Annotated in this window: 60 protein-coding genes, 2 tRNA genes and 1 pseudogene (2 of these 63 only partly in view); 31 read left to right on the plus strand and 32 right to left on the minus strand. The window is 46.8% G+C overall.

Going from position 1 to position 55,275, the window contains the following annotated elements; translation table 11 throughout:
* Both H0Z19_RS00295 and H0Z19_RS00300 read left to right on the plus strand, forming a co-directional pair.
* On the plus strand, positions 1–397 hold the final stretch of the coding sequence (locus H0Z19_RS00295) for an MBL fold metallo-hydrolase (RefSeq protein WP_290722696.1). Its footprint begins 827 nt before the window's first position; the window shows 397 of its 1,224 coding nt (coding positions 828–1,224); its start codon lies off the left edge, out of view; it ends in the stop codon at positions 395–397.
* On the plus strand, positions 394–1,014 hold the full coding sequence (locus tag H0Z19_RS00300) for a metallophosphoesterase (RefSeq protein WP_290722698.1): 621 nt from the start codon (positions 394–396) through the stop codon (positions 1,012–1,014). The genes H0Z19_RS00295 and H0Z19_RS00300 overlap by 4 nt, the downstream gene beginning before the upstream one ends.
* Here the strand turns inward: H0Z19_RS00300 and H0Z19_RS00305 are convergent.
* Entirely contained in the window at positions 1,001–1,960 is a 960-nt protein-coding gene (locus tag H0Z19_RS00305) for an MBL fold metallo-hydrolase (protein WP_290722701.1), read from the minus strand. The genes H0Z19_RS00300 and H0Z19_RS00305 overlap by 14 nt on opposite strands.
* A gap of 128 nt (positions 1,961–2,088) precedes the next feature.
* Here H0Z19_RS00305 and ftsZ point away from each other — a divergent pair, with 128 nt between their 5' ends.
* From ftsZ to H0Z19_RS00325, 4 genes are read left to right on the plus strand one after another with little or no spacing between them, the layout of a single operon-like run.
* Positions 2,089–3,189, plus strand: a complete 1,101-nt coding sequence (ftsZ, locus tag H0Z19_RS00310) for a cell division protein FtsZ (RefSeq protein WP_290722702.1) — start codon at positions 2,089–2,091, stop codon at positions 3,187–3,189.
* Positions 3,190–3,221: 32 nt separating this feature from the next.
* Complete coding sequence (locus tag H0Z19_RS00315; RefSeq protein WP_290722704.1) at positions 3,222–3,407, plus strand: protein translocase SEC61 complex subunit gamma; 186 nt, start codon at positions 3,222–3,224, stop codon at positions 3,405–3,407.
* Positions 3,404–3,856, plus strand: a complete 453-nt coding sequence (locus H0Z19_RS00320) for a transcription elongation factor Spt5 (RefSeq protein ID WP_290722706.1) — start codon at positions 3,404–3,406, stop codon at positions 3,854–3,856. The genes H0Z19_RS00315 and H0Z19_RS00320 overlap by 4 nt, the downstream gene beginning before the upstream one ends.
* 2 nt (positions 3,857–3,858) lie before the next feature.
* The gene (locus H0Z19_RS00325; RefSeq protein ID WP_290722708.1) at positions 3,859–4,332 is read left to right on the plus strand and encodes a 50S ribosomal protein L11; all 474 of its coding nucleotides are present in this window, start codon (positions 3,859–3,861) and stop codon (positions 4,330–4,332) included.
* Positions 4,333–4,335: 3 nt separating this feature from the next.
* Here H0Z19_RS00325 and H0Z19_RS00330 read toward each other — a convergent pair whose 3' ends face one another.
* The 7 genes and pseudogenes from H0Z19_RS00330 to H0Z19_RS00360 all read right to left on the minus strand — a co-directional run bounded on the left by H0Z19_RS00330 (position 4,336) and on the right by H0Z19_RS00360 (position 8,136).
* Positions 4,336–5,037, minus strand: a complete 702-nt coding sequence (locus H0Z19_RS00330; RefSeq protein ID WP_290722710.1) for an ATP/GTP-binding protein — start codon at positions 5,035–5,037, stop codon at positions 4,336–4,338.
* A gap of 2 nt (positions 5,038–5,039) precedes the next feature.
* On the minus strand, positions 5,040–5,726 hold the full coding sequence (locus H0Z19_RS00335) for a hypothetical protein (protein ID WP_290722712.1): 687 nt from the start codon (positions 5,724–5,726) through the stop codon (positions 5,040–5,042).
* Entirely contained in the window at positions 5,723–6,136 is a 414-nt protein-coding gene (locus H0Z19_RS00340; RefSeq protein ID WP_290722714.1) for a hypothetical protein, read from the minus strand. The genes H0Z19_RS00335 and H0Z19_RS00340 overlap by 4 nt, the downstream gene beginning before the upstream one ends.
* Positions 6,137–6,260: 124 nt before the next feature.
* Positions 6,261–6,743: a hypothetical protein gene (locus tag H0Z19_RS00345; protein WP_365892134.1), complete on the minus strand. Its 483-nt coding sequence runs from the start codon at positions 6,741–6,743 to the stop codon at positions 6,261–6,263.
* 24 nt (positions 6,744–6,767) lie between these two features.
* Positions 6,768–7,381, minus strand: a pseudogene (locus H0Z19_RS00350) (AMP-binding protein); the annotation flags it as partial.
* 135 nt (positions 7,382–7,516) lie between these two features.
* Positions 7,517–7,894, minus strand: a complete 378-nt coding sequence (locus H0Z19_RS00355) for an AMP-binding protein (RefSeq protein WP_290722718.1) — start codon at positions 7,892–7,894, stop codon at positions 7,517–7,519.
* Between the two features lie 38 nt (positions 7,895–7,932).
* On the minus strand, positions 7,933–8,136 hold the full coding sequence (locus H0Z19_RS00360) for a hypothetical protein (protein WP_290722719.1): 204 nt from the start codon (positions 8,134–8,136) through the stop codon (positions 7,933–7,935).
* 83 nt (positions 8,137–8,219) lie between these two features.
* Between H0Z19_RS00360 and H0Z19_RS00365 the strand changes: the two genes are divergently transcribed.
* Complete coding sequence (locus H0Z19_RS00365) at positions 8,220–9,107, plus strand: radical SAM protein (RefSeq protein ID WP_290722720.1); 888 nt, start codon at positions 8,220–8,222, stop codon at positions 9,105–9,107.
* On the opposite strand, the gene H0Z19_RS00370 is transcribed toward H0Z19_RS00365, so the two are convergent.
* Both H0Z19_RS00370 and H0Z19_RS00375 read right to left on the minus strand, forming a co-directional pair.
* A complete protein-coding gene (locus H0Z19_RS00370) occupies positions 9,104–10,714 on the minus strand; it encodes a (Fe-S)-binding protein (RefSeq protein ID WP_290722722.1) in 1,611 nt (536 codons plus the stop codon). The two genes, H0Z19_RS00365 and H0Z19_RS00370, sit on opposite strands and share 4 nt — an antisense overlap.
* A gap of 10 nt (positions 10,715–10,724) precedes the next feature.
* Positions 10,725–11,693, minus strand: a complete 969-nt coding sequence (locus H0Z19_RS00375; protein ID WP_290722724.1) for a respiratory nitrate reductase subunit gamma — start codon at positions 11,691–11,693, stop codon at positions 10,725–10,727.
* A 120-nt stretch (positions 11,694–11,813) separates the two neighbouring features.
* Here H0Z19_RS00375 and H0Z19_RS00380 point away from each other — a divergent pair, with 120 nt between their 5' ends.
* Entirely contained in the window at positions 11,814–13,673 is a 1,860-nt protein-coding gene (locus tag H0Z19_RS00380) for a threonine--tRNA ligase (protein WP_290722726.1), read from the plus strand.
* Positions 13,674–13,678: 5 nt separating this feature from the next.
* Complete coding sequence (locus tag H0Z19_RS00385) at positions 13,679–14,014, plus strand: hypothetical protein (RefSeq protein ID WP_290722728.1); 336 nt, start codon at positions 13,679–13,681, stop codon at positions 14,012–14,014.
* Here the strand turns inward: H0Z19_RS00385 and H0Z19_RS00390 are convergent.
* Positions 13,986–15,263 carry an amidohydrolase gene (locus tag H0Z19_RS00390; RefSeq protein WP_290722729.1) on the minus strand — a complete coding sequence of 426 codons (1,278 nt, stop codon included), beginning with the start codon at positions 15,261–15,263 and terminating at the stop codon, positions 13,986–13,988. The two genes, H0Z19_RS00385 and H0Z19_RS00390, sit on opposite strands and share 29 nt — an antisense overlap.
* 124 nt (positions 15,264–15,387) lie before the next feature.
* Here H0Z19_RS00390 and H0Z19_RS00395 point away from each other — a divergent pair, with 124 nt between their 5' ends.
* Entirely contained in the window at positions 15,388–15,774 is a 387-nt protein-coding gene (locus H0Z19_RS00395; protein ID WP_290722731.1) for a hypothetical protein, read from the plus strand.
* Between the two features lie 68 nt (positions 15,775–15,842).
* Here H0Z19_RS00395 and H0Z19_RS00400 read toward each other — a convergent pair whose 3' ends face one another.
* The 5 genes from H0Z19_RS00400 to H0Z19_RS00420 all read right to left on the minus strand — a co-directional run bounded on the left by H0Z19_RS00400 (position 15,843) and on the right by H0Z19_RS00420 (position 21,283).
* The gene (locus tag H0Z19_RS00400; protein WP_290722732.1) at positions 15,843–16,796 is read right to left on the minus strand and encodes an electron transfer flavoprotein subunit alpha/FixB family protein; all 954 of its coding nucleotides are present in this window, start codon (positions 16,794–16,796) and stop codon (positions 15,843–15,845) included.
* Positions 16,796–17,539: an electron transfer flavoprotein subunit beta/FixA family protein gene (locus H0Z19_RS00405; protein ID WP_290722734.1), complete on the minus strand. Its 744-nt coding sequence runs from the start codon at positions 17,537–17,539 to the stop codon at positions 16,796–16,798. Before H0Z19_RS00405 ends, H0Z19_RS00400 begins: the two co-directional genes overlap by 1 nt.
* A 75-nt stretch (positions 17,540–17,614) precedes the next feature.
* Positions 17,615–19,591: a 3-hydroxyacyl-CoA dehydrogenase/enoyl-CoA hydratase family protein gene (locus H0Z19_RS00410; protein ID WP_290722736.1), complete on the minus strand. Its 1,977-nt coding sequence runs from the start codon at positions 19,589–19,591 to the stop codon at positions 17,615–17,617.
* Positions 19,592–19,600: 9 nt separating this feature from the next.
* Positions 19,601–20,089: a Zn-ribbon domain-containing OB-fold protein gene (locus H0Z19_RS00415; RefSeq protein WP_290722737.1), complete on the minus strand. Its 489-nt coding sequence runs from the start codon at positions 20,087–20,089 to the stop codon at positions 19,601–19,603.
* Positions 20,090–20,095: 6 nt separating this feature from the next.
* Entirely contained in the window at positions 20,096–21,283 is a 1,188-nt protein-coding gene (locus H0Z19_RS00420; protein WP_290722738.1) for a thiolase domain-containing protein, read from the minus strand.
* Positions 21,284–21,487: 204 nt separating this feature from the next.
* On the opposite strand from H0Z19_RS00420, the gene H0Z19_RS00425 reads away from it, so the two are divergent.
* Both H0Z19_RS00425 and H0Z19_RS00430 read left to right on the plus strand, forming a co-directional pair.
* Positions 21,488–21,829 (plus strand): DUF555 domain-containing protein, encoded by a 342-nt coding sequence (locus H0Z19_RS00425; RefSeq protein ID WP_290722739.1) that lies wholly within the window; start codon positions 21,488–21,490, stop codon positions 21,827–21,829.
* Between the two features lie 66 nt (positions 21,830–21,895).
* Entirely contained in the window at positions 21,896–22,195 is a 300-nt protein-coding gene (locus H0Z19_RS00430) for a hypothetical protein (protein ID WP_290722740.1), read from the plus strand.
* 11 nt (positions 22,196–22,206) lie between these two features.
* Here the strand turns inward: H0Z19_RS00430 and H0Z19_RS00435 are convergent, their stop codons facing one another.
* The 8 genes from H0Z19_RS00435 to H0Z19_RS00470 all read right to left on the minus strand — a co-directional run bounded on the left by H0Z19_RS00435 (position 22,207) and on the right by H0Z19_RS00470 (position 29,345).
* Positions 22,207–22,428, minus strand: a complete 222-nt coding sequence (locus H0Z19_RS00435) for a TRAM domain-containing protein (protein ID WP_048064610.1) — start codon at positions 22,426–22,428, stop codon at positions 22,207–22,209.
* A gap of 36 nt (positions 22,429–22,464) precedes the next feature.
* Positions 22,465–24,342: a PAS domain S-box protein gene (locus tag H0Z19_RS00440; protein ID WP_290722743.1), complete on the minus strand. Its 1,878-nt coding sequence runs from the start codon at positions 24,340–24,342 to the stop codon at positions 22,465–22,467.
* Positions 24,343–24,416: 74 nt separating this feature from the next.
* Positions 24,417–25,430 (minus strand): nicotinate mononucleotide-dependent phosphoribosyltransferase CobT, encoded by a 1,014-nt coding sequence (gene cobT / locus H0Z19_RS00445; protein ID WP_290722744.1) that lies wholly within the window; start codon positions 25,428–25,430, stop codon positions 24,417–24,419.
* 101 nt (positions 25,431–25,531) lie between these two features.
* Complete coding sequence (locus tag H0Z19_RS00450) at positions 25,532–25,672, minus strand: hypothetical protein (protein ID WP_290722745.1); 141 nt, start codon at positions 25,670–25,672, stop codon at positions 25,532–25,534.
* Between the two features lie 236 nt (positions 25,673–25,908).
* Positions 25,909–26,973, minus strand: a complete 1,065-nt coding sequence (locus tag H0Z19_RS00455) for an FAD-binding oxidoreductase (RefSeq protein WP_290722746.1) — start codon at positions 26,971–26,973, stop codon at positions 25,909–25,911.
* Positions 26,970–27,248, minus strand: coding sequence for a (2Fe-2S)-binding protein (locus H0Z19_RS00460; protein WP_290722748.1), 279 nt, complete (start codon positions 27,246–27,248; stop codon positions 26,970–26,972). The genes H0Z19_RS00455 and H0Z19_RS00460 overlap by 4 nt, the downstream gene beginning before the upstream one ends.
* 4 nt (positions 27,249–27,252) lie before the next feature.
* Positions 27,253–27,741, minus strand: coding sequence for a 4Fe-4S binding protein (locus tag H0Z19_RS00465; protein WP_290722749.1), 489 nt, complete (start codon positions 27,739–27,741; stop codon positions 27,253–27,255).
* Positions 27,738–29,345: an FAD-dependent oxidoreductase gene (locus H0Z19_RS00470; protein WP_290722750.1), complete on the minus strand. Its 1,608-nt coding sequence runs from the start codon at positions 29,343–29,345 to the stop codon at positions 27,738–27,740. Before H0Z19_RS00470 ends, H0Z19_RS00465 begins: the two co-directional genes overlap by 4 nt.
* Positions 29,346–29,518: 173 nt before the next feature.
* Between H0Z19_RS00470 and H0Z19_RS00475 the strand changes: the two genes are divergently transcribed.
* The 13 genes from H0Z19_RS00475 (at position 29,519) to H0Z19_RS00540 (ending at position 41,642) form a co-directional block, all read left to right on the plus strand.
* Positions 29,519–29,917: a DUF1641 domain-containing protein gene (locus tag H0Z19_RS00475; RefSeq protein ID WP_290722751.1), complete on the plus strand. Its 399-nt coding sequence runs from the start codon at positions 29,519–29,521 to the stop codon at positions 29,915–29,917.
* Between the two features lie 135 nt (positions 29,918–30,052).
* Complete coding sequence (locus H0Z19_RS00480; RefSeq protein ID WP_290722752.1) at positions 30,053–30,934, plus strand: hydrogenase iron-sulfur subunit; 882 nt, start codon at positions 30,053–30,055, stop codon at positions 30,932–30,934.
* A 4-nt stretch (positions 30,935–30,938) separates the two neighbouring features.
* A complete protein-coding gene (locus H0Z19_RS00485) occupies positions 30,939–33,953 on the plus strand; it encodes a CoB--CoM heterodisulfide reductase iron-sulfur subunit A family protein (protein WP_290722753.1) in 3,015 nt (1,004 codons plus the stop codon).
* Complete coding sequence (locus H0Z19_RS00490; RefSeq protein WP_290722754.1) at positions 33,953–34,378, plus strand: hydrogenase iron-sulfur subunit; 426 nt, start codon at positions 33,953–33,955, stop codon at positions 34,376–34,378. The genes H0Z19_RS00485 and H0Z19_RS00490 overlap by 1 nt, the downstream gene beginning before the upstream one ends.
* On the plus strand, positions 34,375–35,349 hold the full coding sequence (locus H0Z19_RS00495) for a Coenzyme F420 hydrogenase/dehydrogenase, beta subunit C-terminal domain (RefSeq protein ID WP_290722755.1): 975 nt from the start codon (positions 34,375–34,377) through the stop codon (positions 35,347–35,349). Before H0Z19_RS00490 ends, H0Z19_RS00495 begins: the two co-directional genes overlap by 4 nt.
* Before the next feature lie 5 nt (positions 35,350–35,354).
* Entirely contained in the window at positions 35,355–36,359 is a 1,005-nt protein-coding gene (locus H0Z19_RS00500; protein ID WP_290722756.1) for a 4Fe-4S dicluster domain-containing protein, read from the plus strand.
* Positions 36,356–37,201, plus strand: coding sequence for an FAD/NAD(P)-binding protein (locus H0Z19_RS00505; protein ID WP_290722757.1), 846 nt, complete (start codon positions 36,356–36,358; stop codon positions 37,199–37,201). Before H0Z19_RS00500 ends, H0Z19_RS00505 begins: the two co-directional genes overlap by 4 nt.
* A gap of 12 nt (positions 37,202–37,213) precedes the next feature.
* Positions 37,214–37,732, plus strand: a complete 519-nt coding sequence (locus tag H0Z19_RS00510) for a 4Fe-4S dicluster domain-containing protein (RefSeq protein ID WP_290722759.1) — start codon at positions 37,214–37,216, stop codon at positions 37,730–37,732.
* Positions 37,733–37,734: 2 nt separating this feature from the next.
* On the plus strand, positions 37,735–38,625 hold the full coding sequence (locus tag H0Z19_RS00515) for a CoB--CoM heterodisulfide reductase iron-sulfur subunit B family protein (RefSeq protein ID WP_290722761.1): 891 nt from the start codon (positions 37,735–37,737) through the stop codon (positions 38,623–38,625).
* 107 nt (positions 38,626–38,732) lie between these two features.
* Entirely contained in the window at positions 38,733–40,520 is a 1,788-nt protein-coding gene (locus H0Z19_RS00520; RefSeq protein WP_290722762.1) for a C45 family peptidase, read from the plus strand.
* A 94-nt stretch (positions 40,521–40,614) separates the two neighbouring features.
* The gene (locus H0Z19_RS00525; RefSeq protein WP_290722763.1) at positions 40,615–40,770 is read left to right on the plus strand and encodes a hypothetical protein; all 156 of its coding nucleotides are present in this window, start codon (positions 40,615–40,617) and stop codon (positions 40,768–40,770) included.
* A 45-nt stretch (positions 40,771–40,815) separates the two neighbouring features.
* Positions 40,816–41,445 carry an EamA family transporter gene (locus H0Z19_RS12005; protein ID WP_365892135.1) on the plus strand — a complete coding sequence of 210 codons (630 nt, stop codon included), beginning with the start codon at positions 40,816–40,818 and terminating at the stop codon, positions 41,443–41,445.
* Positions 41,446–41,468: 23 nt separating this feature from the next.
* Positions 41,469–41,642 carry a hypothetical protein gene (locus tag H0Z19_RS00540; RefSeq protein WP_290722765.1) on the plus strand — a complete coding sequence of 58 codons (174 nt, stop codon included), beginning with the start codon at positions 41,469–41,471 and terminating at the stop codon, positions 41,640–41,642.
* Here the strand turns inward: H0Z19_RS00540 and H0Z19_RS00545 are convergent.
* A complete protein-coding gene (locus H0Z19_RS00545) occupies positions 41,626–42,129 on the minus strand; it encodes a MogA/MoaB family molybdenum cofactor biosynthesis protein (protein WP_290722766.1) in 504 nt (167 codons plus the stop codon). The two genes, H0Z19_RS00540 and H0Z19_RS00545, sit on opposite strands and share 17 nt — an antisense overlap.
* Positions 42,129–43,139: a flap endonuclease-1 gene (gene fen, locus H0Z19_RS00550; protein ID WP_290722767.1), complete on the minus strand. Its 1,011-nt coding sequence runs from the start codon at positions 43,137–43,139 to the stop codon at positions 42,129–42,131. The genes H0Z19_RS00545 and fen overlap by 1 nt, the downstream gene beginning before the upstream one ends.
* A gap of 50 nt (positions 43,140–43,189) precedes the next feature.
* Between fen and H0Z19_RS00555 the strand changes: the two genes are divergently transcribed.
* Positions 43,190–44,452: a bifunctional L-myo-inositol-1-phosphate cytidylyltransferase/CDP-L-myo-inositol myo-inositolphosphotransferase gene (locus H0Z19_RS00555; protein ID WP_290722768.1), complete on the plus strand. Its 1,263-nt coding sequence runs from the start codon at positions 43,190–43,192 to the stop codon at positions 44,450–44,452.
* 20 nt (positions 44,453–44,472) lie between these two features.
* Here H0Z19_RS00555 and H0Z19_RS00560 read toward each other — a convergent pair.
* Positions 44,473–44,545, minus strand: a tRNA-Asn gene (locus H0Z19_RS00560).
* Between the two features lie 97 nt (positions 44,546–44,642).
* Here H0Z19_RS00560 and H0Z19_RS00565 point away from each other — a divergent pair.
* Positions 44,643–46,301 carry a long-chain fatty acid--CoA ligase gene (locus H0Z19_RS00565; protein ID WP_290722769.1) on the plus strand — a complete coding sequence of 553 codons (1,659 nt, stop codon included), beginning with the start codon at positions 44,643–44,645 and terminating at the stop codon, positions 46,299–46,301.
* 51 nt (positions 46,302–46,352) lie between these two features.
* On the opposite strand, the gene H0Z19_RS00570 is transcribed toward H0Z19_RS00565, so the two are convergent.
* On the minus strand, positions 46,353–47,528 hold the full coding sequence (locus tag H0Z19_RS00570; protein WP_290722770.1) for a TIGR00529 family membrane protein: 1,176 nt from the start codon (positions 47,526–47,528) through the stop codon (positions 46,353–46,355).
* A 72-nt stretch (positions 47,529–47,600) separates the two neighbouring features.
* Here H0Z19_RS00570 and gltX point away from each other — a divergent pair, with 72 nt between their 5' ends.
* Both gltX and H0Z19_RS00580 read left to right on the plus strand, forming a co-directional pair.
* Positions 47,601–49,256, plus strand: a complete 1,656-nt coding sequence (gltX, locus tag H0Z19_RS00575) for a glutamate--tRNA ligase (protein ID WP_290722771.1) — start codon at positions 47,601–47,603, stop codon at positions 49,254–49,256.
* A gap of 46 nt (positions 49,257–49,302) precedes the next feature.
* A tRNA-Asp gene (locus tag H0Z19_RS00580) sits at positions 49,303–49,423 on the plus strand.
* 356 nt (positions 49,424–49,779) lie between these two features.
* Here H0Z19_RS00580 and H0Z19_RS00585 read toward each other — a convergent pair.
* The 4 genes from H0Z19_RS00585 to H0Z19_RS00600 are packed head-to-tail and all read right to left on the minus strand — an operon-like array spanning position 49,780 to position 53,853.
* The gene (locus H0Z19_RS00585) at positions 49,780–50,919 is read right to left on the minus strand and encodes a TIGR04053 family radical SAM/SPASM domain-containing protein (RefSeq protein ID WP_290722772.1); all 1,140 of its coding nucleotides are present in this window, start codon (positions 50,917–50,919) and stop codon (positions 49,780–49,782) included.
* A 1-nt stretch (position 50,920) separates the two neighbouring features.
* Complete coding sequence (gene thiC, locus H0Z19_RS00590; RefSeq protein WP_290722775.1) at positions 50,921–52,198, minus strand: phosphomethylpyrimidine synthase; 1,278 nt, start codon at positions 52,196–52,198, stop codon at positions 50,921–50,923.
* Positions 52,199–52,237: 39 nt separating this feature from the next.
* Positions 52,238–53,329 (minus strand): LLM class flavin-dependent oxidoreductase, encoded by a 1,092-nt coding sequence (locus H0Z19_RS00595; protein ID WP_290722777.1) that lies wholly within the window; start codon positions 53,327–53,329, stop codon positions 52,238–52,240.
* A 41-nt stretch (positions 53,330–53,370) separates the two neighbouring features.
* The gene (locus H0Z19_RS00600; protein WP_290722779.1) at positions 53,371–53,853 is read right to left on the minus strand and encodes a DUF2299 domain-containing protein; all 483 of its coding nucleotides are present in this window, start codon (positions 53,851–53,853) and stop codon (positions 53,371–53,373) included.
* A gap of 90 nt (positions 53,854–53,943) precedes the next feature.
* Here H0Z19_RS00600 and H0Z19_RS00605 point away from each other — a divergent pair, with 90 nt between their 5' ends.
* Together H0Z19_RS00605 and H0Z19_RS00610 are read left to right on the plus strand one after the other, a co-directional pair.
* Complete coding sequence (locus H0Z19_RS00605; protein ID WP_290722780.1) at positions 53,944–54,555, plus strand: MBL fold metallo-hydrolase; 612 nt, start codon at positions 53,944–53,946, stop codon at positions 54,553–54,555.
* A 35-nt stretch (positions 54,556–54,590) separates the two neighbouring features.
* Positions 54,591–55,275, plus strand: the beginning of a protein-coding gene (locus H0Z19_RS00610) for a DEAD/DEAH box helicase (protein WP_290722781.1). The gene runs 1,616 nt beyond the window's last position; the window shows 685 of its 2,301 coding nt (coding positions 1–685); the start codon lies at positions 54,591–54,593; its stop codon lies off the right edge, out of view.

Consider the following 55,275-nt stretch of genomic DNA (forward strand, 5'->3'; position numbering starts at 1 on the left):
TCTGGAAGAGCCTTCAGCAGTTGTGACAACCGCCGGAATGCTCAACGGTGGGCCTGCGATGTTCTACATCTCAAGACTTTACAACGACGAAAAGTCAAAGATACTTCTCACCGGATATCAGGTCGAGGGGACAAATGGAGATATGGCTTTAAGGACGGGCATGCTTAACTTGGGAACGAGGACTGTGAAGCTGAAGATGGGTGTCGAGCAGTACGACTTTTCAGCACATGCAGACGACAGGCAGTTGAAGGAATACGTCAAGAAAGTTGTTGACAGAGGAGCAGAGGTTGTATTCACAATCCATGGAGAGGAAACTGAAGCATTTGCAGAGTGGATTAAAGAAAACATAGGGGTTGAGGCATACGGCCCGAAGAATGGAGAGATATATGTTATATGAAATTCCTGATCCTCTCAGACATTCACTCCTCGATAGATGAGCTTGAAAAAATTTTGATTTCGGCAGAGTACGATGTTGTTTTAATCGCTGGTGACCTGACACAATTCCGGCCAAAAGACGCCAGGGTGGTTGACAAGATAGTATCTGACCACACTGACCTCTGCTTTGCCGTCCATGGAAACTGCGATCACGAAGTCATCCTCTACGAGAATTATGAAGTTCTAAAGTTTATTCACGGAAGAAGTGTTGAATTTGAGGGATACTCAATCCATGGCGTGGGTGGTTCGAGCTTTACGCCATTCAACACTCCCTCTGAGTACACTGAAGAGGAGATACTTAGAATAATGGACAGTTTCACAATGGGAGATTTCAACATCCTTCTCTCCCACTGTCCACCAAAGGGCATTCTTGACAGAACGTACTCAGGAGTTCATGCAGGCTGCGATGCGATAAGGAAAAGGATGAGTGACTTCGACGTAATCCTTTGTGGTCATATCCACGAAAGTCATGGTGTGGTAAGCTCCCCCTGCCTTGTTGTAAACCCCGGTCCGGTTATGTGGGGCAGGTTTGCAATCGTGGATATTGAGAGAGGAAAAGCTGAGCTCAGGAAACTCTGAAGTACTTTATCACTCCTTTTTCCTCTTTCTTGTCAACAAGTCCTTTGTTGTAGAGGTGCTCAAGGTGGGCAATTGTCTCTCCAACGGCAAACCACTTCTGAATGAGGTGTATCTCTTCCCAGTTGCTGTAAACTAAGTCCCATGTTATACTTGGAGCTACCTCCCAGGCATTTTTTGGCCTGTCCAGTGCCAACAACGCTTCCTGCAACCTCTTTGAGTGATGTCTTTTTATCTCCTCAACTCTACCCTTCAAGTCGCTCCATCTTCGCCTGTGCCCAGGAAGAACGAGCCTAACCTTCAAATTTTCAACCTTTTCAAGACTTTGAAGGTAGCTCGAAAGCGAATCCTCAAGGAAGGGCCACCATGTAATGTTTGGAGTTATGTCTATCAGAACGTGATCACCGGAGAAAAACAACTGCCTTACTTCGTCGTAGAGGCAGGTGTGTCCGGGAGAATGGCCAGGAGTCTCAATGGCTTTGAGCCTTATACTCCCCACCTTCACGTATTTTCCAACTGCAGCAAACTCAACACCCTCTTTAACATAGAAGTTTCTACCCGGATGAAGAGAGAGCATTTTCTTTGCCTCTTCTGAAGGAAACCCATTTCTGATGTAGAAGTTCAGCAAATCACCCCAGTAATCATCAGTGGTCATCACCTCCTGGACTATTTTTGATTCAATTTTCCCCATCAGGACCTCATCTGCCAGTTTGGCAGCGAGTCCCATGTGGTCAGCATGCAAGTGCGTGCAGAAAACTCTCAACTCTTTTACTTTCAGCTCATCTAACGCATCCCTTATGGTTTTATAGCACAAATCCCGGTTAAATCCTGTGTCAATAAGCAGAGCTTCACCGTCGTCAACAATAACGTATGAATTTGTATACTTGAGAGGACTTCCCACGAGAGGTACTTCTATTCTGTAAACTCCTTCTGCGATCTTTTCCACCATCTTTTAAACAGCATCGGAAAAAATTATAAGAATTTCTCTTCCATCCGAAGCACAGGAAAGGGCCAAAGCGAACAAAGGATTTATATACTATCTTGCATGGATAATTGAAAAAGTAATGGGGGATGTTCATGAAATCTATTGTTGAGGAGGCTCTTGCAAGGGCTGAGAGGGAGAAGAGAGAGAGAATAGAAGGTAAGGGTTTTGAAGACGTGGAGGATGAAATACTGCAGGTACTGCATGAGCTAAAGACTGTAATCAAGGTCATAGGCGTTGGTGGAGGCGGTTGTAACACGATTACGAGGATGTACGAGGAGGGAATCGAGGGTGCTGAGCTTATAGCCCTCAATACTGATGTTCAGCACCTTTATTACACCAAGGCTAACAGGAGAATTTTGATAGGAAAGAGAAGGACGAGAGGATTGGGTGCAGGAAGCCTACCCCAAGTCGGCGAGGAGGCAGCGAGAGAGAGTGAGGATGAAATCAAAAAGCTCGTAGAAGGTTCAGACATGGTTTTTGTGACCTGCGGCCTTGGTGGTGGAACGGGAACCGGAGCGGCTCCAGTTGTTGCTGAAGCTGCCCAGGAGGCTGGAGCGCTAACAATAGCGGTTGTAACCTTCCCGTTCTCCGCTGAAGGAGCTGTAAGAAGGGCAAACGCTGAAGCCGGGCTGGAGAGGTTGAGAGAGGTTGCGGACACGGTTATCGTCATTCCAAACGACAGGCTGCTAGAAGTTGTGCCTAACTACCCGATGCAGCTCGCATTTAAGGTTGCAGACGAGATACTGATGAGAGCCGTGAAGGGAATAACGGAGCTAATCACAAAGCCGGCATTGATCAACCTCGACTTTGCTGACGTCAGAACGGTGATGGAGAAGGGCGGAGTTGCGATGATCGGTCTTGGAGAGGCAAGTGGAGAAGACAAGGCAGCAGAGTCTGTCAGAAAGGCTTTGAAGAGTCCGCTCCTGGATGTTGACGTGTCAGGGGCAAAGGCAGCACTCGTCAACGTCACTGGCGGTCCAGACATGACGATCGAAGAGGCTGAGAGCGTAATTGAGGAAATCTACAGCAAGGTCGATCCCGATGCAAGGATTATTTGGGGAGCCATGATTGACCCAGAACTTGAGAACACCATGAGAACTCTGATTATCGTAACAGGAGTTAAGAGCCCCCAGATTCTGGGGAGGAAGGGGTATCCTGTCACGAGAAAGTACGGGATTGACTTTGTAAGATAAAGCTTTAAAAACAGGTTGCGGACATTAATTGCATGCAGTTCAGCGAAGTACAGTCGAAGCTCAAGGAATACTACAACGTCTTGAAGATGGCGAGGAAGCCCGACTGGGAAGAATTCTCGATGACAGCAAAGGTAGCCCTCGCCGTAATGTTTATAGTCGGCTTTATCGGGTTCGCCATCTACATCTTAATGGAAATACTGCCGGGTGCCCTGAAATGAGCAGGTTTTTTGCTGTTAAGACTACAGCCAACCAGGAAAGGGTTGTGGCAAATCTGATGGACATGGCTGCCAGAAAACACAATCTCAACGTGTACTCCATTCTCGCCCCCAAGGAGCTCAAAGGATACATTATCGTGGAGGCTGAAACACCTGACGACCTTTTGAAGGCAATAAGAGGCTTGCCACACGTGAAAGGTGTCGTTAAAGGAGAAATTAGTTTCAGCGAGATTGAGCACTTCCTGACTCCTAAGAAGGCTGCGGAGCAGATCAGAGAGGGTGACAAGGTTGAGATAGTGTCAGGACCGTTTAAGGGTGAGATGGCCATCGTCAAAAGAGTTGATGAGGCAAAGAATGAAATAACGGTAGAGCTTCTTGAGGCTGTAGTGCCCATCCCCGTGACGGTGAAAGCCGATCACGTTAGAGTTATAGACAAAAAAGAGGAGGTGTAAATATGGTACAGGTGGTTGAAGTACTGGTTCCGGGAGGTCAGGCTTCTCCGGGTCCACCCTTAGGCCCGGCTATTGGTCCCCTTGGACTTAACGTAAAGCAGGTGGTTGACAAAATAAACGAGGCTACGAAGGATTTCGAAGGGCTGAGTGTACCGGTCAAGATAATTGTCAAGGATGACAGAAGTTTTGAAATCGAAGTAGGAGTTCCACCGGTCTCAGCTTTGGTGAAGAGGGCACTAGGAATTGAGAAGGGCTCTTCACAACCGACGAGAGAAATCGTGGGAAATCTGACAATGGAGCAGGTCATAGAGATTGCAAGAACGAAAAAGCAGCAATCACTCTCATACACTCTAAGGGAAGTAGTCAAAGAGGTTCTTGGAACATGCAACTCCATGGGCGTTACGGTTGAGGGCAAGAGTCCGAAAGAAGTCACCAGAGAGATCGAAGAGGGAAAGATAGAAATTCCTGAAGAGTAACCATCAGCTTATATCTCCACAAGAGCAGAAAAGCTCATTGACTGCTGAAAAAAGATTATCATACCCTGTTTTTTTAAGATTTGAAATCTTAATTAACCTGTATGGAATAGATGTTACTTCGATGAAGTCCACAACCTTCTCCATCAGTTCTGCAAGCACACCTTCCTTCATCCTTAGCTCATTGAGCAATGAGGTAACGTCAATCTCAGAAACATCAGTTTTTGTAAATACGGTTAAAGAGGGCAGATTCAGCCTCAGAGATACCACTGCATTCTGCATAACTGCTGAAAGAAGGCTCTCAGGATCTGTGATGAGTGTGGAGTCTACCAGAAAAATTGACATTGAGAAGGTTGAAGAGAGCTCTTCGACAAACTTTCTGCCTGCCAGACTGTAAATGAAAAGCTCTAACTGGCCTGGAGTGTCGTATAAAACAAATTCGCCACTGCACTTCAGCTTATTTGCATAATTTGCTGCAATCTCTACAGACTTGATGAGTGCGCCATTAATCCCTAATCTGTATTCATCCATAACGTGTTCTGTTTTGACAAACTCCCTTATGTCCTTGGATGTCCTGTAAATGGGCTCACTGGCAGGATCGAGGTTCACACAGTCAACTCTGTATCCTTTTTCCTCCAGATATTCCGAGAAATTCTTCACGAAGGTACTTTTACCGCTTCCCGCACAGCCAAGGACGAAGATCTCCATTTTCACCTCCTCATCAGTGCAAAGGCTGATCCGACTAAAAAGGACAGCGTTACGAAAAAGAGAGTTTGAAAGGTTTCTGAGCTTGTCCTTGCTGTTGAGAGCTTGGACATTAGATCCTCGATTTGCAACTTCAGGTCACTGTTTTCTGCTTCAAGTCGAGTAAGGGTGGCGTTAAGGTCTTCTACTTTTCCTTCAAGCTCTTTAACGACTTTGGTGCAGTTGGAGGCCATCGTTTTGTACTTTTCCAGCTCTTTCTTTAATCTCTCATTTTCCTGAGCGTAGTTCTGAATCCTGTCGTAGAGCTCAACATTCATGTTGTTCAAAACCTCAAAAAGTTTCTTGTAGTAATCAACCTCACCTCTCAGCCCTTCGATCTGCTTGCTGAGCTGCAGCAACCTGCTTTCCAACTCCACAACGTTCTCTTCTGGATTGGGATCCTTTTCGACTGTCAATGGAATTGAATACTCTGTTCTGTTCGTTTTCACTTCAATTTGGTAGCTCCCCAAGCAGGAGTGAGTAATTTTTATTGAATGCGTTCCTGCAGAAAGATACGAGGAGTTTTCAAGGGTCTCAAGAAAGTACATGCAGTCATCCAGCGTTACGTGGGCTGGCTCATCCAGCGTGATGTTGACAATATCACCCTGAAAGGCCGTTGTGGCAGAAATAATGGCTAAAACAAGTAAAATCAACCTTCCACCCCCAAAATGCTTGTCTTAACCAGCTTCCACACTTTGGAAAAATCTTCTAAGGAAACAAACTTCCCCTTAATAAAAATGAATACACCTTTCCTCGCCATGGCATATTTATAGTCACTTCCAGAAACAAGCAGGATTTCGTCATTACCCATACTCCTCATCAAAGTTCTGATTTCATCAAGCTCGTAGTCATCCACACCATTAACAATTTTTTTGTCTCCGGTAATTGCAGCAACATTAACGAGGTACTTCGACTTGAGATGGCTGCAAAGCTCTTCGAGCTCCATACGCCTCAAAATCTCCCTACTGCGGTATCCTTTTCTGTCCAGAATTTTGTCGGTTAAAACGAATCCTGCTATGACTCCCACAATAGCGAAAAGTATCTGCCAGCTAATACCTACCACCTTAAGATTTGTTAGCAGAAGAATATTTTTAGGTTTTGGTTTGTATCTGTTTTATGTGGAAATACTGTTGCTATTAAAATTGCTGTTTACGGTGTTCTGTATCATCCCTAATCTAGTGGTTCGTTTATTTTTTAGATCTCTCCAGCTCCTTCCCCCTCAACAACCTTCTGAGAAGCTTTCCTGCAGGTGTTCTCGGCAATTTTTCGACGAACTTCACTTCTCTTACTCTCTTGTAGCCCGATATCCTCTCTCTCATCCACTCTATTATCTCCTCTTCCGTAATCTTGCCCTTGTATTCCGGTTTGAGAACTATGTAAGCTTTCGGAATCTCACCAGCTTCCTCATCCGGTTTGCCAATTACTGCAACATCCATCACAGCCTCGTGCTTCATCAGCAGAGATTCGAGTTCGAATGGGGCTATTGTGTATCCCTTGTACTTGATAACCTCCTTGACCCTGTCTTGGAAATGCAGAAAGCCCTCCTCGTTAATGTAGCCTATGTCTCCGGTTCTGAAAAACTTTCTTCCCTTGCCATCGTACCACCAGCATTCCTGATTCTCCTTCTCTCTCTTCCAGTATCCCTTGAACACGTTCGGTCCTCTTATCACTATCTCTCCACTCTCGCCAATCCCCAGCTCTCTGCCGTCTTCGAGTGAAATTATTTTGAGTTCCACATCGGACATTGGAATGCCCTGTGTCGTGCTTTTATCCAACCTAAGCGCGGGGTTTGTCGTCGTCATCGGACTTGCTTCCGTCATACCCCAAATTTGATTATGCTTCAGCCTCGGATTATTGCACTTCTCCGCAGCGACCTTCAATAGCCTTTCCACCAATGCGGGAGCTACTGGCCAGGCTCCTGTAGCAAATGCCTTAAGATAGCGCCAGTCGTAGGTTTTGCTGCTGTTTTCACTCGTGTTAAAAGCACGTTGAGAGCTGGCGGAACTGCCCAGGAAAAGGTTCCTTTGTACCTCTCAATGTTCTCAGCCATGAGTTCGGGATTGAACATGCCCATCACAACGTACTCATTTCCAACTGTGGCCATCAGATTCACAAGCCCGAATTCTCCAGAGTGGAACATCGGCATGGAGCCGACAATGGTGTCCATATGTGATAAACCGGTGGCAACAGCAAGCTGCAGAGCGTTTGCCGTCAGATTATAGTGCGTGAGCATCACACCTTTCGGCATCCCCGTAGTCCCGCCTGTATATGGCAAAAGTGCTACATCATCTTCCGGATTTACCTTCACGTTCTCAAACTCCTCACTGCCAGAATCCCATGACCTCCGAGAGATTGTTTTCCTCCCCAGCAACAACAAAAACTCTCTCAACCCTCATCCTGTTCAGAACCTGCTTGAAGTTGTCGTATAGCATTTTGTGAACAATTATGTCGTTGTTTCACTGTCGTTCAGCAAATGTTCAAGTTCAAAGGGCTTGTACATGGGATTTACGGGCACGGGAGTCGCTGCCACCCTCCAGAGGGCATATACAGACATCACATAGTCAATAGAGTTGGGAACGCAGACCGCCACATGCTCCCCCTTCTTCACACCCTTCCTGGCAAAGCCCGATGCGAGTCTTTTTGTGGTATCGGCAATCTCAACAAAATTCATTTTTTCAGGAAACTCCGAGGGAAACCGTGGCTCTGCAGAAATTATGGCAGTCTTCTCACCCCACTTTTCTGCCGCGTGGTCAATTCTATCCGCCAGAGAGATTCTGGGGTAGTATAGGCTCGGAAACCCGATTTTGTATTTGAACTCCATACTTCTAATGAAATTTAACCTTAAAAAGTTTTTCATCATCATTCCTGAATTTTTAAGAGGCTTGTTTCTTCAAAGTACATGAGTGAAATAACGACACAATAGAAGTCCCCAAGCTCTTTTACGAGTGCTACCTCTCCCCACGGTGAAGGCCTGTTGTAGGTTCCAAGTGAAATTGGGTCTGTAAGTTCGGCTCCTTTTGGAATCTCCTCGCACTTGTATTCTCCACCTGTCAGTAAGGGCAAGTCTGATAACCTCATAATGTGCTATTCAGCTATTTATTCAAATTCAATAGACTTTTTTAACCTTAGCAGCTAAAATAAATGCAGTGCATGTCTTTGGTCCCGTTCCGTCAAGAAGACTTGGAAGAAGCCTTGGAGTGAACAACATACCATTCAAGTACTGCAGCTACTCATGCGTCTACTGTCAGCTTGGCAGAACTGACAAACTTACAGTAGAGAGAAGAAAGTTCTCCGATTGCCAGCTCATCTTTGAGGAAGTCAGGAGAAAGCTGGAAGAAGCCGGTGAGGTGGACTACATTACCTTTGTGCCTGATGGAGAACCAACTCTCGACATAAACCTTGGCAGTGAGATTGAGCTGCTAAAAGGGCTTGGAAGGGTTGCGGTGATTACAAACTCATCTCTGCTTTTCCGCGAAGATGTTAGAGCAGATCTGGCCAATGCAGATCTCGTCTCGCTGAAGGTGGATGCTGTTGATGCCAAGCTGTGGAAACGCGTCAACAGACCCCACCCCTCGCTGAAGCTGGATGAGATTCTGAAGGGAATGGAGAAGCTTGCTGAGGAATATGAAGGTGTAATCATCACGGAAACGATGTTGATAGATAGCCTTACAACTCTGGAAAGCGTTGAGAGAGTTGCAGAATTCCTCGAAAGGATTGATCCACACGTTGCCTATCTTTCCGTACCAACTCGACCACCAGCAGAGAGAGTTAAGGCGCCAAACTGGGAGTTTATCGCTGAAGCTGCAAAGATCCTTGGTAGATTTGTAAAGGTTGATCTCCTGGTTGAAGCTGAGAGTGGGGATTTTGGTATAAACAGCAAAGAAGATGTGCTCGCAATAGCTTCAGTTCATCCATTGCGGGAAGATGTTCTTAAAGAATATCTCAAAAAGCTTGATCTGGATATCCAAGACCTTCTCGACGGGCTTGAAGAAATTGAATACGGAGGAATAAAATACTACAGAAAAAAGAATTAGTGGAATTCCCACTCTATGAACGGTTCTTCCAGATCCACCATTGCGTTGACCATCAGCTCTACTAAGCCACCGTAGTAAATGCTGCACTTTTCGGGAGCGTTGTAGTAGTCCAGCATGTCTCTGATTGCTCCCTTACAGTTGCTGCATGGTGCACAGACATATTTGTTGATATCTGGAGATATGCAGTCCTGGAAAGCTTCAAGTATTTGCTTGAACTTCATTCTTGCCGCAACCGCATTCCTCCACTCCGGGAAGTTCATGGACTGCATTATTGCAAAACCGCTACCTCCTCCACAGCAGTAGTTGTAAACTCCGTTTGGTGTCATCTCCCTGAACTGCGGCGCAAGTTCGTGCAGAATCTTTCTCTGGGGTTCGACGACGCCCATCAGCCTCACCATGTTACACGGATCGTGCAGAGTCACTGGGAAGTTGTTCTTCTCTGGATCGAAGTTTATCTTCTTCTTTCTGACAATGTCCCAGAGTATCGGCATGCAACTCTCCCTTGGTATGTTGTACTCGTCAGCCAAGACTCTGTCCGCTACAACTGATATTGCCTTGTGGGCATGGCCGCACTCTCCAACGACTATCTTTTCAACCTCAAGTTTAGCAGCGATTTCAGCATGCTTCGTTGCAACTCTTGCGAGTTGCACATCATCATACCATACTCCGTAGTTGACAGCATCATATGCAACCTGCTCACTGCTCAGCGTCCAGCTTATTCCAGCCTCCTCGAAGAGGATGGCAAATGCTGCTGGATTTTCGGGCCAGCTCAGATACTCTCCGGCATTGTGGATTAGCAGAATTTCTGCTCCTTTCTCATCAACAGGTATCTTTATCCTTCTCCCCAGCTTCTCCTCGATGTCGTCCTCAATGAACTCGATAATATCTTTGAAGCCTTCAGGCGTTAAACCTGTAGATGACCCTTTCTGGAGATGCTGTACAGTTCCCAGCTCGTGCAAAGCTTTTGGAGCTATTCCCATCTCCTGACTGAAGAGTTTTCTTATTTCGTGGCTTATAAGGCCATTATCCACACCGATCGGGCAGGTTTGAGTGCATCTCCTGCAGAGCGTGCATCTGTAAGCATCTTCAGCCAGTCTTATAACGGTCTTCGCGTTCAGCTCTATATCCCCCGTGAACTTTGCTTTAATCTTTCCACCAGGAGATAGATACTTCTTGATTATCCTTCTCAGCACCTCTGCCCTGTAGGTGGGGCGGTAGATTTCCTTCCTGCCGGATGAAATGTAAATCGGACAGGCATCGCTGCATGTCTGGCAGCGTGCACAGTACTCGATGCTTAGCATCAAGGGCTGCAGGAAAGTCCAGTTATTCTCCTTGTCCAGGAGCTTCTGCAACCCGCTGAGGAATTTTTTAACGAGTTCCTCTTCCTCCTCCTTCGTCTTGGGCTTCCACGGCAGGTCGATTGCTATGTAGCCGTCCAAATCGGTTACATACCTGTCCCTCCAGTCGGGGCTGGGTTCGGTAAGTTCAGGCTCCTCTCCAGGCTTATCGTAGGGTGGTGGGAGAGGCATGAGATCGTCAAGCGTAAGCTTCACAAGCTGTTCTACGGGTTTTGAAATATCCTCAATTCTCACCTTCTCCTTAGCCATTCATACCACCTCACTTTTCCTCCTCTTTTTTCCAGACACCTATCTCGTTCGGGCTGACTTTCAGCACTTCATCCGCCCATGTCATCCCCGGTTTCATGTGTGGCGCACTCCAGCTAATTCTATAGTTCAGCACTTTCTTAATCTCGCTCTCAATCTCGCTTCCCCTCAGATTCGGCTCATCCTCCCACAGCACCTTGTGGTAGGTGAAATACTTCCCAAAGAAGTGCGTCATCTTCGTGAAGGGCAGGTAGAGGAAGAGGAGCGACAGCAGGACTACGTGGAGTACTGTGGCACCGCTTACGGATGGAAGCGGTGAGAACGTTATCAGTGATTTCATGAAAGACCTTGCAACGGCAAAGTCGCTGTCATACTGCCAAGCTGCAACTCCGGTAGCAACAACGGCTATGATGAAGAGCAGGTTGAAGTAGTCAATCGGTGAGCTGTAGCTCCTCATTCCCTCATCAGCCAGCCTTCTGAAGAGCAGACCGAGGCCGAAGATTAGCATCAGAGCCATTGCCAGAACACCGACTATCCATGTGAGGTAGTATATCAACGGAGGAAGCCATGAGAGAAATCCGAGCTGCTGGACTAATGCAGTAGAAATCGGAAATCCTGCAATTTCAAACAGAGCACCGATGAAAACGAGGGCAAACCATACAAGTATGAGGTATATCCCTGTATGGAAGGGATACGTGAACCACCACAAGGGCCTCTTGTATTCAAAAACCCTCTTTATGAACAGCATTTCCATGAGCATGTCCTTGAGTTCTCCTATAAGTGTGGTCTCTCTCGGCTTTTTCCACCAATCTGCCTCTTCAAAATAGCTGCCACCGTGCTCCGCCCTGCCTTTTTCATGCGGCACTGGATAAAGCTCCCACCTCAGGTGTATTGGCATCGTTGCGTACTTTACCACTTTTGCCAGTACCACAAGTACGAATACCGTAAACGAGAAATAGACCAGAGCTTGCAACCATATCATTCCTATCACCTTCGGTCTCCGTTTCTTTAGAGAATATAAAAATTTTTTCTTTTGGGCTTATCGAAAAATCTGTGCAAGGCTTTCAGAAAACTTTATTTTTCTCCCCATGATGCCTGAACCATGAAACTTCTGCTCATCCACGCTGATTACATGGAATATGAGGTCAAGAAGAAGACCAAGCTTGCCGAACCTTTTGATGGAAAGGGGGAAAGGGTTGAGGAAGTTCTTGTCGCCTTCACATCTGTCGAGAAGGGAGATAATGAGGATGTTGTTAAAAAAGCTGCCGAGGCAATCAGAGAGGTTGCCGAGAAGGTCAATGCTGAGAGGATAATGATCTACCCCTACGCCCACCTCTCCTCAAATCTGGCCGATGCTGATACTGCGGTTAACCTTTTGAAGAAGCTTGAAGCTGAGCTGTCGGATTTTGAGGTTTACCGCTCACCTTTTGGATGGTATAAAGCCTTCAAGATTTCGTGCAAAGGTCATCCGCTTAGCGAGCTTTCGAGGGAGATTGGTGGTGAGGCGGAGGCTGAAGTTACCCAAGCGCTGAAGGATGAGGAGGAGAAGGTTGTAAGCTACTGGTACATCCTCACTCCGGAAAAAGAACTGGTTGAGGTTGAAAAGTTCGACTTTACCGGCTATGAAAAGCTCAGAAAGTTCGTGAACTACGAGATAGCTAAGAGAAGAGCTGTGGATGCAGTCCCTCCCCATGTTGAATACATGAGGAGGCTTGAAATTGCTGATTACGAGCCAGCAAGCGATTCCGGCCACATCAGATATTACCCTAAAGGCAGGCTGATCAAGACGCTCCTTGAGCAGTTCATAACGAGAAAGTGCATTGACTACGGAGCAATGGAGGTTGAGACGCCGATAATGTACGACAGGAACCACCCAACGCTTAGAAGGTATCTAGAACGCTTTCCAGCGAGGCAGTACATAATAAAGGGAGATAAGAGAGAGTTCTTTCTGAGATTTGCCGCATGCTTCGGCCAGTTTTTGATGCTCTCAAACTCGACGATAACCTACCGAAACCTTCCCCTCAAAATTTACGAGCTGACTCGCTACTCCTTCAGGAAGGAGCAGAGAGGAGAACTTGTGGGTTTGAGGAGGCTGAGGGCATTCACGATGCCCGATATGCATACTGTAGCGAAGAACATGGAGCAGGCGAAGGAGGAGTTCTTCAACCAGTACAGGCTTTCCGTGGAGGTTCTGAAGGAAATTGGTTTGGAGCCTGCTGACTACGAGGTTGCTGTGAGAGTGACGAAAGATTTCTACGAGGAAAATAAGGACTTCGTGCACAGCCTCGTTGATGTGCTGAAAAAGCCAATCCTCATCGAGATGTGGGATCACCGCTTTTTCTACTTCGTCCTCAAGTTTGAGTTCAACTTTGTCGATGCTCTTGACAAAGCCTCTGCCCTTTCAACTGTGCAGATAGACGTTGAGAACGCTGAGAGGTACGGGATTACCTATGTTGATTCTGACGGAAGCGAGAAGCACCCCTACATTCTGCACTGCTCCGTCAGCGGTGCAGTTGAGAGAGTAATGTACGCGCTGCTTGAGAAGGCCAAATACATGCTTGATGAAGGAAAACTGCCAATGCTCCCCGTCTGGCTCAGCCCAACTCAGGTCAGGATTATTCCCGTGAGCGAGAAGTTCGTTGATGCGGCAATCAAAATCGCTGATGAGATTACCGGAAAGGGGATTAGGGTTGATGTCGACGACAGAAACGAAACGCTTGGCAAGAAGGTGAGGGATGCTCAGACGGAATGGATTCCTTACATAGCAGTGGTGGGGGAGAAGGAGGTTGAGAGCGGAAAGCTTGCGGTCACTGTTAGGGCCGAATCAACGCAGAAGGAGCAGAAGAGGGTGGAAATGGGTGTTGAGGAACTTGCTGCAAGAATAAAGGCTGAGTGTGAGGGCAAACCATTTATGCCACTCCCACTACCAAGGCTGCTATCCCTCAGACCCTCATTCAGGTGAGAAGTATGGCGAAAAAGGATAGAGAGAGCAAGAAAAAACCCCAGGAGAAAAAACCAGAACCTATAAAGAAAGAAAAGGAGTACAACTTAGCAAGGGAGATGAAGAAAACCCTGACACCGATAATCTGCGGTATTATCGCAGGAGTTTTGTCTTTCCTCGCTACAGGTGAGTTCAGGCAGAGAGATGCGTTCGGCATAATAATTCTGGTATTCCTCATCTACGTTCAAAAATTCATTCTTCCAAAAATGGGGGTGGAGCTTGAAGGCAAGGACTGGGCCGGAATAGCTTTCCTGACCTTCTCAAGCTGGTACATCAGCTGGACTGTTCTTCTGAACCTTTGAGCTTTTCTGCAACTTTACCCGCCTTTTCCATTATTTCATCTTCATCCTCTCTGACCATCACGCCATTCTCCACAACAACCTCTCCCCTGACTATCACCGTGTCCACACAGCCAGATGAAGCTGCATAAACGAGATTTGCCACTAAGCTGTGCTCTGGCTGCATGAATGGTTTCGTCAGGTCGACAAGCACGACATTAGCCTCGTATCCTTCCTCAATCAACCCGGACTTTATCCCGAAAGCCCTCGCTCCATTAACCGTCGCAGCCTCAAAAGACTCCTCAGCACTCATCAGAGTGGGGTTGTTGTAGTAGAATTTCTGCAGCAGTGCAGCGAACTTCATCTCTTCAAGCATGTCGAGGTTGTTATTACTAGCAGCCCCATCGGTTCCAATTGTGAAGTTAACACCTTCCTGCTTCATTTTTTCGTAGTTAATAGCCTTACCAACACTTAATTTCATGTTGCTAACCGGGCAGTGGGAAACGCTAACCCCCCTCTTCGCCAGAAGCTCTATCTCAGCATCCTCAAGCCACACGCTGTGAGCTGCTATTAGCATTTTGCTCAAAAACCCAATCTCGTCCAACGCCTGAACAATCAGCTTTCCGTGCTGCTTTTTGAAGTCCAGCACCTCTTTTTCCGTCTCCGCCAGATGGAAGTGGATAAAGATGTCCATCTCCTCTGCTATTTCAGCAGCCCTTTTTAATCCATCAAGGCTGACGGTATAGACTGCATGCGGGCCAATCGCCCTCAAAACGTCGTACTTCTCAATGTCTTTCAATGTTTTCACGGCATTCTTTAAATTCTCCTCAAGCAGGTCGGGATTAAAGAAGTCAAAGAACGCTGCAGAGATGCACGCTCTAATCCCGCACTCTTCAACAGCCTTTGCGATTGCCTCAGGGAAAAAGTACATGTCGTTGAAGAAAACAGTCCCGCTCTTCAACATCTCCACGCAGGCAAGCTTGGTCCCCCAGTAAACAGCATCAGCATCAAGCTTCGCCTCGAGCGGCCAGATTTTCTTCTCAAGCCATTCATGCAGAACCATATCATCTGCATAGCTTCTGAACAAAGTCATAGCAGCATGTGTGTGGGTGTTGAAGAAGCCAGGAATCACAGCCTTTCTGCTGCCATCAATCACGACATCACTTTTATCCTTCTCACCACCGATCGAGGCTATTTTACCGTTTTCAATTAACAGGTCTTTCTCAACAACCCCTTTTGGCGTGAGAAGCTTGGCGTTTCTTATCAGAATCATAGCGGTTTTATTGAAAGAGAGGAAATAAAGTTTATGTTTAACACTGAAATCATCGCATTTTTCTATGTTTTCAAAACTGAGATAGGTTCAAGTGTATTAAAGCTTACAATTTATGGTGGTGAATATGAAGGATGAAGTTTTGGCGTTGCTGGAAAAATTTTGTAAGGAAGGAGAGCAGAAGCCTGTGATTTATAAATTAGCGAAGGAGCTTGGAAAGGACGTAAAGGAGGTAACGGAGGTTATAAAGCAGCTTCAGGCGGAAGGGATGGTAAAATATGAAAGTACTCCGTCTGGGGATACGTACGTCTGCATTCAAATGAGTCCCAAAGAAATTCTGAAGCTGAGGATTGTCAACTACTTGAAGGAGAACAGAAGGGCTGATATCCAGACGATTGCGAGGGCTTTGGCAGAGGACAGAAGTGTAGTTTCAAATGCAGTAACCGAGCTTGTTAATGAAGGTAAAGTTAAGTTTTCAGGGGAAGCAGGGGCGAGCTGGGTTGAGTTGGCCTAATTTTTATTGGTTTTCTGCGCTGCCGAAAACTTTGTTTTATTTACTTGGGGAAAAATAAAAATTAAAAATCAACCCTTAATTTCCTTTAACTTTTCAATAAGCTCCGGCACAACATCGAAAAGGTCAGCAACGGCTCCATAATGAGCAACACCGAATATTGGCGCTTCTGGGTCTTTGTTAATGGCGATAATTAGCTCACTGTCCTTCATGCCCATTATGTGCTGGAATGCACCACTGATACCCAAAGCGAGGTAGAGTTTAGGCTTCACGACCTTTCCTGAAATACCGACCTGTCTGTCCTTCGGTAACCATCCGCTGTCTATGACTGGTCTGCTTCCCGCTACAACACCACCAAGAAGCTCTGCAAGCTCCTCTGCCAGCTCTATGTTCGATGCATCCTCAATACCTCTTCCAACCGAAACTATTATGTCAGCCTGTGTAATGTCAACCTCTCCAACCTCCGGCTCGACAAAGGTTATGAACTTTCTCCTTGACTCCTTGCCCGGCTTTATTCCTGCATCAACAATCTCTCCACCGACCTCCTGTCCCTCCTTGAACACACCCTGCCTGATTGTTAGGACAGCAGGGGTGGACTTTAGCTTCAGGTCAACCATCAGCTTGCCCTGCATTAAGTATCTCGAAACTTTGATCCCATCACTTACGTCAACCGCTACAACATCGGTTGCTATTGGAGCATTCATCTTTGCTGCAAGGTAGGGGGCAAACTCTCCACCCTGGGCGGTGTTGCCGATGAGAATCAAATCGGGCTTTTCTCTCTCAGCAAGCTGCAACAGAACATCAACGTAAAGGTCGGGTGTGTAGTTCTCCAGGCTGTCATCCTCAACCTTCCAGACCTTGTCCGCATACTTTGCAAGCTCTTCGGCATACTTGCCAACATCTTTGCCGATCACAACAGCCTCAGCTGTGCCATCTCCTTTGATCTGGTTGGCAAGGTTGAGCAGCTCCACGCTGAGCGGGTTTAGTTCATCGAATCTGTATTCAGCAACACAGAACACCTTCATTATACCAACCCCCTCTCCTTGAGTATCTTAATAATCTTCTCCGCAATCTGTGAGGGATCACCTTCAATCATCTCTGCCTTCTTGACTGGCGGCAGGTACATCTTCTCGATCTCGAGAGTTGAGACGCTTGGAGAAACGCTAACTTCCTTCATTTCCTTGGACTTAGCCCTCTTTATACCCATAATTGAGACGTATCTCGGCTCGTTGATACCGCTCTGAATGGTTAGCACACAAGGTGTAGAGAGTTCGACTTCCTCCAGATATCCTCCCTCAAGCTCTCTTCTCGCAATAACTTTTCCATCCTCAACCTTAAGCTCAGCAACAGCAGTTGCTACAGGCAAATCCAGCATTGCAGCCAGCAAAACACCAACTTGCGCGTTGTTCAAGTCCTGGCTCATCAGCCCGGCGAAAATCATGTCGAACTGCTCATCTTTTATAGCCTCTTTTATAACTTCAGCGGTCTGGTACGCGTCAAAGGATGTGTCAACGGGTATCTTAATTGCTCTATCTGCTCCCATTGCAAGGCATTTCCTGAGAGTGTCGTCACAGTTTGTGCCAACACCTACAACAACCACTTCTCCTCCCTTCTCCTCCTTGATTCTTATTGCCTCCTCAACTGCATACCTGTCCCAGTCGTTTATGTCGTAAACCAGACCGCTCTGGCTTATGCTCTTTCCGTCACTGGCAACGCTAATCTCTGATTCTGGATCCGGGGCGTGCTTTGCAAGTACGATTATTTTCATTCAACCACCTCCTTGCCATGATGAAGAAAACTGAATAAAAAATTTCCTATTTTTAAAAATTTGAAAGGTGAATTTTTACTTTCCTTTGAACTCAGGTTTCCTCCTCTGGAAGAATGCTGAAACTCCTTCCATCACATCCTGAGTTGAGGTGGCAACCGCAAACATTCCAGCCTCGATGTACTGGCCTATCTCAGCCGGCAGTTCAGCACCAAAGTTGATTGCATACTTAGCAGCCCTGAGGCTTACTGGTGGTCCAGCGGCAAGCTCTTTGGCAAGAGCCATTACTTCTTCCTCGAACTTCTCTGGATCGACAGCCTTGTTAACCAGTCCGATTCTCTCCGCCTCATCAGCGTCAATTCTCCTTGCGAGCATTATCATCTCTTTTGCCTTCGTCATACCAACAATCTTTGGCAGTCTCTGCGTTCCACCCCATCCCGGAATGAGTGCTAGACTTATCTCTGTCAAGCCAATCTTGGCACCCTTCTTCATTATTCTGAAGTCACACGCAAGTGCAAGCTCACAGCCTCCACCGAAAGCGTATCCGTTGATCGCAGCAATGACAGGCTTGGGGAACCTCTCAATCTGCGTGAAAACCCACTGTCCCTTTGCAGCAACCATCATTGAGTTTGCCGGAGCCAAGAAGTCTGGAGCCTGCATCGCTGTCTGCAGGTCAAAGCCCGCTGAGAATGCTTTGTCTCCAGCTCCAGTGATTACAACAACTCTAACATCGTCATCTTTTTCAAGCAGCCTCAGTGCCTCAAAGATTTCGTCGAGCGTGTCTAGGGAGAGAGCGTTGAGCCTCTGCGGGCGGTTTATTATGAGCTTTGCGATCTTGCTTTCAGCATCCTTCTCAATTTCTAAGTTTTTGAAGGTCATCTCGCCCTTGCCGTAGCTGTAAAATCCTTCTCCGCTCTTCTCTCCCAGCTTACCCTCGGAAACCATCTTCTTCAGATACTCGGATGGCTTGAGAATCTCAAACCCCTTCTCCTTGTAAAGCTCCTCAACCTTTGCAAGGATGACGTCAAGACCTATCTCGTCGCCAAGCTCACATGGCCCCTTGGGCATGTTCGTTCCGAGCTTCATAGCAGTGTCGATGTCCTTTGCATCTGCAACGCCCATCGCTATGAGGTCAGCTGCGATGTTCACCATTGGAGCGATTAACCTAACAGCGTCATACTTGCCAGCAAGCTCCTGCGGAATCTTTGGCCTTCCCGCACTCCAGTCGTAGAATCCCTTGCCGGTTTTCATGCCCAACTCGTTGGCCTTGAACTTCTCTTCAAGAAGCTTTGACTGTGGCACGATGTCCCACTGCTGGCTTGCGTGGTAGAGAATATCCAGTCCGACGAAATCTGAGAGCTCAATTGGACCCATGGGGAAGCCATACTTGTACATCATCGTTGCATCAATTTCCTCCTTGGTTGCAACGCCCTTCTCAACGTCATCGATTGCGAGAACCAGATACGGAACGAGAATCCTGTTCACGATGAACCCTGCGACATCCTTCTTAACAACCACTGGCACCTTGCCGATGCTCTTAACGAACTCAACACCGAACTTTATCGTCTCATCACTTGTCTTCTCACCCTTGATGACCTCAACAAGAGCCATTACAGGTGGTGGGTTGAAGAAGTGCAACCCCAGGAACTTTTCAGGTCTGTCGGTAGAGTTTCCGAGTTCAGTTATGCTCAGTCCGGACGTGTTGCTTGCAAAGATGCACTCCGGCTTGGCATACTTCTGTACTTCTGCAAAAACCTGCTTCTTTAAATCCATTATTTCTGGCACAGCCTCGATAACCAAATCAGCATCCTTTACTGCCTCCTCCATGTCCAGAGTGAAGTGAATTCTTCCCAGTATCTCCTTTGCCTTCTCTTCAGTCATCTTTCCCTTGCTTACAGCCCTCTGTATGTTCTTCTCAATGGCACCTTTTCCTCTGTCCAGAAACTCTTGCTTTATATCTCTAACCCACACTTCATAACCTGCAGTGGCGCACACCTGGGCAATTCCGCTTCCCATTGCTCCTGCGCCGAGAACACAAACCTTTTTTACCTCCATACTCCCACCTCATGCAGGTGCGATTTCATACATTACATAACCTTCCTTTCTCTTACACACCTGAACCTTAACTCTCATTCCGGGCTTAGCCTGCTGGGGGTCGCCCTTATACCATGCGAGGATTTTCGGCCCATCGTCAAGCTTTGCGATAGCCACTGGATATGGGTCGTACATGCCGAAGGACGGTGGCCTGACGAATACAACAGTCATAGTTTCGAGTGTCCCTTCATTCTTAAGCTCCACCCACTCTATGTCGGAATCAAAGCAGCTTGGACAGTCTTTCTGCGGTGGGAAGAAGAGCCTCCCACATTTCTTGCATTTTGTTCCGAGTAACTTGCCCTCCTTCAGCCCCTCGTAAAATGGCTTGATATTCTCAACCGAGATGATGTAGCTGAGCCTCAGTTCTCTCATGTCAACCCACTGAGCTGCTCCACTTTTCTCATCCTGAACAATTGGAAATCCGGTTTCCTCAATAACCTTCTTTATCTCCTCTTTCATCAATAATCACCTCTTCTCGAGTCCGTAAATGGTCACATAGGTGTAATGCCCTGTACCACCGACATTATGGGCCAGCCATCTCCCTTTGTTGATGTCTGCTTGCCTTCCGGGTTCAGCCTTCTGCAGGAGCTGCTTGTAAGCCTCTACCGCCTGGCTCACTCCCGTAGCTCCAATGGGGTGTCCCTTTGCCTTCAACCCACCATCAATGTTTACGGGAATCTTTCCGCCGATGTACGTCTGCTCCTCTCTTATCAGCTTGTACCCCTCTCCCCTCTTGCAGAACCTTAGATCCTCGTAGGCTATGATTTCAGGAGCCGTGAAGCAGTCGTGGACGTTGGCACCATCAAGGTACTTTGTTGGATCATCCATATCAATTCCGGCCATCTTGTAAGCCTGCTCGGCAGCATAAGTGGCTGAAGCCAGAGATGTGTAGCTTTCCCTCCTGCTGAGATTTGCTGTACCGGTTCCCACACCCTGACCAAGAATCCAGATTTTCTCATCGATTCCAAGCTCCTTGACTTTCTCCTCGCTGGCGAGAATTGCACACGCTGAGCCATCAGTTATTGGAGAGCAGTCGAACAGCTTGAAAGGCCATGCAATGTACGGGCTTTTCATTACCGTTTCAATGTCAATCTCCCTCTGGAACTGTGCGTACGGGTTCTTAGCACCGTAGTAGTGGTTCTTCACTGCAACCCTGGCGTAATCCTCCTCAGTTGCGCCGTATTTCATCATGTACGCCGTGCCGTGAAGGGCGTAGTAAGCGGGAAACGTCAATCCAAAGTTTTCGAACTCCCAGAAGTAGCTTCCGAACCTTCCGATAAGCTCGATAACGTTGGGATTGGGTGATTCTTGCATTTTTTCCACACCAAGGACGAGCACGATGTCAGCCATCCCTGACTTTACGGCAGTATATCCAATTCTGATTGCAGCACTACCACTCGCACACGCAGCCTCAACCCTCATAGATCCCTTCGGTGCAAGGTCAGCGTACTCTGCTATAAGGGCCGGAACTGCTGCCTCACTGCTCCACATCCCTGCATTGCTTACAACGAAGAAGTCGATATCCTTGGGCTCAAGATTGGCTGTCTCAAAAGCGGGTCTCATCGATTCCCAGCATAACTCTGCGATGTTCACGTCCTTCCTTGTTCCAAACTTAGAATGCCCTACTCCTATAACAGCAACATTCTCCGACATCACTCCTGCTTTTATTTACTCAACATAAAAGCCTTTCTTTATTTTTAGCGGTTTGAAGCTTATATATCCAAAAAATTTAAGTTTACCTTTTTAATAATCTGGAATGAACATTAGGAAAAGGATAAGGGCGTGCAAAAATACGCTGGAAGAATAATTATACACCACACAACAGTTTTTAAAATCGAAAGGTAAGACTGCACCAAGATGCCCGACTACCTCGTTGTTCTGCAAGCAGCATGGATTGTAAGAAAGGCAAAGAGTGTTGAAGATGCGATGAACATAGCCGTCGCTGAGGCAGGAAAAAAGCTCAACCCCGATTTGGATTTTGTCAAAATAGATGTTGGCGACACAGCATGCCCAAAATGCAACAGCCCGTTGAAGGCTGTTTTCATGGTTGCAGGTGTGGCTTTAGTAGGTCTGATACTCGAAATGAAGGTTTTTAATGCAAAGAGCGCTGAACATGCGTCGAAAATTGCAAAGTACGAAATCGGAAAGAGAATGCCACGCATTCCCCTTGAAGTTCTCGAGGTCGCGGAAATTGGTTGACATTGCACTTAAAAGGCAGACTAATTGCTAACATAATTTTTATATACGTTGCTTACTACCATTATTATGGTGTTCAGAAAATTGAAGTCCGAGGCAGAAATAGTGCTAAGGCATCTTGAGGTGCTCAAGACAGTGATGGAGAAGCAACCTATCGGAATATTTAAGTTGTCGGACATATTAAACTTGCCCAAGCACAGAATAAGGTATTCTTTGCGCGTGCTTGAGCAGTCCGGCATAATTGTTCCGACACAGTACGGAGCAATGGTCAAGGACGAGGGCTACGACAAAATCGAAGAGATGAAAGGAGAGATAAAAGAAATAAAAGAGCTGATAAATAATATTGAAGAGCTTCTGAACAAGCTTTAATTTTTTATTTTTCACTCAACAACTTCAGCGAATCCGTACTTTCTAAGTACTTTCGTTATCCTGATCGTTACCACATCATCCACTTTGACTCCCGGTACGAACACCACGAAGCCATCGACCTTCGCTATTCCATCTCCTTCCGAACCTACCGCTTCAATTCTCACTTCTCTAATATCTCCAACCTCCACAGGTGGCGCACGGCCAAATTCACGTCCAAATTCACTCAATTTCAACACCTCATTTCAAATTTCACAACACCTGTCCTGAGACTATTTATACTTTTCCCCTCTTAGAATGAAGTAAGTGAGCGTCTCCTGGAGTCTCAGATCGTCCAGAATCTTGTTGATTCTCTCAACCTGGTTCTCGATCTCTTTGAAAGTCCTTTCATATCCGATATCTTCCCTTATTTCAAGATATCCCGAAATAATTGCTACCGGGTTTCTCAGCCTGTCTGCAAGTGACTCGAGCTGATTCAGATTTTCAAGCAGGAGGTTGAAGGCAATCTTTCTGTCCCTCTCAGCCCTGTAAGAGGATATAGCAAAACCCAGATTTGTTCCGAGTTCTTCAAGAATCTTAATCTCCTCATCAGTCAAGCTGCCAAGATTGCAAAGGACGAGAACTCCAAAAACGTTTCCGTTGTGCTTGATAGGTACAGCCAAGCTTTTTGCTTTATTCAAAGGACACTCGCAATCCTCGAATCTCACAACTCCATCCTGTGACCTTTCGGCAAGAGAACACTCCGGTGCGAGAGGTGTTGCCTTAATTATGCTGTTTCCATCGATAATCCATGCCCATGAGTCTATATCTTTAATCTTCGAGAAAAATCTGCAAACCTTCTGCAGCAGAGCGTACTCATCTCTTTCCTTTAAAATAAGCTCATTGACTTCACTTATTATCCTGAGCAGCTGGTTTTTCTTTTTCAACTCCTCTTCTGTTCTCACTCTCTCTGTAATATCTCTGGTAACACCCTCAGCCCCTGTAACCTCACCGTTTCTAAACACTGGCCACTCGACCACTTCAACAAACCTTATACTGCCATCCCTGGATTTAGCCCTGAAGGTGAACTTCACGCTTTCCCCTCTTAACACTCTCGCAAAATTTTCCCTGAGAACCGCTAAGTCCTCCTCATGAGCAATAAAACGTGACGTCTTTCCCAGCAAATCTTCCTTACCATAACCAAGTATTTCCGCATATCTCGGGTTAACGTCGATGAATCTACCTTTTCTGTCAAGGATGAAGAACATGTCCTTTGACTCTCTGAAAAACATCTCGTACATTCTGAGCTTTTCCTGATTTTGCATTTCCTCAGTTCTGTCGATTAGCATTCCCATAACCGCAGGTCTTCCTTTAAAATTAACCCGCGCGGCTATTGCGTCAACATAAAGTATTCTGCCATCTCGGGCAACAAGTCTAAACCTGTAGGGAACTTCAACAAACTCTCCTGCGAGTCTTCTAACGTAATTATCCACAATTTGCTCCCTGTCCTCAGGATGGACTAAGTCGAAGGGATTCATGTGGTAAAGCTCTTCGAGAGAGTAGCCTAAATTGGAGGCCATCTCGTTGAGGAATACAAATTTCCCATCCTGGATAATGTAAACAACGACGAAGGCCTTTTTTGTCAGAGTTAAAAACAAATTCTCAAACTCTCTGTCTCTTGTGACATCAACCAAAACGCAAATCAACGCATCTTTACCCATGTAGTATCCAGCCGAAACAATCAGCTCAAGTTTTTTTTCTTCGCCGAATTCTGTAGTGATTTCTAACTCTCTTCTCACAACATCTTTCAAACTATCGGGAAGAGAAGAAACAATATTGAGAAACTTTTCCACGTAGTGATCCCCGTCAATAAACTTACTGAAAGTGCTATTTGAGTAAGCGATTTCACCATCCTGAACAATGGCTACACCAACCGGAAGATAATCGAGAGCATTTTCACCTCTTTCCGGAATTAAAACACAGATTTGGCCATCCTCAGTATTTACTTTTGTCACCTTAAATGTGAGCCCGTTGTATCTAGCAAGCTGCCTTCTACCTTCACTTTCGAACTTAAAAACCTCATAAAAGTACTTCCCCTTGAGCCCTGGTATCCCCGACACTTCGATAATTTTTCCCCTCTCGTTTAGTTTCAGGAGAATAAATTGAGACATTATTTTAATGTTTGATAATAGCTACTATTTAAATTTTTTGGTTAATAATCGGTATTAATTGTAAAAAATGGAAATCACAGTACAATCTTTTCATAATCCTTTTCTATCTCATCCAAAAATTTTTCAGGAGATATGCCACGGACGTAAGCAACAGCAGTCATTCCTCCTGCTCCAACACCCTCCTTTACAAAGCCCTCTTCGTACGCTCTCAAGCCCGGATACCTGGATTTTCCAAGCAGAGGGTCTGCAACAACGACAGGATAAGGGGAGAGGGAGAGGTCAGCATTGCCATCTTCGCTGACGTACTTCGTTGTGGCAATCACCGCCTCAACTTCACCCATTCTTGCCATAAGGTTGGCAATTGCCACCATCTGAGTTCCGCCAGCAAGGATAACGGGCTTCTCAGAACCAAAGGCGATTCCTATCACTCCAGCCATTACTGGATCACCAACAGCAGATAGCACCTCAATCGGATCGTTGCTCTCAATCCTTTCAACTGCTTTTTCCACAACCTTCCTCTTAAGCTCAACTGGGTTTTCAGGCATGCTTGATGACACTGCATCTTTCAATCCGAGAGCCTTTAAAACTGCAGCCGCTGTTGTGGTTCCAGCAGGAATGCTTTCTCCTATGACCAAAACGTCCGAGAGCTTTGAAATCTGCTTTCCTACAATCCTTGCCCTTTCAATTACCTCCTCAACTTTTTGCCTGTCCATCGCCCTCTTTTCTGCAATGTTCTCCCCCACAGGCGCGTTCAAGTCGATGTAAGGGATCTTGGGTGGAACCATCAGCCCCGAATTCACAACGAAGAGGGGAATGGATGTGAGTCTCAAAACTGTGTAGGTTATAAGTGCCGGCGTTGGTTTACCATCAGGTGTTGCCGGAACACCGTCGATTGAAAGACACCTGCCGTGATAAAGTAGCTCTGCATCGGCTGGTGGAGTGTACTTTACGAGTTCAGGATTCGCTCCTGCAACTGTAATGCCCTCAATGTTGGCGGTTTTCGTGTTTCCGACGACGAGAACAAATGCTGCCTTACCTTTTGCCAGCTCAATGATGTCGCCTTTTCCTTTAACGAATGTGTAGCCCATGGTTTCACTGTTCAAAAGGGAAAGAAAAGGGTTAGGATTGTAATACTTTTGTAGTACAAGTTGCCTTAGATTTATTATGCCTTAGAATTTATTATATCTGATTACTTTTTTATTTCTTTCACAGCAGCATAAATGACTAACACCAGTCCACACGTAATTATCGTACCAATGCAAAATCCTGAACCGCTTATTTCAATGCTGTTGCCGGTTATGTTTGCGTAAACAAGTAAAATTAGTGCCATGAGTATCGGCACAGCAATCAAGACCCTCCTACGATTTCTACTGCTCTGATATCTTGGGACATGTTTTCACCTTGAAAGAAGTAATTTGTATAGGCATCGCATACTATAAGTATTTTGCTATCTCGCATTCATTGATGTAAAACGATGAAATTATACCATAGTCCATCATTACTATAGGCTATCATTAAAACCGCCTCAGGACTTAAAAATTATAAAATAACGGCAAAAATAAAATATCAGGGCTTAAAGGGTTCAATTATCGAGCTTTTACCCTTCGTTATTAGCTCAGCCACGCCCTCTCCTGCGGCCAAGGCGAGGGACATGCCATGCCTTCCGAATCCGTTGAGCTGAATGAATCCTTTGACTTTTGTTTCTCCTATTACCGGTATTCCATTCCTGCCAACATCGTAGAGTCCAGCCCACTGCCTGAGAATAGCCATGCCCCTCAACTTCGGCACGAGTTCTGTGATTCTTTTCGCATAACTTGTGAGGAAGTCAAGAGAAGCTTTTGTTTCGAGTGTGGTGGTTTCGCTGCCCAGAATACCTCCGACAATCTCACCTCTCATGGACTGGCTGAAGTAAACCCCTGTAGAGATATCCATGATGTACGGGTCAACGTAGGGCTTGAGACTTTCAGTTACACAAATCTCTTCCCTGTAAACCTTGTTTCCAAGCTCTACCCCCACCTGCTTGCTTATTTCATCACTCCATGCTCCAGCGGCGTTTATCACGTAGTCGACTTTGTAGCTTTCCCCATTGGCCTTCACAACCAGCTCATTGCCCTTAAGCTCGACATTAGCAGGCGTGTAGTCGTAAACTTCAACACCAAGCTCCCTGCACCCTTTGGCAAGTCCCCAGACTACCGGCCACGGAAATACAACTCCACCGTCAGCATAGTAGCTGGCAACACTGAACGCAAAGGTGTTTATGTCCGGGAAAAGCTCTCTGACGAACTCAGGTTCCATCAACTCAACATTTACCCCGTTCCTCCTCTGAAATTCAACTTCTTTCTTGAGTTCAGACTCTTCTCCCTCACCGGCTATCTTGACGTATCCATCCCTTCTCAAAAGGAAGTTGAATCCCACCTCGGACTGGATGGAGTCGTAAAGCTCAAGCGTTCTCTTTGCAAGCCTGATAAGAGGCTCGCTGTTAAACTGAACCGTTAAACCTCCTGAGTTTCTTCCGCTTGCTCCGTAAAGAAGGTATTTTTGCTCGAAAACCTTTACGTTAACTCCACTCTTTGCCAAAAAGTATGCAGCCGACAGTCCCGCAACTCCACCGCCAATTACAGCGACTTTCATTCTTCATCACCCTTCTTTGCAGCAAGGATGTAAAGCGGGACTGGATTAACGGGCTGTCTCTGCGTGGTAACGCCAATCTCATCAACACTCTTGCCAGTTTTCTGGCTGAGAATTCTGAGAATGTGCATCAAACAGCCCTTGCCCTGGCAGGGGCCAGTAGTAGCTCCTGTAAACCTCTTAAGGCTTTCCAAGTCATCGTAACCAAGCTCAATTGCATGGACGATTTCCTCTTCGGTTAAATCTTCACACCTGCAGACGACCTTTCTGTCCTTCATGCTTTCACCCCACTGGCCTAACAGCCCTTACTTCGAAAATCAGCTCGGCAGGAACTTCAACTCTGACAAGAGACGTGTTGTCGTTTCTTTCCGGTGGAAGAACCCAGTTTACAACACCTTCACCAACCTCCTCTCCTTTCCTGTTGTAGAGCTTAACCCTGTCTCCCTTCTTCAGCCATGGCAGAAACTCGTACTGCAGCGTGACCTCTCCCATTCCATCATCCCTCAGCCTGAGCATGAAAATTGCCAGCCCGGGACAGACGCGGATGCACTTCATACAGCCAGTACATTTCTCATAATCAACTTTCGGAGGATCGTTGATGTTCTTCATTTCAATGGCGTTTGCAGGGCAGGATTCAAAGCATGGACTGCATGGGATAGGCTGCGGACACTCAATGTAGGCAACGGTCTTCTTTTTCAGTCTTTCCTCACTTGGAAACGGTGGAAGCTCTTCTTTTTCCAGATAACCTCTCTCCAGGTATCCGAGGCTCATGATATCACCTCGTCTTCAAGAGTGCACTTCTTCAAACCATTAACTATCCTCTCTCCGAACGGTCCTGCCCTGAACTCCTCTATCTCCTTCACTGCCTCCTCAAGCTCCTTCTTCGCCTCCTCTCCGCCATAGCCAAGGGTTACCGCTACATGAATTCCCGCAATTCTTCCCTCCATAATCGCTGCAGTCGCTTCTTCAATTCCGGCAACATCACCGGCAACGTAAAGCCCTTTTACACTCGTCTCGTTGAATTTCGACCTCAATGGAACTATCCCACCAAGTTCTGGAACGAACTTCATCTCGCAACCAGCCTGATACAGGAGTTCGTGGGTTGGTGAGAGACCAACAGCAACACAGATGAAGTCGCATTTGATCTCCTTTTCAGTGCCGGGAATAGGCTGCCACCTGTCGTCAAGCTTGGCTATAACAGCACCTTCAACGCTTTTCCTTCCTTTAGCCTTCAAAATTGTATGTCTCACGTAAATAGGCACACCGAGCCTCCTTACCTTTGCAGCATGGACAAAATAACCACCAATGCGAGGCATTGCCTCCACAATTGCAGCCACATTGACTCCAGCCTGCATGAGCTGGTAGGTGAGTATAAGACCGACATTTCCGGAACCTACAATCAAACCCATGTTACCCGGCTTGATACCGTAGACATTCATCAAAGTCTGCACACCACCGGCACCGTAAACACCCGGCAAGTCGTTGTTCTCAAATATTAGCGTTCTCTCGTAAGCTCCGGTTGCAACAACAATTTTCTTTGCCCTAATCCTCAAAAGCTTACCTTCATCATCATTCAGCCTCTGATAAGCTCCAGCCTCACCGTTGTAAATTCCGAAAACTCTCGTTTCTTTTCTCACCTCAACGTTCTCAATACCCATCAATTCCTCCTCAAGGATGCCGGCAATCCTTATACCTCTCGTTCCAGCCCTTTCCTTTGCAGAGCCGAAGAAGCGGTGCGTCTGCTTAACAAGCTGCCCCCCAAGAAATGGATTCTCATCCACGAGCAAAACCTTCGCCCCGTACTTTCCAGCGTTTATCGCTGCAGACATCCCTCCCGGCCCGCCACCTACCACAAGCACATCGGTCTCTATTTCCTCCAGCTCGGCCCTGCCCTGAAACACTGCCCTTGGTGGGTTGCCGAACCCCGTGAACTTTCTCATCCTTTTAACCATGAATTCCCTTACTTTCTTTGAGGTTGTGAATTTGGAATAGTGACTTCCGTGAGGAAACACCTTGTCAATTACATCGTCAAGAATCGAAAAAACATCCTTCTCAGCATCTGGCAAACCGCTCTGGGTTCTGACTTGCATTCCGTCCCTTACGTAAACCTTGCATGTCCTGACGTTTGGAATCCCATCGACCTCCATCATGCATGCAGAGCATTTTCCTATTGCGCAGAAAAAGCCGCGAGGGCGGTGCCATCTGAAAGAACGGCTGAAAACCCTTACACCCGCAGCGTAAAGTGCTGCTGCAACAGTTTCCCCTTCGTAAGCTTTTACTGGCTGGTCGTTGAAGTATATTGTCACTTCCTTACCTCTCTTGAAATCAACTATCGGGTGCTCCTGCAATCTGCCGTGCTCTATTTTGACCACCATTTCACCTCCGAAATTGACAAACCAAGGTCAAAAATGAAGTGATGTATTTAAAAGTTTTTGATCATCAGTAAGATTGCTTTTATATCAAAATAATTTCTAGGTAAAGGCAAAACTTAAATTTTAGCCATATAGTCGACACCATGATTGCCGACTACTAGGCAAAAGCTGTGGAAGTGCTGACAAAGCCGATGGAGAAGCTTGCAGAAAACGGAGATGCCATCCTTAAGGCGGTTGACAAGCTGATTTACTTAGAGAACAGCGGAGTTGTTGACAAGCTCGTTGATATGTCACGTGCAGTTCTTGCGAAGAAAAGACTGCCAGAGGAGTTTATTGACAAGGATGTGCAGGAGGTTGCAACCAGGAATTTGGAATTTCTGCTTACTTTAGCTCTGTCAGTAGATGACGAGATAGTAGCGACAGTGGAGAACGTTCTCGAAGCCTTCAAAAAGATAAAGGAGTTCGAGCCAGCAGGAATTGTTGAAGCGCTGAAGTATCTCAGAGACGCAGATGTGCAGTACGCCCTCGGCTTCCTGCTGGCTTTTGCGAAAAATCTTGGGCAAAAGATAAGGTAAGTTTAAGGTAAGTTTTCCGGTTTAGTTAACGCAGAAGGCTAATGGCTTTATTTATTATTGGTTATCCACAAGTCTGCTCAAATGTCAATTGGTCAAATTCAAATAACTTTAAATACTTGAAAACAACTCCCTTCCATGCCGGATAGCGCTCCAAAGACTATATCGGTTGATTATAACAAATGCATCAGTTGCGGAATATGCATCTACGTGTGCCCTCATGATGTTCTGGAGTTGAAAGATGGAGTACCAGTGATGGTTGGAAAGTGCAAGGTTTGTGGGCTCTGCTCTGCCTCATGCATAACCAAAGCCATATCAATGACTGCAAAGAAGTTCACGGATGAGGGACTCCTTGACGTCGACGTGAAAGACGTTGTGGTTTTCACATGCAGGAGAAACGTTGAGAAGGGTAAGGATTACGATGCTACGGTAATATCCCTCCTTTGCTCTGCAAGGCTCGACCCTTACCTGATTGCAGAAGTTTTTGAGAGAGGAGCAAGAGCTGTTGTGGTTTCAACATGCGGGAGTGACTGCAGAAACTATCCCGGAAGTGCAGAGGCGAAGTATAAGGCAGAGGCGGTCAGGATGATGCTGGAAAAACTCGGTGAGGATGGAGAGAGAGTTAAAGTTGTTGAAGGGAACTTTGAGGATGCAATTAACGAGCTTAAAGCAAAGAACTTCGATGCTGTAAAGAATGCTGATGATCTCAAAAATGCCTTACTTAACAGAGATTTGAGGGCGATAATTGCGAGAATGAGAGGAATAGTCGAAGATGGCAACGTTTATGGAGAAAAAATCGACTATGAACAATATCTGAAAGTACTCGAAGACGCTGCTGATAAGGCGATAAAGTTCTCAATCATCTCGAAAAACTTGAATGGTGGGGCGAAAGTTTCTGAGATAGTTAGCCGAACAGGTCTCACCTACAGAGAAGTTCTTGACGCTATTCTTGAAATGAAGAGGAAAGGGCTTGTCGAACTTGAAATTGATGAAGAAGTTGTAGTATCTGCAAAGGGGTGAAAAGATGCCAGTCGGTGCGGTTCTCGTTATTGGAGGTGGAATTGCTGGGATTCAGTCTGCCTTAGACCTGGCGGAGTCCGGATTCAAGGTTTATCTGCTTGAAAAACTTCCGGCAATCGGCGGGAGGATGTCCCAGCTTGACAAAACCTTCCCTACCAACGACTGTTCGATGTGCATCCTCTCACCGAAGCTCAACGAGGTGGGGAGGCACGAGAACATTGAGATAATAAACAACGCTGAGCTTGTAGGAGTGGAGGGTGAAGCGGGGGACTTCAAGGTTAAGATTAAGAAAAAGCCACTCTACGTCGACCCGGTTAAGTGTACAGGTTGTGGAGCGTGCAGCGAAGCCTGTCCGGTGAGTGCGATTGATGAGTACAACGAGGGTTTGAGCTATCGCTCTGCCATCTTCCTCCGCTACCCGCAGGCAGTCCCCAAGGTTTACTCAATTGATAAAAGCAAGTGTATCGGATGTGGAATTTGCCAGAACGTCTGTGTCGCTAAAGCCATTGACTACAACCAGAAAGAAGAGGAAATCACCATTAACGTTGGCACAATCATCCTGACTCCCGGAGGGAAGCTTGCCGACGCGGTTAAGAGAGAGGAGTACGGATACGGAGTTTTCCCGAACGTTATAACAAGCATTCAGTTCGAAAGGCTGCTTTCAGCAACCGGTCCGTTTGAGGGACATGTAGCTCGCCCCTCTGATGGTAAAGAGCCGAAAAAGATTGGTATAATTCAGTGTGTGTGTAGCAGAGATGCAAAAACTAATGAGTACTGCTCATCTGTCTGCTGCACCTATGCAACAAAGCACGCAATCATTGCAAAGGAGCACATTCCTGATGCTGAGATTCACATCTTCATAATGGACCTCAGAACGTTTGGTAAAGGCTTTGAAGAGTATGCGAAGAGGGCTGAAGAGGAGTATGGGGTGAAGTACCACAGAGGGAGAGTTTCTGTTGTAATGCAGAAGAAGAACGGAAACCTGCTTCTAAAGTATGAAAAGGATGGGAGGAGCCATGAAGAGGAGTTCGACCTTGTAGTCCTCTCAGTTGGCTTCGAACCACCAGAAGACATGAAGAGGTATGCCGAGAATCTCGGCATCAATCTCAACGAGTACGGTTTTGTTGAGACCGACTCATTTAACCCAATCTCCACATCGAAGCCCGGAATTTACGTCGCTGGTGTTGCGTCAGAGCCAAAGGACATTCCGGAAAGCGTGGCTCAGGCGAGCAGCGCAGCAGCAAAGGCCTCAAGTATAATCGCCTCCGAGAGAGGGAAGCTGATAACAAAGAAGGAGTACCCGCCAGAGAGGGATGTTACCGGAGAGCCACCAAGAATTGGTGTGTTCGTCTGCCACTGCGGTATAAACATCGCTTCGGTGGTTGATGTGGAGAGAGTTGCGGAATTCGCCAAAACGCTTGATGACGTTGTATTTGCCGATCACCTGCTTTTCACCTGCTCCGCTGATTCTCAGGAGAGGATCAAGCAGGCAATAAGGGATTACAACCTGAACAGAATTGTTGTCGCTGCCTGCACCCCCAGAACACACGAGCAGCTTTTCAGGAACACGCTTAGAGAAGCTGGGCTAAACCCATACCTGTTCGAGTTTGTGAACATAAGAGAGCACTGCTCTTGGGTGCACACAGATAAGGAAAGAGCCACTAAGAAGGCAATGGAGCTTGTGGCTGCTGGTGTCGCGAAGGCAAGAGACCTTGAGCCGCTTCAGTACATAGAGGTAGATGTAACGAAGAAAGCGCTTGTTATCGGTGGTGGGCTTGCAGGGATGACCGCTGCTCTGGAACTTGCAAATCAGGGAGTCGAGACATTTCTGGTTGAGAAGGAAGAGAAGCTCGGTGGCAATTTGCAGCACATATACTACACCATAGACGGCAAAGACCCACAGGAGCTGCTGAGGGAGCTTGTTGAAAAGGTTGAGAGCAACCCGCTAATCAAGGTTTACAAGAATGCGAGAGTTGAAAGCATTGAAGGCTTCGTCGGAAACTACACGAGCAGGATAGTGACTGAAAAAAGTGTTGAGGAAGTTCAGCATGGCGTTGTTATCGTCGCTACTGGAGCCAAGGAGTACAAACCGAAGGAGTATCTCTACGGCGAGCATCCCAGAGTTGTAACGCAGGTTGAATTCGAGCACATGCTCATCAACAAGGATGTTCCGAATGACGTGATAATGATCCAGTGTGTGGGAAGTAGAAATGAGGAAAGGCCGTACTGCAGCAGGATATGCTGCCAGACTGCGATAAAGAACGCTCTCAAGCTGAAGGAGCTCAATCCGGATGCTAACGTCATGATTCTGTACAGAGACATAAGAACATACGGATTCCTTGAGAAGTACTACAAGGAGGCAGCGGAGAAGGGAGTCGTGTTTGTCCGCTACGACCCAGATAATCCGCCGAAAGTGAGAGTTGAGGACGGAAGGCTTGTTGTGGAGTTTTACGACGAAATTCTCGAAGATACAATCATCGCTGAGCCGGAGTACGTGGTTCTGAGTGCTGCAACCGTCCCCAACGATGAAAACGAGGAGATTTCGAAGCTCCTCAAGGTTCCGCTCGACGCCAACGGCTTCTTCCTTGAGGCTCATCCGAAGCTCCGTCCAGTTGACTTCGCTACTGAGGGTGTATTTCTGGCGGGAATCGCTCACAGTCCACGTTTGATACCCGAGACGATTTCCCTCGCCTACGCTGCCGTCTCAAGGGCTCTGACAGTCCTCACCAAGGATAAGATAATCATGGAGGCAACCAAGGCAGAAGTCGTCAGGGAGAGGTGCGATGCATGCGGAATGTGCGTCAAAGCCTGCCCGGTTAACGCAATCGAGATAACAGAGTACGAGACGAGGGCAGGAGTGGAGCGTAAGGCTGCAGTGAACAAAGCAGTCTGCCTTGGCTGTGGTGTTTGCAGCGCCACCTGTCCAAAGGCTGCGATAGTCGTTAAGGGATTCACGTTCAACCAGATTAAGGACATGGTTGATGCGCTGGAAGAGGTAGATGCGATACTGGCGAGGTGATGTGCATGGAGTTTGACCCCAAAATCATAACTTTTGCATGTAACTGGTGCAGCTATGCCGGTGCGGATTTGGCAGGAACGAGCAGGCTGAAATATCCAGACAATGTGAAGATAATCAGAGTGATGTGTTCAGGAATGGTAAACCCCGGATGGGTTCTGAGGGCATTCAGACAGGGAGCTGATGGTGTTGTTATAGCAGGCTGCCATCCGGGAGACTGCCACTACACTGTCGGAAACTACTACGCCAAGAAGAGATACATACTTTTGAAGGAACTGCTGAAGTTCGTCGGTTTTGATGATGAGAGGTTCAAGCTTCTATGGGCCTCTGCTTCCGAGGGAAAGCTGTTTGCAGAAGAAATGACTGCTTTTACGGAGAAGATTAAGGAGATGGGGCCACAAGAAAAGTTGAGGAGGAAGATAGAATGAACTCCGAAACTCTTGAAAAAATTAAGGAAGAGTGCAGGAAGCTTCCTGATGACGTCAGCTATATAGTCGGCTTTGTCAAAAAGCAGGGCGAGCCGAGAGAGGTTCTGAAAGTTCTCAAGCCCGATGAGATTGACAGACTGTCATACTCACCTCTTTCCTTCAACAATCCTGCAAGAATCGTGATGGATCTGATGAAGACCGATGGTAAGATTGCGGTGATTGCGAAGGGTTGCGATGCAAGAGCACTAAAGCAGCTTGAGAAGGAAGAAAAGATTGAAAGGAACAGACTATACATCATCGGTATTTCCTGCCCGGGAGTTATTGACTACAGGAAGTTCAGGAACGCCGTCAAATTCCGCCTTCCAGAAATCGAGAGTGTCGAGCTTGTCGGTGATGAAGTTATCGTTAAAGCTAATGGAGAGGAGCAGAGGATTCCGTTCAGCGAGGTCATTTTTGAGAACTGCCTCTACTGTGAGCAGCCCACTCCTAAAGACTATGACGTGTTAATCGGAGAGCCGAGAGAGGGAAAGCTGGACTTTTCAGACATAGAAGAGTTCGAAAAGCTTGACAGAGAAGAAAGGTGGAGCTACTGGATGGATGTTTTCAGCAAATGCATACGCTGCCACGCATGCAGGCAGGTATGCCCGCTCTGCTACTGCGAAGAATGTCTTGTGGATCCATCCAACCTTGCAGTTTCACCTATGACTCCGGCTGAAGAGAAGGCTGCCTATCCAAGAGTTCTCGGAAAGACGGTAAGTGCGTCCGACAACATGGTGTATCATCTTATAAGGGTGCTGCACCACGCAGGAAGGTGTGCTGGATGCGGAGAGTGTGAGAGAGCCTGCCCGATGGAGTTGCCGCTGCTTAAGCTGGAGAGGAAGCTCAAGAAGGTCGTTTACGAGGTGTTCAACTACAGCCCAGATGAGGAGATACCGTTCCTCTCAAAGCTTGACATTCTTCCAGAGGGGTGATGCTGATGAAAGTCTACGCTGGTAATTTCCTGAAGGATGTTGTTGCAAAACTGCTCGATGACGGATACAGGGTTTATGCTCCAGTTAAGGAGAAGAACTATCACGTTTTCAAGGCTGTTGAAAATGCCGATGAGGTCGATTTTGATTACATAAACACCAAGAAGTCACCGAAGGATGTAACTTTCCCTGAAAATGAGGTTCTGATAAAGTATGGCGAGTGGGTTGAAGAAATTCCTGCTCAGGCAGACAAAACTGCCATTGTTGGAATCAGGCCATGCGACATACAGGGATTAAGGCTCATGGACAGGGTATTTCTTGAGGACATCACCGATCCGTATTATGAGGCAAAGAGGAAGAATCTGCTTGTTGTTGGCTACGCCTGCAACGAGGCTGGCGATTACTGTTTCTGCACGAGTGTTGGTTTGAGTCCATTCAAGAGTAATTACGCGGATATCATCGTAACAGACCTGGGTGATAAGCAGGTTGTGGAGATTCAGAGCGAAAAAGGAGAAGTTGTAGCTTCAAAATTTAATCTAAGCGATGCGAGCGATGAAGACATAAGCAGAAAGAAGGAGCTGGAGCAGAAAGTGCTCAGCTCATTTGTCAGAAGTGTAAACACGGAGAATCTGAAGGAGAGGATGGCAGAAGTCTTTAACAGCGACTACTGGAAAGAGGTTGCAGAAAACTGCGTGAGTTGCGGAACCTGCACGTACCTCTGCCCAACCTGCTTCTGCTTCGACATATTCGATGATGGGGAACTTAAGGGTGTCAGAATAAGAGCTTGGGATAGCTGTCAGTTCCCTCTGCACACACTTGAGAGTTCAAGCCACAATCCACGAAGGGAGAAATGGCAGAGGTTGAGAAACAGATTCTATGACAAGTTCTATTACATGCTTGTCAGGAAAGGAGAGTTTTACTGTGTGGGATGCGGAAGGTGCATTGCAGGATGTCCTGTGGGTATAGACATTGCTGAAGTAATCAACAATATTCCGTCGGAGGTGAAACAATGAGTTCCGTTTTTGATGAACCAATGAAAAATCCGTATTTGCCATATAAAGCTGAAATTGTGGAGATTCGAGATGAAGTGAAGGGAGTGAGGCCGATAAAGACATTCAAAATCAGGCTTATCGGGAGAGAGAGGTTTGACTACCAGTCTGGACAAGGATGCCTCGTTTCAGTCTTCGGGAGAGGTGAGAGCTGGTTCACCATTGCCAACTCCCCCACTCGTCCCGACCTTGAGTTCAGCATTCTCAAGACAGGAAAGGTGACGACGAAGTTGCACGAAATGGAGGTCGGAGATGTTGTGGGGATAAGAGGGCCTTTGGGCAGAGGATTCCCGCTTGAAGAATGGAAGGGAATGAACATAATCACCATCGGTGGTGGTATCGGTCAGACTCCTTTGAGATCAATCTACCAATACGTTATCGACAACGAGAAAGATTACGGAGACCTCACGATCGTTTACGGAGCGAGAACGTCCAGAGACCTGTGCTACAAGGATGAGCTCTTCGAGCTTAAGGAGCAGGGTTACAATGTTGAACTCTCCATAGACAACCAGGAACCTGACTGGCCATACTTTGTTGGATTCGTGCCGGACAACTTGAAGAGAATTAAGCCAGATCCAAAGGACACGATTGCTATTACCTGCGGTCCGCCGATAATGATAAAAATAACTCTCGGAGTGCTCAAGGATTTAGGCTTCAAGGAGGATCAGATATACACAACACTTGAAAGGAGAATGAAGTGCGGAATTGGCAAGTGTGGAAAGTGCAAGCTTGAGAGCATTTACGTTTGCAGGGATGGGCCGGTGTTCAGGTATGATGAGTTATCAAGATTACTTGAGGAAGCGTGAAGGGGTGGTAGCATGCCCATTAACCTGAAAGAGGAGAGAGATCCCGAACTCGTAAAGCAAATTGTTGAGGTTGGAGGAGAAGATTTGTTGAAATGCTACCAATGCGGGACCTGTATAGCTGACTGTCCAACTGGCATAGCTGATGAACCGCTTAGTGTGAAAAGACTGATTCACATCGCCAAGCTGGGGCTGGCTGAAGTGCTAATAGAAGATGAGAGTCCTTGGATGTGTGTAACATGCACTGGCTGTGAGGAGCGCTGTCCGAGAGATGCGAGGCCGTTTGAAATCGTTCTCGCTATAAGAAGATGGCAGTGCTTGGAGGACGAAACCTACATCCCGCAAACTTTGACTGAGATTTACGAGAGAGGTCACACTCAGAACGTGGTAAATCCGATGAGAGAGGAACTTGATCTGCCGGAGATAAAGACTGTCGCGACGAGAGAAGATTTGCTGGAGAAGTTCAGACAGCTGCTGAGAGAAACCAGAGTTGTGAAGGAGCACGGATACATGTTTGGGATAATGGAGGGGTGAACATGAAAGTCGGACTTTTCTTGGGATGCAACATGCCAGCTTTGAGGCCTGACAATGAAAAGGCAATAAGAGTCTCACTTGAATCACTTGGTGTTGAGGTTGTTGACCTTGAAGGAGCTGCATGCTGTCCCGCTTACGGAACTTTCTGGTCAGCAGATGAAGAAGCTGCACTTGCTGTCGGAGCTTGGAACTACTCAATAGCGGAAAAAATGGGGGTGGACATGGTTGTTCAGTGCGGAAGCTGCTACTCAACGCTGAAAATGAGCAGACACAAGCTCATTAACGGAAAGCTGCAGGAAATCAACGAGAAGTTCCTGTCAAAGGTTGGGGCAAAGTATGAGGGAAAGAGTGACACCAAGCACATAACAGACTTCCTTTACAATACTATAGGAGTTGACAAAATAAAAAGCAGCCTGAAATACTCAATGAAGGGTTTAAAGGCCGTTGTGCAGGTACCCTGCCACACGATCAGGCCGAGCAAAATCCTCGGCTTTGACGATCCTGAAAACCCACAGGTTCTTAAGGAGTTGACAAGAGCACTGGGGGCTGAGGTTCCAACCTTTACAAGAGACAAGCAGTGCTGTGGAGGGGCTGGAGGTTACGCAAGGAATAACAGAAGGGCTGCACTGGAATTCCTCAAGCTGAAGCTCGATTCAATGAAGGAAGAGGTTGATCCAGACTGCATTGTCGTCTCATGCATCACATGCCTTATGTGGATGGATGAAGCTCAGGAGGAGATGAGAAAACTTGGGATGATTGATTACAGCATTCCTGTTTTCGACTACAACCAGCTTCTTGCAATCTGCCAGGGACATGACCCACAGAAGGTTGCGAGAATTGCCGCAACGCCAAGAGATGAAGTTATAGTCAAGATTCTTGAGAACAAAATCTAATTTTTTGTTTTTTGTCTATAATATTAGGTTGATATTAATTAGTTGCTCATAATTATTACAATTATTTCATTAAAAAAATTTATATTGTTTAATATCTTTAAGCATTCATGAAGGCGTACATACTTGCCGCCTTGCTTCTATGCCTGGCAGTTGGTACTGCCAGTGGATATGAAGTTGTGAAGAGTTGTGGTAAAGGATACATCGCAGATTTAGGAAATGGTAAATATCTGATGCACCTCGAGGGCACCCCATACGAAATGGGTTACCAGCACGGCTGCCTTGCCGGAGAGCAGGTTGAAAGAATGACTAAGGAGTTCGTTAAAACTGTCCTTGAAGGTTACGACATTCCGGAAGACCTGATTCCGGGCCTTTTGGAGTTGGGAAAGGAGGTTGCAAAGAAGAACGAGAAGCATGTCCCTTCAGAGTTCATTGAGGAGATGAAAGGTATTGCGGACGGTGCAAGTGATGCTGGTTACGATGTCAGCTACGAAGATGTTCTACTTCTGAATATGGGGTTCGACGTCATACTGAGTATAGCGTATCCGATAGCCACGCCAATTGTCGCGTGGCAGGACAAAGAAGGAATTGCATGTGACGGCTTCGTAGCCATGGACGATGCCACTTCTGACGGAAGAGTTCTGATGGGAAGGAGCTTCATGTTCAATCCGGAAGTCTTCCATGAGGTTGCAATGCTTATAGAGCAGTATCCTGAAAAGGGGCACAGATTCGTGAGTGTCTCTGCTCCCGGATTCGTGGGGGTGACCGCTGCGATGAGCTCAGCAGGAATCGCCATAGGAATGGACATGGTTCCCGCTATGGACACAGAGCCGTTTGTTTCAGGAATGGGATGCTTGCTCACTGCAAGACAGGTTGTTCAGTACGCAGATGAGCTAAGTGATGCCGTTAACATGGTCAAGGGCTCCAAGAGAGGAGTTCCATGGCTCTACGTAGTTGGAGACGGACAGGGAAGGGAGAGGGGTGGAGCGGTGCTTGAAGTTTCGGCAGATAAGTTTGCTGTCAGGTACATGGACTACGAGTATCCTGACTGGGCCATGTCCTACGACTTACCGAGGCAGATTGAGGACAAGGACGATCTGGTTGTTCTGGCGAACCACTACATCGTTCCCGAGATGTACTCCACCATAAGCTACGCCGTTAAGGACTCGCTATGGAGGTACGAGACTCTCACGAGCCTGATTTTGGAGAATTACGGAAGTATTGATGTTGAGAAGGGAAAGGAGCTTATAGATTATCTCCACCCACCAAACTACGGCTATTACGGCGAAGATGAAAATATACCGGTGGCTGCAACAAGAACACTGTTCGATCTGACCAATCTGGAACTGTGGAGCCTTTATGGAATGTACACAGATCCGTGGGCTCACTGGAAGATTGAAGCTGAAAGCCAAACAGTCGGGCTGGACAAGGCATGGAAAGACACTGAGGGAGATGTTGCCGGGCCTTCCTGGAAGCCAATAAACTACGGAGCACCGATTATCGACAAGGAAAAAATGCTTGATGCTGAAGAGATGGAGAAGCTTTCAAGTGCTGATAGAAGCTACGTTGAGCAGTGTGTCAAGGCGTATGCGGGAAATCCGAACTATGCCACAATTCACCTGAGATTTAACGTGCAAAATTCTGCAAACATCAGACTTACGGTTGCTGATCAAAACGATGGGCTCGAAATCTACGCGTGGAACTACAACACCAATGACTGGCAGAAGGTTTACGGCAGAGTTTATCCTTCCGGTTTCACCACAGTGACTCTTTCTCTTGGTGATGAATTCGTAAATAATGGCAAAGTGGATTTGGTCTTGATTTCAGAGGCCAAATGGAAGTTCGGCATGATTTACGACAAGGCGTGTGTGGCTGTGGATGCTGCGGCGGTAACTTGATTTTTAACCTATTTTAAATTAAATTAAATTTTTTATTAAGATTTTTCGACAATTCCACTGAAAAGCTCATTAACCTCTCCCTCGCTCAAAGGCCATGAAAAAGTGGATCGTCCTCACCTCAACCATAATCTTCTGGGGACTGGCCTTTACGGCCATAAAGTACTCTGTAAAATACCTTTCACCAATTTCAGTCGCATCTCTAAGATTTGCCATTGCAAATGTCCTGTTTGCCTTGCTCATCATCAAATGAGAAAGGATTAGGTGGGATGATCTGCCAAAGGTCTTTGCTCTTGGAATCTTTGGCGTTTCTGTTTACCACATCTTCCTCAATCTCGGAGAGGTTTACATCTCATCAGGAGTAGCGAGCGTTGTAATCGCTCTCGCTCCCATCTTCGTTCTATTTCTTTCCGCAATTTTTCTGAATGAGAAGATAACATACAGTAAGGTTTTCGGAACCATACTTGCTTTTGCCGGAGTTGCTGTAATATCTGACCCATCATACGACAACATTTACGGAATAGCGCTTGTCATGATAAGCACAATAGCTGCAGCAATCTACACAACCTTCGGGAAGAGCCTGCTTTCAAAGTACGACCCCGTAACTCTGACCAGCAACGCGATGATTCTGGGAGCAATTCCGCTCTACCCATTCCTCCCCCAATCAATTCTTTCCTTGCAAAATGACCCGGCACTTATAGCCTCAATAGTTTTCCTTGGGATATTCTCGACTTTTCTTGGATATCTCGGCTGGTATTACTTTCTCGAAAAAGAGGAGGCGTCGAGAGCATCAGTATTCCTGCTCGCCATCCCGGTGGTTTCCTTGATAGCGGGCAGCGTTTTGCTTTCAGAACCCCTAACTATCAAAACCCTTGCCGGTTCCGGGTTGGTGCTTTTGGGAATATACATAGTGCTGAGAAAGAGATAAATCCAGTCGTGAGAAATAGCAGTATGACCAAGCTTGAGAATATCTACTGCGCGAGGTGCGGTTCAGAGTTTGACCTCAATGTGAGGAGAACAACGAGCTACTCAGGCCCGCTCCACATCCCAAACCTCTACTGTCCCTTCTGCGGTTCGAGGAGGTTGACGAAGAAAAAAGGGATTTTCTTCAACTCATCCCCTTAGCGTGACTTAAAATGTGCTTCAACGAGCCTTTGATGATCTCAATCCCCAGCCTGACAGCCTTGCTTGAGCCGGGAAGACAGAAGATGACCTTATCTCCCACAATACCTGCAGTTGCCCTTGAGAGGATTGCAGAGTATCCAACTTCCTGATAGCTCAGCATTCTGAAAATCTCCCCGAAACCATCAATTTTTTTCGTAAAAAGCGGCTCCACAGCCTCAACTGTAACATCTTTCGGATTTAAGCCAGTGCCACCAGTAATCATGCAAACGTCAGCCTCTTCAAGAGCCTCAAAGACAGCCTTTCTTATCAGCATAACGTCGTCAGGAACGAGAAAGTAGAGTGAGGCATCGAAGCTTTCCACAAGCAGCTTCCCGGAAGCATCGTCTTCGGGTATGTTCTCCACACCCTTGACTTCACCATACTTCTCGTATCTGCTTGTGGATACAGTTATGACAGCAACCTGGTAATCCAGATCTTTTTCGTGCATCAGAACCACCTTTCAAGAGTAGCCTGAGTGGACTTCAACGCCTTCAGCTTTTCCAGGGCTTTTTCAACCCTCTCCCTGCTGAAGTCATGCTCCTCGCAGAGGAACTCAATTGCTTTCTCAAAATCGGGCTCCCTGAACTCAATCTTGTAGTCATCAGTAACGGGAGGGTTTAGGAAAAAGTTCCTTATCTCCTCAACATATGGTATGCTCACTTTCAGTGCTTTGAGCGCTCTGAAAATGTCTCCGTAAGTTTTGACGTAGTTCAAAGCCTTCTTCACACCAACGCCCTTCACACCCTCGTTGTAGTCCGTGCCGACAAGAATTGCTATATCTACAATCTGCTCTCTCGTCAAACCGAGTCTTCTGAGATTTTCTTCAAGAATTATTATCTCAGGCTTAACATCAACATACACATTTTTTCCGGGGAGCTTCCTCTTTCCAGTTATGGCAAGATTTCTCGCCAGCCTCGGACTTCCGAAAAGGAGAGAGTCGTAATCCTGACTTCCAGTAAATTCCACATCCCCCCTTGCTGCCATGTACGCTGCCTGAGCTTCTCCCTCTGAGGGAGCATCAAGATATGGAATACCAATGTAGCTCAAAAGCGTCTTTGCAGATTCGACAACATACTCGTCAACTCTTCCTGCAGCTTGCGCATACTTCTTCGCTTCTTTGTCTCCCGCTTGCAACGCTGCAACCCACATCTCCTCCGCCTCAGCCCTCCTTTTCTTCCTCTCCTCAATTTCAGCCCTCTTGAAATCCGGAGGTTCTCCATCAAACACGAATACTGGCCTTATTCCAATCTCAACCATGTTTGAAACCCTGTAAAGAATTCCAGAAAGGTGAGATGTAATCCTGCCTTGCGAATCCTTTAGCGGTGTACCGTCAGGCTGTCTTATAATCGAGATGAACTGGTAAAGAGTGTTAAACGCATCGATTGCAATCTTCTTTCCGGAAAAGTACTCAAGCTCGACCTCTTCCCTCTCAAAGAGGTCGCCAATATCTGCACCCATGATAAACCTTGATAAGAATGCTTAAAAATCTTTACTGAGAAATGAAATTGATGAAGGCGGTTATACTTGCCGCTGGATTGGGCACAAGGCTTGGCGGTGTTCCAAAACCGCTTCTGCGAGTTGGTGGGTGTGAGATAATTCTGAGGACGATAAAGCTCCTTTCCCCACACGTCTCCGAGTTTGTTATCGTGGCAAGCCGTTATGCTGACCAGCTTGACAACTTCCTGAGGGATAAGGGCTTCAAGTACAAATTAGTCAAACACAACCACCCTGAGAAAGGGAATGGCTACTCTCTGCTTGTAGCCAGGGATTATGTAAAAGGAAAGTTCATTCTGACGATGGGCGACCATGTCTACAGCGAGAAATTTGTTGAGAGAGCGATGAGAGGGGAGGGGGTTATAGCGGACAGAAATCCAAAATATGTCGATTTGGATGAAGCCACCAAGATAAAAGTTGCTGACGGCAGAGTTGAGGATATAGGCAAAAATCTGAAAGAGTTTGACTGCATTGACACCGGTTTCTTCGTTCTTGATGACACAATATTTGACTGCGCTGAGAAGCTCAGAGATAAAGAAGAGATCCCGCTGAGTGAAATTGTGAAACTGGCCAGATTACCGGTGACCTACATAGATGGCGAATTCTGGATGGACGTTGACACGAAAGAAGATGTTGAGAGGGCAAACAAGGCCTTGGTTTTCACCGCTGTCAAAGGGTCGGGAGATGGGTTCATCTCAAGAAACCTGAACCGGAAAATCTCAACGAGGATTTCAGCAGCAGTTGTCAACAAAGTTAGTCCGAGCCAAATGACGTTAATATCCTTTCTTGCTGGCGTTTTTGCAGCTCTCATTAACCTATTCTCCATCCCACTCGCTGGTTTGGTGTATCAGTCCTCCTCAATCCTCGACGGCTGTGATGGGGAGATAGCGAGAGCATCGCTGAACGTCTCAAAAAAAGGCGGTTATGTTGACTCAATTCTGGACAGATTTGTTGACTTTCTGTTTCTCGCGATAATAGCTCTTCTTTACCCGAATACGGCAATCATTGCCATTTTTGCCGTTTTCGGAAGTGTGATGGTCAGCTACACCTCTGAGAAGTACAAGGCAGAGTTCGGGGAGAGTATATTCGGCAAGTTCCGCGTCCTGAACTACATACCCGGGAAGAGGGATGAGAGAATTTTCCTGATTATGGTCTTCTGCTTGCTCTCTGTAATAAGCACAGAGTGGCTGTACTGGATGTTTGCAGTAATAGCTGTTTTAAGCTTTTTCAGGGTAATTGCAACCCTATTTACCGTTATCCTTTCAAAAGAGAATTGAGTAATAAGGCGGCGACAGAGCGCCGCCGGCAGGATTCGAACCTGCGACCGTCCGGTTAACAGCCGGACGCTCTACCAGCTAAGCTACGGCGGCTCTTCCTCTTCTTGTCGGTATTGAAATTTAAGCTTTGCCCTGAGAACCACAATGCTCTACCAACAATCTTAAATAATCGTTTTAATCAGATTTTATCATGCGGTTCGTAAGAGGTTTTCCGTCGACGATGATGGACGAATACCAGCTGAACATTTTGAACATACTGAAGTATGCAGCCACTAACTTCCCGGAAAGAGAGGTCGTTTCAAGGAATCTCGATGGCAGTGTGTTCAGGTACAACTACGGCGAAGCATTCAAAAGGGTTTCAAGGCTGGCCAACGCACTCGAAGAGCTTGGAGTGGATGTTGGAGACAGAGTGGGAGTCCTTAGCTGGAATACACACAGGTTTTTCGAACTGTTCTTCGCCATTCCGGGAATCGGTTCGGTTCTTCTGGAGATGAATCTCAGATTGCATCCAAGGGAGATTGCCTATGTTGCAAACCACAGTGGTGCAAAACTAATATTCGTGGACGAGTCCTTGCTGCCAATAGCCGAAGCAATAGCACCCTCAATAGGTGCCAGGAAATACGTCGTTATGACTGATGGAGATCTGCCCGATACAAAACTGCCTGAGGTTTACAGTTACGAAGAGTTGCTGAAAAATGCAAGTGAAAATTACGATTTTCCGATGGTGGACGAGAACTCTGCCTACGCAGCCTGCTACACGTCCGGAACCACTGGAAATCCCAAGGGAGTTTACTACTCGCACAGGTCAATGGTTCTGCATTCTTTAATTGCAGCGATAGGCCTCGGTTTAAGGCCGGACGACGTTTACATGCAGCTCGTCCCCATGTTCCATGCCAACGGATGGGGTGTGTTTTTTGCCGCAACAATGGCAGGAAGCAAGCTCGTTTTTCCGGGAAGGTATACAGTCGACAACCTTGCCCCGGTGGTTGAGCTTATGCAGAGTGAGAGTGTTACAGCAACGGCCGGAGCACCAGCCATTTTCCTCCCATTGCTCAACTACCTGCAGAAGGTCGAACCTAAGCCGAGCTTCAACATCAGGGCCTGGAGCGGTGCTACAGAACCACCACTTGCGGTTATGAAAGGACTTAAAGAATTCGGAATAGAGATAATTCACGCATACGGAGCTACCGAAACTTCTCCGCTGGTGTGCTACAACTACGTTAAACCGGAGCTAAAAGAAAAGCTCAGTGAGGAAGAGATTTGGGAGCTGAAAAGGAAGCAAGGCATTCCGGTTTTCGGTGTGGAGGTTATGCTGGTTGATGAAGAAGGAAACAAGCTTCCACACGACGGCAAAACAATTGGCGAACTCTGCATAAGAGGTCACTGGATTACAGGAAGTTATTACAAGGATGCAAGAACCTTCGAGTCGTTCATCGAAGATGGGCTGCTAAAATGGTGGAAGAGTGGCGATGCTGCAACCATCGATGAGTGGGGGTACATCAAAATCGTCGACAGGTTCAAGGACCTGATAAAGAGCGGTGGAGAGTGGATAAGCAGCGTTGATTTAGAGAACTATTTGGTGGCACATCCAAAAGTATTCGAAGCGTGTGTTGTCGGCATCCCTCATCCTAAATGGGAAGAGAGACCACTCGCCTTCGTGGTTCCAAAACCCGAATTTAAAGATAGCCTAACGAAAGAAGAACTGTACGAACACCTGAAACAGAGGTTTGCGAAGTGGCAGCTTCCCGACGACATAATTATAACGGACGAAATACCGAAAACAAGCGTTGGAAAGTTCAGCAAACGGACTTTGAGGGAAAAGTACAAGGATTACTACATGAAACAATAAGGGTGTATTATTTCTCAATTTTTTCTCCACTTTTAATTTTAACCAAGCAATCTAAACCACAAGATACATAGCCCAAACAAGCGTCGCTGTAATCCCTGCAATGGCTAAAAGCTGCTTGTATGTTTTGCCAATTTCCGTGCCGAAGTACTCGGCAGTAAGAACGTAGCAGAGGTGCATGGGGGAGAGCATGACTCCGAGATAGCCAGCAGCGATAACGAGCATTAAGTTCTCTGCCACAATAACTCCAGAACCAGTAAAGGAAGTCAGGAGAGGCAAGGCTATAGAGGAGTAGCTCATCTCGATTCCGGTGGCAAAGCCCACTAAGAGCGTTAGCAGAAAGGCCGCTACAGGAGCGGGAAACTCGAGAGAAATGTCGGCAAAAAGAGACTCGGCTGCACCGCTAGTTTCTATTACGGACTTGTAAACCATAACTGCAAAAACGAGCAGTATGATTTTCTTGTCGATTGTTTTCTTGAAAATATTCACAAAATCGCCAAATTTAGCCCTTTTGTGGAGAGCAACTGCAGTGATGGCAATCATGAGAGAGAAAAGCAGGTCATTCTTCAGCAAGACTGAGAAAACCAGAAGTATGGCTATTGGATATAGGTTGGCAAGCGAGTCGAGAATGTCCCTCGAAATCCTCAACCTTCTTTCCATCCCTTTTGTCAGCGTCAATCCTGCTAACAGGGCGAAAACACTAATCGGAAACGTTGCTGAGGCAAAGTAGAAGTAGTTAACGTTCACAACTGCCGCACCGATAATGACGCTCGGGTAGAGAGGCCAGAATGTGACCCACACGTGTCTGAACCAGTAGTTGAGGAGTGTGGCTTTTTCAGGAGAGAGACTATACATCTCTACCAGTGGACCGAGCATAACCGCTGAAATGAGGGCACCGCCAGGCATGGGGAGCAAACCTATCAAAAGAGGGATTAGCAGAAAGCTGTACGCCCCAAAAGAGTCTGAAAGCCCGCCAGCAACTTTCTTGAGCATCCCAAAATACTCCATCGAGTACCCAAGAGTAAAGGCGAGAATGACTATGACAACTATTTCAATAGTCTGAAGGTTTGCAAGGGCTTTTAACATAATAATAAAGCCATCAAAGCCGAAGGTAAGGTAAGCAAGTATTGCAGAACCAATGAAGAGGGCTACACCTATGTTCACTTTTCTTATCAAAATCAAAACGACCGCTATGGAGATCAGCAGGGCAAAACTGCTCGATGTTGCCATAGGCTCAGAACTTCGTTTCTCTGAATTTAAAAGTTTCATCACCTTTATATTTCCCAAGCCACAAGTCCGGCTGTGAAAGAAGTCATAATGAAATATGTCGTTCAGAATGCAGTAAAGTACGGAAAACCGAGCAAGAAAGCTGTAATGGGCAAGGTAATGGCAGAAAATCCTGAACTACGAAAAAAGGCTAAAGAAGTGCTTGAACTCGTTAGAGAATGCATATGCGAGTTTGAAGGGCTTACAGAAGAGAAGAGAGGGGAGTTAATTAAGAAGTTCAGTGTTGAAGGCAAGACGAAAAAAGAGACGGAAGCGAGAGGGCTTCCAGAACTTGAGGGGGCAGAGAAAGGAAAGGTAGTGATGAGATTCGCTCCCAACCCGAACGGGCCTCCGACACTCGGTTCTGCAAGAGGCATAATCGTCAATGGAGAATACGCAAAGATGTACGAGGGGAAGTATATTATCAGGTTCGATGATACAGACCCAAGAACAAAGAGGCCGATGCTTGAGGCATACAACTGGTACCTTGAGGACATAGAATGGCTCGGATATAAGCCTGACAAGGTCGTTTACGCTTCTAAGAGGATTCCCATCTACTACGATTATGCAAGAAAGCTTATAGAAATGGGCAAGGCCTACACATGCTTTTGCAGTCAGGCGGAGTTTAAGAAGTTCAGAGATAGTGGGGAAGAGTGTCCGCACAGAAATATGGCCATTGAGGATGCCCTTGAAGTCTGGGACAGAATGCTTGAAGGGGATTACGAGGAGGGAGAGGTTGTTCTCAGGATTAAAACGGATATGAAGCATAAAGATCCGGCGATAAGAGACTGGGTTGCTTTCAGAATAATAAAGGAGTCTCACCCTCTTGTTGGGGACAAATTCGTGGTTTACCCGACACTCGATTTTGAATCTGCCATTGAGGATCATCTTTTAGGTATTACTCACATTATAAGGGGGAAAGACTTAATCGATTCTGAGAGGAGGCAAAGGTACATTTACGGGTACTTTGGCTGGGAGTATCCGATTACGAAGCACTGGGGCAGGGTTAAAATTTTTGAATTCGGAAAGCTCTCGACTTCTTCAATTAGGAAAGAAATAGAAAGGGGAAAGTATCAGGGATGGGACGATCCAAGATTGCCGACACTAATGGCATTTAGGAGGAGGGGTTTTGAGCCGGAAGCCATAAAGAGCTTCTTCATTTCACTGGGTGTTGGAGAAAATGATGTTTCCATAAGCCTGAAAAACCTGTATGCCGAAAACAGGAAAATTGTCGATCCAAGAGCGAACAGGTACTTCTTCGTATGGGAGCCAGTAAAGATCGAGATAGTCTACTTACCAGAAGAGAGGGATGTTGAACTCTCCCTCAACCCACATACTGGGGAGAAAAGAAGGCTCAAAGGTGAAAGGGTGGTATATATTACCAAAGATGACTTTGAGAAGCTTAAAGGGCAGGTGGTAAGACTTAAAGACTTCTGTAACATTCTTCTCGACGAAAAAGCGGAATTCAGAGGTTTTGAGCTTGGAGATGTAAAAAAAGGCAAAAATATAATCCACTGGCTTCCAGAAAGTGAGGCGATTCCCGGAAAGGTTATTGGCGAAAAGGAAGCAGAGGGGTTGGTGGAAAGAAATGCAGTGAGAGATATGGGAAAAGTGGTGCAATTTGAGAGATTTGCATTCTGCAGGATAGAGTCTGTTGATAAAGAACTGACTGCAGTATACACACACCCATGACCAAAATCCTTAAAAGCACAGAGGGATGAGGCTAAAAAAGCCATAAGCCCGGGTGGTGTAGTCCGGCCTATCATGCGGGCCTGTCGCAGGGTTTGATGAGCTATCAGAGTTAAAGACATAAACCCTGCAGAAAGCCCGCGACTCGGGTTCAAATCCCGGCCCGGGCGTGTTTACTTCCGGTTTTAGTCTCCCTCATAACTTTAAAACGACATCGAATTTTAGAGCGAGGCGGAAAATGTTTGGAATGTTTACAGTTTATGCAACATATGGAGACAGAAACTTCTTCGAGAGAGGAATGAGACGCTGACTTTGTGGCAGAAAAACCTGAGGCGATTTTAGGAATTCTGTTCTGATTCTTTGGGTTAATGCATCTCCACAAGCCTCCTAGATAAACTTGCGGATGCAGGGTCACAGGAAGTTCAGAGAACCTGTGAAGGGAGTCGAACTCTTTTGTTTGAATTTCTTCTTGTTTTTGTGGATTAATTTCTTGAAGCTAACACTAAAGACTGGAATCCAGATAGTATTAATGCTCAACCTGCAGCGCTCTTGGGACGTAAATACAGCATGGCTCCTCAGCAAGATAATCTCCTGTTAAGGCATAAGCCCTAGCCCTGCTCCCTCCGCAGATTTTTCGGTACTCGCAGACACCGCACTTGCCCTTCAGTCTGTCAGGATCTCTCAGGTTTACGAAGATTTCCGAGTTGGAGTAAATCTCGGCAACGCTCTTCTCCCTCACATTGCCCGCAACTAGGGGCAGAAATCCGCTGGGATAAACCTCACCAACATGGCTTATAAAAAGCATCCCTCGCCCATCTGTTATCCCGACACTCCTTCTTATTCCGTCTGTGCTCAGGCTTCTTCCATGTCCTCCTGCAACGATCTGTGAAGCTCCTCCTTCAGGTAACTCCTTTAACCTTTCCAGCAACTGCCTGTAAAGCTCACCCACCTGTGGCATCTCTCCCTTATCCCTCATAAGCTCGATTCTCCTCAGATGCGTGGCTGCAGAGCTCTTCACGTTCAATCCCGTCTTCCTGCTGACATCGTAGAGCCAGCAGAGAACGTCCTCAAACTGCTGGGGAGAGGGCATCATCTCAGCTTTGGCCCTGCCTGTGGGTACAACAAAGAACACGTCCCACATCACAGCTCCAAGATCGAGGCAGAGTCTCGCTATGTTCGGTAGGTCATCAATGTTGCCCCTGTATACGGTCGTGTTGATCTGGAAGGGCAGTCCCACCTTTTTTGCATTTTTTATCGCCTCCATGCTCATCCTGAATGTCCCCATCACCCCTCTGAAAGAGTCGTGCTTCTCTTCATTGCTTCCATCTATGCTAACAGCGACCCTCGCCACTCCAGCTTTTTTCAGCTCCTCTAGCTTCTCAACGCTTGCCTTTTCCGTTCCGCTGAAGGCTATGGCAACTCTGAATCCCTTGCTGGATGCGTAGGAGACAATCTCTGTAACGTCATCCCTCATCAGCGGGTCTCCGCCTGTAATGACTAGAAGTGGCTTTGGGGTGAACTCTGAAAGCTGATTTATGACACCAAAGCACTCCTCTGTCGTCAGCTCATCTGGATGCCTCTTTCTGATGGCTTTTGCCCTGCAGTGCCTGCATGCGAGCATGCAAGCTCTTGTCAGCTCCCAGAAAACGATAAAGGGGGAATTCATTTTAGTCCCTTTCAAAAGCCTCCTTCACGAGCTTAATTGCACACAGATCTCCGCACATGCTGCAGGCCTCGCTCTCCGACCTTCTCTTGCTGTGAATTTCCCTTGCTTTTTCAGGGTCAATTGAGAGCTGGAACTGCCTCTCCCAGTCGAGATTTTTTCTGGCGAGTGACATCTCATAATCTCTCTTCCTCGCCCTTTCTCTCTGCCCTTCCTTAATCAGGTCAATTGCGTGAGCAGCGATTTTTGCGGCTATGACTCCTTCCCTAACATCTTCAACCGATGGTAGGGCGAGGTGCTCTGAAGGAGTGACGTAGCAAATGAAGTCAGCCCCGGCCATTCCAGCTATTGCCGCACCTATTGCAGCGGCTATGTGGTCATAACCTGCAGCAATGTCTGTCACGAGAGGGCCGAGAAGGTAGAGGGGAGCATTGTCGGTTACGCTCTTCATGGCCCTAACAGAGGTTTCAATCTGGTCGAGGGGGACGTGTCCGGGCCCCTCAACCATGCACTGCACCCCTGCTTCTCTGCACCTCTCCACAAGCTCTCCGAGCATTATGAACTCCGTGTACTTCGCCCTGTCTCCGGCATCGTGAATGCATCCTGGCCTATAAGCGTCTCCAAGGCTGATAGTGACGTCATACTCCTTCAGGATTTCCAGCAGGTAGTCGAAGTCCTTGTAGTAGGGATTCTCCTTCTCGTTGTGGAGCATCCAGCCGATTATTATCGCCCCACCCCTGCTTACAACTCCCAGCAGTCTCTTCGACCTTTTTAACCTCTCAATACTGACCCAGTTGACTCCAGAATGGATAGTCATGAAGTCAACCCCGTCCTTCGCATGCTTCTCGACAGCTTTGATAAAGTCGTCCTCGCCCATGTCAACGACTCTTCTGCAGTCCCTCGCCGCCTGATAAATCGGAACGGTTCCGAAGGGAACCTTAACGACATCCATTATCTTCTTCCTTATTGCATCCAAGTCGCCACCTGAGGACAAATCCATAACAGCATCCGCACCAGCCTTCTGGGCAACAATTGCCTTCTCAATCTCCTCCTCAACATTTATGTAGTCCGCTGAGGTACCAACGTTAGCATTAACCTTAGTCGAAGTTAGCATCCCGATAGCCCTCGGCTTTACATCCTCTCTCCTCACGTTTTTGGGTAATACGACGTAACCGTGAGAAATGAGTCTGATCAGCTTCTCAGCTTCCACCCCTTCATATTCTGCAGCCTTTTTAACGAAATCTGAGATTACGCCTTTCTTGGCTTCCTCGATTAGAGTCATGGTAATAAAAAAGACTTGAGGGCAAAAAAACTTTGCCCGCTAAAAGTGGCTCATGATTTCGTCAATCAGGGCGTAGGATGTCTTTATCTTGCTCACATCACCGAAGTACGTGAGGTTCCAAATGACGATGTGACTAACCCCTAACTTCTCGTACTGCTCGAACTGCTGGACGATTTCCTCAGGAGTTCCAGCGATGTAGGCGAGCCTCATGATTTCATCCGGAACCTGCTTTATCGCCTCCATAATCTGCTCCTTTGTGTACTTCGTCGGAATGTAGTCAAGCAGGCCGTAGAACTTTCCAAACGGGTGCTTGTAGCCGAGCATCTCGTAGAACTCCGATGGCATCAGGAGAGCGTGAACTTTCAGTATAGGGGACTGTAGGAGTCTGTTTACTTCCTCAGGTTTCTCATCCACAACAAGACTCACAAAAATGGCCTTCGTTATTTCCTCAGGCTCTCTGCCAAACTCCTTCGCATATCTGTCCAGCTTCTCCGCCCTTTCCTTGTAAACCTCAGGTGGTAAAGTTGTGGGCAGCCATCCGTCGCCATGCTTAGCAGTAAGTTTCAGCATTCTGTCTCCATGGGCTCCAAACCAGAACGGGAGCTTTCCCAACGGCTTGACGTCAAAAACGGCATCCTCCAGGCGGTAGAATTTTCCCTCGTAGTTTATCGGCTCTCCGTAATCACTGTTAAGCATTAGCTTCATAATTTCCACAGCCTCTTCAAGCCTCGAAACAGGCTTGCTAAAATCGATGCCGTAAGGAACGATGTTCTCAGCCTCTCCTGCACCAATTCCGAGGATGAACCTCCCCTTGGTCGCGTGATCTGCTGTTACAGCCTGCTGAAGCAATACTGCAGGATGCCTCCTGAAGACTTCAGTCACAGATGTTCCAAACTTGATTTTTTCGGTTGCAGGTGCGGCGTAGCAGATTTCGCAGAATGCGTCGTAGAACATGTGGCATGATGGATAGCGCATAGCGAAGACGGTCTCCTTCCATAAGTCGTGTGGATACCATCCCATCAGGTGGTCGGCAACCCAGATAGCATCGTAACCCTTTTCCTCCATCCTCTTGGCCGTTTTTGGCACTTCCTCAATTGGTGGAAATGTTGGTGCAACAGTACCGAACTCCATGGTTGAAAAAAGATTTCACACTATATGAACTTTTTTAAAAATTAACGATACATAGATAGGTCATGCTCACTTTTTCCACCTGAAATTTTCTGCATCATCCAGATAACGTAGAGCTTGCAGCGGTGAACCTGCTTTACGGCATCCATGAAAAGGTTCTTGTTGAGACCATCGAAGTAAAGCTCCCTCGTGAACTGGAAGAGCTGGGGGTCGTTGACGTTTGGCAGAATCTGAAAACCGGTGGGAAGGAAAAGGAGTGCAAATCTCATCTCCCATAGCAGCTCGTTTCTCTTCTCGGGGTTTAAGCTCATCAGAGAGCGGTAGTGCTCATCGCTAAGCTTAATCCCGGAAGCAATAACGACCATATCGTCCCTGTTCTTGGGGAAAACAACGTCAATAAACTGTCTCGAGTTCGGAGGAGTTTCAGCGACGAAGTGGTAATCAGCGTTCTCGTCTGCAACCTTGTCCTTGTAAATCCCCTCCTCAACCAGCCATTCCCTGACCTTCTTTGCAACCTCGTCTTTCATGGATTAAGTCGTAAATCAGGCTTTATTTTTCTTCCCATGGTATAACTAAATTTCAGCAGCCTTTTAAAATGCTTCAACATACACTAATCAATGAAGCTGTTCGATAAAGTTTACGCCTACACCTGGGGAAAGGCATTTCGAGACTCTTCAAACTGCTACATAATCGCGGATGAGGAGTTCACCGTCATCGATCCCGGCACGTTCAAGAGCTATACCAGCCTGCGGGGTTTGATGAGGAACGATGGACTGGATGATGTAAACTACGTGTTCAACACTCACCTTCACCGAGACCATTGCGAGAGCAACATCCTTTTTGCGGAAAATGGGGCTTTGCTCGGTTTTGATGCAAGAGAGCTTTCCGTTTCACAGTATCGCTTCAACTTGGACATAAAACTCGGAAAGAGGTTCGTTGTAGGGAACACTGAAATTGAAATACTGAGAACTCCCGGCCACTCTCCCGGTAGCCTCACCTTCTACCTTCCTGAGTACTCGGCAGCAATAACAGGTGACCTGATTTTTGAAAACGGTGTTCCGGGCAGATTCGACGTTTACGGCAGCGATAAAAAAGAGCTGGCGAAGTCCATAGAGAAGCTCCGACTTCTGGATGTCGAGTACATTCTTCCAGGGCACGGAAGGATAATGCAGGGCAGAGAGGGAATTGATGCCATGCTCGAAGCAACTGCGGAAGTTTTGCTCATATAGGAAAACCAATTTATCTTCACCGCCTAAGCTTTAAAGTGGACGAGTTGTTCTGCCCTCAGTGCGGAATGCTGAAAAAGAGGTGTAGGTGTAAAAAGCAGAGCATAAGGCAGCGCAACCTCGAACTTCTAAGGAAAGTAGGCTTTAAGGAATCCCTCCTCCCGCTTTTCACCACAGATGATGAAATCGTCCTCTACAAGGTTCTCAGGCCTTTCAGGGAAACGCCTACTGAAGACCCTGACTTTTTACCCCCTCAACTTGCCGAGTGTTTGAGAAAAAGGGGCATTGAGAAGCTTTTTCCCTTCCAGAAGGAGGCAATGTTTCGGCTGATGGAGGGTGAGAATGTCGTCATCACCGCTCCTACAGGATTTGGCAAGACTGAGGCCTTCGTTATTCCCATGCTCTGGAGAACTTTAAAAGGTGGTAAAGCAATGGTCTTCTACCCCACCAAAGCTCTCGCGAGAGACCAGGAGGAGAAGATCAAGTTCTACGCCTCTCATCTCGGCTTAAAAGCGGTAAGATTTGACGGAGACTCTGACAGGGAGGAACGCAGGGCTGTCCTCAGCGGGAAGAGTGACATTATCCTCACCAACCCGGACATGGTCGATTACCACCTCAGAAACACGCCAGCGTTCAGAAGAATCTGCAGAGAGCTTGCATTCATAGCCGTTGACGAACTTCACACGTATACAGGCGTTCTGGGGAGCAACATGCACTACCTCG

This window comes from Archaeoglobus sp. (assembly GCF_017656475.1).
Lineage (GTDB): Archaea > Halobacteriota > Archaeoglobi > Archaeoglobales > Archaeoglobaceae > Archaeoglobus.

Bases quoted from the DNA above. Each gene is read 5' to 3' on its own strand.
- H0Z19_RS00430 (WP_290722740.1), top strand. From the start codon at position 21,896: ATGGTGTTCAGAAAATTGAAGTCCGAGGCAGAAATAGTGCTAAGGCAT.
- H0Z19_RS00425 (WP_290722739.1), top strand. From the start codon at position 21,488: ATGCCCGACTACCTCGTTGTTCTGCAAGCAGCATGGATTGTAAGAAAG.
- H0Z19_RS00555 (WP_290722768.1), top strand. From the start codon at position 43,190: ATGAAGGCGGTTATACTTGCCGCTGGATTGGGCACAAGGCTTGGCGGT.
- H0Z19_RS00505 (WP_290722757.1), top strand. From the start codon at position 36,356: ATGAGTTCCGTTTTTGATGAACCAATGAAAAATCCGTATTTGCCATAT.
- H0Z19_RS00605 (WP_290722780.1), top strand. From the start codon at position 53,944: ATGAAGCTGTTCGATAAAGTTTACGCCTACACCTGGGGAAAGGCATTT.
- H0Z19_RS00330 (WP_290722710.1), bottom strand. From the start codon at position 5,037: ATGGAGATCTTCGTCCTTGGCTGTGCGGGAAGCGGTAAAAGTACCTTC.
- H0Z19_RS00380 (WP_290722726.1), top strand. From the start codon at position 11,814: ATGAAACTTCTGCTCATCCACGCTGATTACATGGAATATGAGGTCAAG.
- H0Z19_RS00320 (WP_290722706.1), top strand. From the start codon at position 3,404: ATGAGCAGGTTTTTTGCTGTTAAGACTACAGCCAACCAGGAAAGGGTT.
- H0Z19_RS00540 (WP_290722765.1), top strand. From the start codon at position 41,469: ATGACCAAGCTTGAGAATATCTACTGCGCGAGGTGCGGTTCAGAGTTT.
- H0Z19_RS00355 (WP_290722718.1), bottom strand. From the start codon at position 7,894: ATGGAGTTCAAATACAAAATCGGGTTTCCGAGCCTATACTACCCCAGA.
- H0Z19_RS00545 (WP_290722766.1), bottom strand. From the start codon at position 42,129: ATGCACGAAAAAGATCTGGATTACCAGGTTGCTGTCATAACTGTATCC.
- H0Z19_RS00405 (WP_290722734.1), bottom strand. From the start codon at position 17,539: ATGAAAATAATCGTACTTGCAAAGCACGCCCCGGATCCAGAATCAGAG.
- H0Z19_RS00510 (WP_290722759.1), top strand. From the start codon at position 37,214: ATGCCCATTAACCTGAAAGAGGAGAGAGATCCCGAACTCGTAAAGCAA.
- H0Z19_RS00375 (WP_290722724.1), bottom strand. From the start codon at position 11,693: ATGATATGGTTGCAAGCTCTGGTCTATTTCTCGTTTACGGTATTCGTA.
- H0Z19_RS00495 (WP_290722755.1), top strand. From the start codon at position 34,375: ATGAACTCCGAAACTCTTGAAAAAATTAAGGAAGAGTGCAGGAAGCTT.
- H0Z19_RS00500 (WP_290722756.1), top strand. From the start codon at position 35,355: ATGAAAGTCTACGCTGGTAATTTCCTGAAGGATGTTGTTGCAAAACTG.
- ftsZ (WP_290722702.1), top strand. From the start codon at position 2,089: ATGAAATCTATTGTTGAGGAGGCTCTTGCAAGGGCTGAGAGGGAGAAG.
- H0Z19_RS00390 (WP_290722729.1), bottom strand. From the start codon at position 15,263: ATGATTCTGATAAGAAACGCCAAGCTTCTCACGCCAAAAGGGGTTGTT.
- H0Z19_RS00485 (WP_290722753.1), top strand. From the start codon at position 30,939: ATGCCAGTCGGTGCGGTTCTCGTTATTGGAGGTGGAATTGCTGGGATT.
- H0Z19_RS00385 (WP_290722728.1), top strand. From the start codon at position 13,679: ATGGCGAAAAAGGATAGAGAGAGCAAGAAAAAACCCCAGGAGAAAAAA.
- H0Z19_RS00325 (WP_290722708.1), top strand. From the start codon at position 3,859: ATGGTACAGGTGGTTGAAGTACTGGTTCCGGGAGGTCAGGCTTCTCCG.
- H0Z19_RS00460 (WP_290722748.1), bottom strand. From the start codon at position 27,248: ATGAAGGACAGAAAGGTCGTCTGCAGGTGTGAAGATTTAACCGAAGAG.
- H0Z19_RS00305 (WP_290722701.1), bottom strand. From the start codon at position 1,960: ATGGTGGAAAAGATCGCAGAAGGAGTTTACAGAATAGAAGTACCTCTC.
- H0Z19_RS00400 (WP_290722732.1), bottom strand. From the start codon at position 16,796: ATGAAGGTGTTCTGTGTTGCTGAATACAGATTCGATGAACTAAACCCG.
- H0Z19_RS00585 (WP_290722772.1), bottom strand. From the start codon at position 50,919: ATGAATTCCCCCTTTATCGTTTTCTGGGAGCTGACAAGAGCTTGCATG.
- H0Z19_RS00415 (WP_290722737.1), bottom strand. From the start codon at position 20,089: ATGAAAGAGGAGATAAAGAAGGTTATTGAGGAAACCGGATTTCCAATT.
- H0Z19_RS00520 (WP_290722762.1), top strand. From the start codon at position 38,733: ATGAAGGCGTACATACTTGCCGCCTTGCTTCTATGCCTGGCAGTTGGT.
- H0Z19_RS00595 (WP_290722777.1), bottom strand. From the start codon at position 53,329: ATGGAGTTCGGTACTGTTGCACCAACATTTCCACCAATTGAGGAAGTG.
- H0Z19_RS00515 (WP_290722761.1), top strand. From the start codon at position 37,735: ATGAAAGTCGGACTTTTCTTGGGATGCAACATGCCAGCTTTGAGGCCT.
- H0Z19_RS00410 (WP_290722736.1), bottom strand. From the start codon at position 19,591: ATGGAGGTAAAAAAGGTTTGTGTTCTCGGCGCAGGAGCAATGGGAAGC.
- H0Z19_RS00465 (WP_290722749.1), bottom strand. From the start codon at position 27,741: ATGAGCCTCGGATACCTGGAGAGAGGTTATCTGGAAAAAGAAGAGCTT.
- H0Z19_RS00525 (WP_290722763.1), top strand. From the start codon at position 40,615: ATGAAAAAGTGGATCGTCCTCACCTCAACCATAATCTTCTGGGGACTG.
- H0Z19_RS00455 (WP_290722746.1), bottom strand. From the start codon at position 26,973: ATGAAAGTCGCTGTAATTGGCGGTGGAGTTGCGGGACTGTCGGCTGCA.
- thiC (WP_290722775.1), bottom strand. From the start codon at position 52,198: ATGACTCTAATCGAGGAAGCCAAGAAAGGCGTAATCTCAGATTTCGTT.
- H0Z19_RS00395 (WP_290722731.1), top strand. From the start codon at position 15,388: ATGAAGGATGAAGTTTTGGCGTTGCTGGAAAAATTTTGTAAGGAAGGA.
- H0Z19_RS00370 (WP_290722722.1), bottom strand. From the start codon at position 10,714: ATGGCTAAGGAGAAGGTGAGAATTGAGGATATTTCAAAACCCGTAGAA.
- fen (WP_290722767.1), bottom strand. From the start codon at position 43,139: ATGGGTGCAGATATTGGCGACCTCTTTGAGAGGGAAGAGGTCGAGCTT.
- H0Z19_RS00600 (WP_290722779.1), bottom strand. From the start codon at position 53,853: ATGAAAGACGAGGTTGCAAAGAAGGTCAGGGAATGGCTGGTTGAGGAG.
- H0Z19_RS00565 (WP_290722769.1), top strand. From the start codon at position 44,643: ATGCGGTTCGTAAGAGGTTTTCCGTCGACGATGATGGACGAATACCAG.
- cobT (WP_290722744.1), bottom strand. From the start codon at position 25,430: ATGGGCTACACATTCGTTAAAGGAAAAGGCGACATCATTGAGCTGGCA.
- H0Z19_RS00570 (WP_290722770.1), bottom strand. From the start codon at position 47,528: ATGGCAACATCGAGCAGTTTTGCCCTGCTGATCTCCATAGCGGTCGTT.
- H0Z19_RS00480 (WP_290722752.1), top strand. From the start codon at position 30,053: ATGCCGGATAGCGCTCCAAAGACTATATCGGTTGATTATAACAAATGC.
- H0Z19_RS00440 (WP_290722743.1), bottom strand. From the start codon at position 24,342: ATGTCTCAATTTATTCTCCTGAAACTAAACGAGAGGGGAAAAATTATC.
- H0Z19_RS00315 (WP_290722704.1), top strand. From the start codon at position 3,222: ATGCAGTTCAGCGAAGTACAGTCGAAGCTCAAGGAATACTACAACGTC.
- H0Z19_RS00470 (WP_290722750.1), bottom strand. From the start codon at position 29,345: ATGGTGGTCAAAATAGAGCACGGCAGATTGCAGGAGCACCCGATAGTT.
- H0Z19_RS00450 (WP_290722745.1), bottom strand. From the start codon at position 25,672: ATGGCACTAATTTTACTTGTTTACGCAAACATAACCGGCAACAGCATT.
- H0Z19_RS00300 (WP_290722698.1), top strand. From the start codon at position 394: ATGAAATTCCTGATCCTCTCAGACATTCACTCCTCGATAGATGAGCTT.
- H0Z19_RS00420 (WP_290722738.1), bottom strand. From the start codon at position 21,283: ATGTCGGAGAATGTTGCTGTTATAGGAGTAGGGCATTCTAAGTTTGGA.
- H0Z19_RS00490 (WP_290722754.1), top strand. From the start codon at position 33,953: ATGTGCATGGAGTTTGACCCCAAAATCATAACTTTTGCATGTAACTGG.